The sequence below is a fragment of the Flavobacterium caeni genome, from assembly GCF_900101895.1.
In the GTDB taxonomy this organism is placed as follows: domain Bacteria; phylum Bacteroidota; class Bacteroidia; order Flavobacteriales; family Flavobacteriaceae; genus Flavobacterium; species Flavobacterium caeni.
Genome location: NZ_FMVF01000006.1, coordinates 26,759 through 84,429, shown reverse-complemented (window position 1 = coordinate 84,429; position 57,671 = coordinate 26,759). Strand labels below are relative to the sequence as shown.

At 49.4% G+C, this 57,671-nt stretch carries 54 protein-coding genes (1 of these 54 cut by a window edge); 25 read left to right on the top strand and 29 right to left on the bottom strand.

Translation table 11 applies throughout. The features are described from left to right. Positions 1 to 567: the 3' portion of a LytR/AlgR family response regulator transcription factor gene (locus tag BLP55_RS07295; RefSeq protein ID WP_091141685.1), read on the top strand. It extends 138 nt beyond the left edge of the window; the window shows 567 of its 705 coding nt (coding positions 139-705); the start codon falls outside the window, past its left edge; the stop codon is at positions 565 to 567. Then, positions 564 to 2,504: an ATP-binding protein gene (locus BLP55_RS07290; protein ID WP_091141684.1), complete on the top strand. Its 1,941-nt coding sequence runs from the start codon at positions 564 to 566 to the stop codon at positions 2,502 to 2,504. The genes BLP55_RS07295 and BLP55_RS07290 overlap by 4 nt, the downstream gene beginning before the upstream one ends. Before the next feature lie 50 nt (positions 2,505 to 2,554). Here the strand turns inward: BLP55_RS07290 and BLP55_RS07285 are convergent, their stop codons facing one another. The 4 genes from BLP55_RS07285 to BLP55_RS07270 all read right to left on the bottom strand — a co-directional run bounded on the left by BLP55_RS07285 (position 2,555) and on the right by BLP55_RS07270 (position 7,588). Continuing rightward, a complete protein-coding gene (locus tag BLP55_RS07285; RefSeq protein WP_170826816.1) occupies positions 2,555 to 5,770 on the bottom strand; it encodes a tail fiber domain-containing protein in 3,216 nt (1,071 codons plus the stop codon). Positions 5,771 to 5,924: 154 nt separating this feature from the next. Then, positions 5,925 to 6,500, bottom strand: a complete 576-nt coding sequence (locus BLP55_RS07280) for a DUF4082 domain-containing protein (protein WP_091141682.1) — start codon at positions 6,498 to 6,500, stop codon at positions 5,925 to 5,927. Positions 6,501 to 6,503: 3 nt separating this feature from the next. After that, positions 6,504 to 7,076 (bottom strand): hypothetical protein, encoded by a 573-nt coding sequence (locus BLP55_RS07275; RefSeq protein ID WP_091141681.1) that lies wholly within the window; start codon positions 7,074 to 7,076, stop codon positions 6,504 to 6,506. Continuing rightward, positions 7,073 to 7,588: a hypothetical protein gene (locus BLP55_RS07270; protein ID WP_139149622.1), complete on the bottom strand. Its 516-nt coding sequence runs from the start codon at positions 7,586 to 7,588 to the stop codon at positions 7,073 to 7,075. Before BLP55_RS07270 ends, BLP55_RS07275 begins: the two co-directional genes overlap by 4 nt. Positions 7,589 to 7,731: 143 nt before the next feature. On the opposite strand from BLP55_RS07270, the gene BLP55_RS07265 reads away from it, so the two are divergent. Beyond that, the gene (locus BLP55_RS07265; RefSeq protein WP_170826815.1) at positions 7,732 to 8,436 is read left to right on the top strand and encodes a LytR/AlgR family response regulator transcription factor; all 705 of its coding nucleotides are present in this window, start codon (positions 7,732 to 7,734) and stop codon (positions 8,434 to 8,436) included. 10 nt (positions 8,437 to 8,446) lie between these two features. Beyond that, complete coding sequence (locus BLP55_RS07260; RefSeq protein WP_091141678.1) at positions 8,447 to 10,498, top strand: tetratricopeptide repeat-containing sensor histidine kinase; 2,052 nt, start codon at positions 8,447 to 8,449, stop codon at positions 10,496 to 10,498. 42 nt (positions 10,499 to 10,540) lie between these two features. Here BLP55_RS07260 and trxA read toward each other — a convergent pair whose 3' ends face one another. Next, positions 10,541 to 10,858, bottom strand: a complete 318-nt coding sequence (gene trxA, locus BLP55_RS07255) for a thioredoxin (RefSeq protein ID WP_091141677.1) — start codon at positions 10,856 to 10,858, stop codon at positions 10,541 to 10,543. A 273-nt stretch (positions 10,859 to 11,131) separates the two neighbouring features. On the opposite strand from trxA, the gene BLP55_RS07250 reads away from it, so the two are divergent. Continuing rightward, entirely contained in the window at positions 11,132 to 12,541 is a 1,410-nt protein-coding gene (locus BLP55_RS07250) for an O-antigen ligase family protein (protein ID WP_091141676.1), read from the top strand. Here BLP55_RS07250 and dnaE read toward each other — a convergent pair. From dnaE to BLP55_RS07235, 3 genes are all read right to left on the bottom strand, one after another. After that, positions 12,528 to 17,045, bottom strand: coding sequence for a DNA polymerase III subunit alpha (gene dnaE, locus BLP55_RS07245; protein ID WP_091141675.1), 4,518 nt, complete (start codon positions 17,043 to 17,045; stop codon positions 12,528 to 12,530). The genes BLP55_RS07250 and dnaE overlap by 14 nt on opposite strands. 169 nt (positions 17,046 to 17,214) lie before the next feature. Then, a complete protein-coding gene (locus tag BLP55_RS07240; protein WP_091141674.1) occupies positions 17,215 to 17,550 on the bottom strand; it encodes an RNA recognition motif domain-containing protein in 336 nt (111 codons plus the stop codon). Positions 17,551 to 17,669: 119 nt separating this feature from the next. Continuing rightward, positions 17,670 to 18,173: a DUF6252 domain-containing protein gene (locus BLP55_RS07235; protein ID WP_091141673.1), complete on the bottom strand. Its 504-nt coding sequence runs from the start codon at positions 18,171 to 18,173 to the stop codon at positions 17,670 to 17,672. 216 nt (positions 18,174 to 18,389) lie between these two features. Between BLP55_RS07235 and BLP55_RS07230 the strand changes: the two genes are divergently transcribed. The 12 genes from BLP55_RS07230 (at position 18,390) to BLP55_RS07175 (ending at position 28,516) form a co-directional block, all read left to right on the top strand. Further along, complete coding sequence (locus BLP55_RS07230) at positions 18,390 to 19,052, top strand: 30S ribosomal protein S16 (protein WP_091141672.1); 663 nt, start codon at positions 18,390 to 18,392, stop codon at positions 19,050 to 19,052. 13 nt (positions 19,053 to 19,065) lie between these two features. Continuing rightward, the gene (gene rimM / locus BLP55_RS07225; protein ID WP_091141671.1) at positions 19,066 to 19,590 is read left to right on the top strand and encodes a ribosome maturation factor RimM; all 525 of its coding nucleotides are present in this window, start codon (positions 19,066 to 19,068) and stop codon (positions 19,588 to 19,590) included. A gap of 78 nt (positions 19,591 to 19,668) precedes the next feature. Next, positions 19,669 to 20,010, top strand: coding sequence for a four helix bundle protein (locus BLP55_RS07220; protein ID WP_317040290.1), 342 nt, complete (start codon positions 19,669 to 19,671; stop codon positions 20,008 to 20,010). A 60-nt stretch (positions 20,011 to 20,070) separates the two neighbouring features. Further along, a complete protein-coding gene (locus BLP55_RS07215; protein ID WP_091141800.1) occupies positions 20,071 to 20,781 on the top strand; it encodes a tRNA1(Val) (adenine(37)-N6)-methyltransferase in 711 nt (236 codons plus the stop codon). 185 nt (positions 20,782 to 20,966) lie between these two features. Further along, entirely contained in the window at positions 20,967 to 22,145 is a 1,179-nt protein-coding gene (locus BLP55_RS07210; protein ID WP_091141670.1) for an acyl-CoA dehydrogenase family protein, read from the top strand. A gap of 118 nt (positions 22,146 to 22,263) precedes the next feature. After that, positions 22,264 to 23,046, top strand: coding sequence for a DUF3050 domain-containing protein (locus BLP55_RS07205; protein ID WP_091141669.1), 783 nt, complete (start codon positions 22,264 to 22,266; stop codon positions 23,044 to 23,046). A 291-nt stretch (positions 23,047 to 23,337) separates the two neighbouring features. Further along, complete coding sequence (locus tag BLP55_RS07200; protein ID WP_091141668.1) at positions 23,338 to 24,390, top strand: sensor histidine kinase; 1,053 nt, start codon at positions 23,338 to 23,340, stop codon at positions 24,388 to 24,390. After that, positions 24,387 to 25,076 (top strand): LytR/AlgR family response regulator transcription factor, encoded by a 690-nt coding sequence (locus tag BLP55_RS07195; RefSeq protein WP_091141667.1) that lies wholly within the window; start codon positions 24,387 to 24,389, stop codon positions 25,074 to 25,076. Before BLP55_RS07200 ends, BLP55_RS07195 begins: the two co-directional genes overlap by 4 nt. 327 nt (positions 25,077 to 25,403) lie before the next feature. Then, the gene (locus tag BLP55_RS07190) at positions 25,404 to 26,114 is read left to right on the top strand and encodes a dioxygenase family protein (protein ID WP_091141666.1); all 711 of its coding nucleotides are present in this window, start codon (positions 25,404 to 25,406) and stop codon (positions 26,112 to 26,114) included. Further along, positions 26,114 to 26,812: a pirin family protein gene (locus BLP55_RS07185; RefSeq protein ID WP_091141665.1), complete on the top strand. Its 699-nt coding sequence runs from the start codon at positions 26,114 to 26,116 to the stop codon at positions 26,810 to 26,812. The genes BLP55_RS07190 and BLP55_RS07185 overlap by 1 nt, the downstream gene beginning before the upstream one ends. Before the next feature lie 93 nt (positions 26,813 to 26,905). Continuing rightward, on the top strand, positions 26,906 to 27,904 hold the full coding sequence (locus BLP55_RS07180) for a dioxygenase family protein (protein ID WP_091141664.1): 999 nt from the start codon (positions 26,906 to 26,908) through the stop codon (positions 27,902 to 27,904). A 105-nt stretch (positions 27,905 to 28,009) separates the two neighbouring features. Then, positions 28,010 to 28,516 (top strand): hypothetical protein, encoded by a 507-nt coding sequence (locus tag BLP55_RS07175; protein WP_091141663.1) that lies wholly within the window; start codon positions 28,010 to 28,012, stop codon positions 28,514 to 28,516. A 17-nt stretch (positions 28,517 to 28,533) separates the two neighbouring features. On the opposite strand, the gene BLP55_RS07170 is transcribed toward BLP55_RS07175, so the two are convergent. From BLP55_RS07170 to BLP55_RS07100, 16 genes are all read right to left on the bottom strand, one after another. After that, positions 28,534 to 29,559: a hypothetical protein gene (locus tag BLP55_RS07170; RefSeq protein ID WP_091141662.1), complete on the bottom strand. Its 1,026-nt coding sequence runs from the start codon at positions 29,557 to 29,559 to the stop codon at positions 28,534 to 28,536. Continuing rightward, positions 29,537 to 31,159 carry an FAD-dependent oxidoreductase gene (locus BLP55_RS07165; RefSeq protein ID WP_091141661.1) on the bottom strand — a complete coding sequence of 541 codons (1,623 nt, stop codon included), beginning with the start codon at positions 31,157 to 31,159 and terminating at the stop codon, positions 29,537 to 29,539. Before BLP55_RS07165 ends, BLP55_RS07170 begins: the two co-directional genes overlap by 23 nt. Then, positions 31,137 to 32,654 (bottom strand): polyamine aminopropyltransferase, encoded by a 1,518-nt coding sequence (locus tag BLP55_RS07160; RefSeq protein ID WP_091141660.1) that lies wholly within the window; start codon positions 32,652 to 32,654, stop codon positions 31,137 to 31,139. The genes BLP55_RS07165 and BLP55_RS07160 overlap by 23 nt, the downstream gene beginning before the upstream one ends. After that, a complete protein-coding gene (locus BLP55_RS07155; RefSeq protein WP_091141659.1) occupies positions 32,647 to 32,862 on the bottom strand; it encodes a DUF350 domain-containing protein in 216 nt (71 codons plus the stop codon). Before BLP55_RS07155 ends, BLP55_RS07160 begins: the two co-directional genes overlap by 8 nt. 15 nt (positions 32,863 to 32,877) lie before the next feature. After that, a complete protein-coding gene (locus BLP55_RS07150) occupies positions 32,878 to 33,060 on the bottom strand; it encodes a hypothetical protein (RefSeq protein WP_091141658.1) in 183 nt (60 codons plus the stop codon). A 1-nt stretch (position 33,061) separates the two neighbouring features. Further along, complete coding sequence (locus tag BLP55_RS07145) at positions 33,062 to 34,300, bottom strand: DUF4178 domain-containing protein (protein WP_170826814.1); 1,239 nt, start codon at positions 34,298 to 34,300, stop codon at positions 33,062 to 33,064. After that, on the bottom strand, positions 34,300 to 34,662 hold the full coding sequence (locus BLP55_RS07140) for an S-adenosylmethionine decarboxylase family protein (RefSeq protein WP_091141799.1): 363 nt from the start codon (positions 34,660 to 34,662) through the stop codon (positions 34,300 to 34,302). Before BLP55_RS07140 ends, BLP55_RS07145 begins: the two co-directional genes overlap by 1 nt. Positions 34,663 to 34,743: 81 nt before the next feature. Further along, positions 34,744 to 35,073 (bottom strand): 2Fe-2S iron-sulfur cluster-binding family protein, encoded by a 330-nt coding sequence (locus BLP55_RS07135; RefSeq protein ID WP_091141656.1) that lies wholly within the window; start codon positions 35,071 to 35,073, stop codon positions 34,744 to 34,746. 1 nt (position 35,074) lies between these two features. Then, positions 35,075 to 36,127 (bottom strand): NAD(P)/FAD-dependent oxidoreductase, encoded by a 1,053-nt coding sequence (locus tag BLP55_RS07130; protein ID WP_091141655.1) that lies wholly within the window; start codon positions 36,125 to 36,127, stop codon positions 35,075 to 35,077. A 193-nt stretch (positions 36,128 to 36,320) separates the two neighbouring features. Further along, a complete protein-coding gene (locus tag BLP55_RS07125) occupies positions 36,321 to 36,560 on the bottom strand; it encodes a NifU family protein (RefSeq protein WP_091141654.1) in 240 nt (79 codons plus the stop codon). An 83-nt stretch (positions 36,561 to 36,643) separates the two neighbouring features. Further along, positions 36,644 to 37,783 (bottom strand): Mrp/NBP35 family ATP-binding protein, encoded by a 1,140-nt coding sequence (locus BLP55_RS07120; RefSeq protein ID WP_170826813.1) that lies wholly within the window; start codon positions 37,781 to 37,783, stop codon positions 36,644 to 36,646. A 175-nt stretch (positions 37,784 to 37,958) separates the two neighbouring features. Beyond that, the gene (locus BLP55_RS07115) at positions 37,959 to 40,370 is read right to left on the bottom strand and encodes an ABC transporter permease (protein ID WP_091141652.1); all 2,412 of its coding nucleotides are present in this window, start codon (positions 40,368 to 40,370) and stop codon (positions 37,959 to 37,961) included. Beyond that, on the bottom strand, positions 40,351 to 40,521 hold the full coding sequence (locus BLP55_RS16975) for a hypothetical protein (RefSeq protein ID WP_170826812.1): 171 nt from the start codon (positions 40,519 to 40,521) through the stop codon (positions 40,351 to 40,353). The genes BLP55_RS07115 and BLP55_RS16975 overlap by 20 nt, the downstream gene beginning before the upstream one ends. Before the next feature lie 4 nt (positions 40,522 to 40,525). Then, positions 40,526 to 41,236, bottom strand: coding sequence for an ABC transporter ATP-binding protein (locus BLP55_RS07110; RefSeq protein WP_091141651.1), 711 nt, complete (start codon positions 41,234 to 41,236; stop codon positions 40,526 to 40,528). Between the two features lie 18 nt (positions 41,237 to 41,254). After that, the gene (locus tag BLP55_RS07105; protein ID WP_091141650.1) at positions 41,255 to 41,707 is read right to left on the bottom strand and encodes a hypothetical protein; all 453 of its coding nucleotides are present in this window, start codon (positions 41,705 to 41,707) and stop codon (positions 41,255 to 41,257) included. Between the two features lie 68 nt (positions 41,708 to 41,775). Next, positions 41,776 to 43,014, bottom strand: coding sequence for an efflux RND transporter periplasmic adaptor subunit (locus BLP55_RS07100; protein ID WP_139149621.1), 1,239 nt, complete (start codon positions 43,012 to 43,014; stop codon positions 41,776 to 41,778). Between the two features lie 154 nt (positions 43,015 to 43,168). Here BLP55_RS07100 and BLP55_RS07095 point away from each other — a divergent pair, with 154 nt between their 5' ends. Both BLP55_RS07095 and BLP55_RS07090 read left to right on the top strand, forming a co-directional pair. Next, a complete protein-coding gene (locus BLP55_RS07095; protein WP_091141648.1) occupies positions 43,169 to 44,512 on the top strand; it encodes a sigma-54-dependent transcriptional regulator in 1,344 nt (447 codons plus the stop codon). Then, positions 44,509 to 45,828 (top strand): sensor histidine kinase, encoded by a 1,320-nt coding sequence (locus BLP55_RS07090; protein ID WP_091141647.1) that lies wholly within the window; start codon positions 44,509 to 44,511, stop codon positions 45,826 to 45,828. Before BLP55_RS07095 ends, BLP55_RS07090 begins: the two co-directional genes overlap by 4 nt. Here BLP55_RS07090 and BLP55_RS07085 read toward each other — a convergent pair. Genes BLP55_RS07085 through trmB form a run of 3 tightly spaced genes read right to left on the bottom strand, consistent with a single transcriptional unit; the run spans position 45,825 to position 47,473 of the window. Then, complete coding sequence (locus tag BLP55_RS07085) at positions 45,825 to 46,175, bottom strand: MGMT family protein (RefSeq protein WP_091141798.1); 351 nt, start codon at positions 46,173 to 46,175, stop codon at positions 45,825 to 45,827. The genes BLP55_RS07090 and BLP55_RS07085 overlap by 4 nt on opposite strands. Next, the gene (locus BLP55_RS07080; RefSeq protein ID WP_091141646.1) at positions 46,162 to 46,797 is read right to left on the bottom strand and encodes a LysE family translocator; all 636 of its coding nucleotides are present in this window, start codon (positions 46,795 to 46,797) and stop codon (positions 46,162 to 46,164) included. The genes BLP55_RS07085 and BLP55_RS07080 overlap by 14 nt, the downstream gene beginning before the upstream one ends. 1 nt (position 46,798) lies before the next feature. Continuing rightward, positions 46,799 to 47,473: a tRNA (guanosine(46)-N7)-methyltransferase TrmB gene (gene trmB, locus BLP55_RS07075; RefSeq protein WP_091141645.1), complete on the bottom strand. Its 675-nt coding sequence runs from the start codon at positions 47,471 to 47,473 to the stop codon at positions 46,799 to 46,801. A gap of 79 nt (positions 47,474 to 47,552) precedes the next feature. Between trmB and BLP55_RS07070 the strand changes: the two genes are divergently transcribed. Continuing rightward, on the top strand, positions 47,553 to 48,632 hold the full coding sequence (locus BLP55_RS07070) for a glycosyltransferase (protein WP_091141644.1): 1,080 nt from the start codon (positions 47,553 to 47,555) through the stop codon (positions 48,630 to 48,632). 212 nt (positions 48,633 to 48,844) lie between these two features. On the opposite strand, the gene BLP55_RS07065 is transcribed toward BLP55_RS07070, so the two are convergent. Together BLP55_RS07065 and BLP55_RS07060 are read right to left on the bottom strand one after the other, a co-directional pair. Beyond that, the gene (locus BLP55_RS07065; protein ID WP_091141643.1) at positions 48,845 to 49,891 is read right to left on the bottom strand and encodes a sensor histidine kinase; all 1,047 of its coding nucleotides are present in this window, start codon (positions 49,889 to 49,891) and stop codon (positions 48,845 to 48,847) included. After that, the gene (locus BLP55_RS07060) at positions 49,891 to 50,577 is read right to left on the bottom strand and encodes a response regulator transcription factor (RefSeq protein WP_091141642.1); all 687 of its coding nucleotides are present in this window, start codon (positions 50,575 to 50,577) and stop codon (positions 49,891 to 49,893) included. The genes BLP55_RS07065 and BLP55_RS07060 overlap by 1 nt, the downstream gene beginning before the upstream one ends. 198 nt (positions 50,578 to 50,775) lie before the next feature. Between BLP55_RS07060 and BLP55_RS07055 the strand changes: the two genes are divergently transcribed. The 5 genes from BLP55_RS07055 to BLP55_RS07035 all read left to right on the top strand — a co-directional run bounded on the left by BLP55_RS07055 (position 50,776) and on the right by BLP55_RS07035 (position 57,559). Further along, positions 50,776 to 53,559 (top strand): TonB-dependent receptor, encoded by a 2,784-nt coding sequence (locus BLP55_RS07055; protein ID WP_091141641.1) that lies wholly within the window; start codon positions 50,776 to 50,778, stop codon positions 53,557 to 53,559. A 46-nt stretch (positions 53,560 to 53,605) separates the two neighbouring features. Continuing rightward, a complete protein-coding gene (locus tag BLP55_RS07050; RefSeq protein ID WP_091141640.1) occupies positions 53,606 to 54,793 on the top strand; it encodes a hypothetical protein in 1,188 nt (395 codons plus the stop codon). Between the two features lie 411 nt (positions 54,794 to 55,204). Next, positions 55,205 to 55,519: a T9SS type A sorting domain-containing protein gene (locus tag BLP55_RS07045; RefSeq protein ID WP_091141639.1), complete on the top strand. Its 315-nt coding sequence runs from the start codon at positions 55,205 to 55,207 to the stop codon at positions 55,517 to 55,519. Between the two features lie 103 nt (positions 55,520 to 55,622). Next, positions 55,623 to 56,504 carry a T9SS type A sorting domain-containing protein gene (locus BLP55_RS07040; protein WP_091141638.1) on the top strand — a complete coding sequence of 294 codons (882 nt, stop codon included), beginning with the start codon at positions 55,623 to 55,625 and terminating at the stop codon, positions 56,502 to 56,504. A 74-nt stretch (positions 56,505 to 56,578) separates the two neighbouring features. Next, positions 56,579 to 57,559: a LuxE/PaaK family acyltransferase gene (locus BLP55_RS07035; protein ID WP_091141797.1), complete on the top strand. Its 981-nt coding sequence runs from the start codon at positions 56,579 to 56,581 to the stop codon at positions 57,557 to 57,559. Positions 57,560 to 57,671 lie beyond the last annotated feature (112 nt).

Below are 57,671 nucleotides of genomic sequence, written 5' to 3'. Positions count from 1 at the left end.
AGGAATACGGTAGACGTATTGTTCCTCGATGTCGATATGCCCGGCGACAACGGCCTGGAACTCCGTCGAAAGGCGGCATTGGTCCCGGCCTGCGTTTTTATCACCGGCCATGCCGAACACGCAGTCGAAACCTACGAACTCGACACGTTGGATTTTATCGTAAAACCGCTTCGGTTCGAACGATTTCAGAAAGCGATGGAACGCGTGAACGAATACCTTTCGGTACATGAAAAGGCCGCCCTTTTTGACTTGAATTTCGGGCAGGATTCGATTACAATCAAAGAAGGCCATGACCAGGTTCGCGTGAACCTGTCGGACATCATTTGTCTTGAGGCCTTGAAAGATTATACGCTTTTGGTGACCGCACGAAAAAAATACTGTGTATGGTCGAACCTTGGTGCGCTTTTGAAACAACCGCTTTTTGAGAATTTCATCCGCATCCATAAAAGCTTTGCCATCAAGCCGCAGTTTGTAACGCGCGTAACAGCGACCGAAGTAGAACTAAACGGCGCTTACAAAGTTCCGGTTGGCCGAAGTTACAAAGACAACGCCAAAACACTGTTATGAAAATCCTTACTTTTCTTTTGCTTTTTTCGACGGCAATTTTCGCACAGACTGACCTTGAAGCAAGACGTCAGGGCATTGAACGCTTGACATCGTCGGATCCTGAAGCGGCGTTTAAAGAGATTTCGGCGATTGCGGTCGAGCATAAAAATGCCGATGAAAAGACCAAGGCAAAAATCGAATCGACCATGGCGTTGGTCATGATTTATATGGCCGATTTGGAAGGTGCCGAAAAAAAGAACGATTGGTCGTTTTCGGTTCATTCAAAATCGGGCGAAGCGCAAGAACTGGCGCGCAACTATTTCAGCAAGGCGCTCATTGCCGAACGTCGATCGGATTATGTGCATTCCATCGATTTTTTCCTGAAGACGATTACCTACGCCGAAAAAAGCAAGCAGTTTACACTTTTGCAAAAAAGCAACCGCGGGCTGGCGATGTCTTATTGCGATCAGCGCGACTACAATAAGGCGCTGGATTTCATCAACAAATCGCTCAGCTACCAAAAGCAAAAACCCGATCCGATGCAGCAGGCCTATTCGCTTGCGGCAAAAGGAGAAATCTACCGTTTGAAAGGCGATTTAAAAATCGCCAACCAGTACTTGAAAGAAGCACATGATACGTTTGAAAAAGCAGGCAACGAACATGGCCGTGCCTGGGTTTTGACCAATTGGGCGATATGCCATGAAAATAATCTTTTAGAATATGCGCGAATGGCGCTTGAAGCGCAGGAAATTTGGGACAAAGTTGCGCCCGAAAACACCATGTCGATCGTAAATCTGGGTAACATCGGTTACAATTTTATGGTGATGGCACGCGATAGTGCGATGGTCACAAAGGGGCAGCCCGATCTTCCGCAGGGAAAAGCCGCGCTTGTTGGTGCGTCCGAACGTTACTACAAACGGGCATTGGCCTTGGCAAGGAAAAAGAAAAACTGGAATGCCGTTATTTACCAAACCCATAACTTGGCAGCGCTGCACTACATGAACGCCGATTACAAATCGGCGTATGACAACCTCAACATTACGTTGCGATTGAATGATTCCATCTTTTCGCAACAGAACAAAAACAAGATCGCGGCGCTCGAAAGCGAGAAAAAAATCCTGTTGCGCGACGAGAAAATCAGGTTGGACCAAATTCGATTGGAAAACCACCAAAAGCAACGTTGGTATTTGTTTGGTGGATTGGCGCTTTTGGCGTGTATCGGGGTGCTTTTGTTCCGGCAGAATCAAAACCGGAAAAACCACAACCAGCGCTTGCTGTCGCTTAACAACGAACTCGATCAGGCCAACAAAGTAAAGACGCGGTTTTTTAGCATCCTGAACCACGATTTGAGACGTCCGGTGTACAATTTGATCCACTATTTGCAACTGCAAAAGGAAAGTCCGGAACTGTTGGACGCCGATTCGAAAGAAAGAATCGAAGGCCAGACTTTGCAATCGGCCGAAAATCTTTTGGCGTCGATGGAAGATTTGTTACTTTGGAGCAAGGGCCAGATGGAACATTTTGAACCGTCTGCAAAAGCGGTTGCGGTAGGGTCGGTTTTTTTGGATCTGCAGCACCATTTCGAATCGGAATCGGCCGTTTCGTTGCATTTCGAAAACCCCGAAAACATTACGATTACTACCGATGGCGACTATTTGAAAACCATTTTGCGGAACCTCATCGGCAACGCGATCAAGGCCATGGAGGGGCAACCCAACGCGACGATTTGGGTAAAATCTTTTTCAAACCACAAAAGGCCCGTCATTACGGTTTGTGACAACGGAAAAGGAATCCAGGCCGAACAATACAAAGCGTTGTACGACGAGAACGAAGTGGTGGGCATTGGGACCGGACTTGGCTTTCACCTGATTCGGGATTTGGCCAAGGCCATTGGAACAACGGTTTCGGTCGAATCAAATTCTGGCGAAGGAACAACTTTTACCTTGACTTTTAACTGAAAAAGCCCGGCGTAAACACCAGGCCCTTTCGACCCAAAAAAAACTATTTTTTATTTCGCCATCTTTTCTTCAAGTGCTTTGAGTCGCGCTTCTAAATCTGATATTTTCTCATTTTGACCTTCAATAATTTGTTGTTGCTCCTGGACGGCTTTGACCAGCGGCACTACAAACGAGGTGTAGTTTACGCTGTATAAATTTTCGGCATTTTTGGGCACATCGACACCATTGAAATCGTAGTTGATCTCTTGCGCTGCCTGGGCAACTTCCTGTGCGATGAAACCCGTTTGTTTGATTTTTTCGATGTCGTATTTGCCTTCCCAATCAAAATCTTCTTTATCCTTATCCCCGCGGTACAACATCTCATTTTGCTTGTGCAGGTCAAGGTTGTAAGTAACCGGCCTAAGTTTGCCGATGAACGACAATCCCGGGACATTTTCCTGGATGTTGTTTTTGATGCGACGGTCGCTGTAGGCGGTAATTCCCGTAACCTGAGCCCTGATTGCCGTAACGCTGGCGTTGCCCAATTCGACCATATTGCTCGCCGAGGTTGCGCCGCCAACATTGTACCCCAAACCGGTATAATTGGTAAGCGCCGTCGACGATGTAGGGTATACGTTGTTGCCAATACAGGTGTTGTAGTTTCCTGCGGTGTTGTTCACCAAAGCCCTGTTTCCTACGGCAACATTCCCGTACCCTAAACCGTTGCTATTCATGGCCGTCGATCCGATCGCGGTATTGTTGTAACCCGATGAATTTAGAAGCATCGCTTGGTATCCGTTGACCGTATTATAGCTTCCGGATGTGTTTCCCGTTAGTGCCTGATAACCCGTAGCCGTATTGGCGAGACCCGTATTGTTGGCGGGTGTCGCAGAGCCCTTGATCGCTTCGGTTCCGATTGCCGTATTTGTGTTTACAAAGGGCGTGGTTGTGTTGTTTGCATATAACATTGCCTGATAACCGATAGCCGTGCCATAACTTCCCGCCTGAGATTGGGACATAGCCATATCACCCATAACAGTATTACCATTTCCAGTAAGGTTACCTAACAAAGAAGCATAACCAATAGATATATTGTTACTACCAGTATCATTGATTGACATCGCCTGCATTCCTATTGCGGTATTTCGAAAACCAAAACCACTGCCGGTACTTTGCAACGCAGCAGCGCCGAAGGCCATATTATCTCCACCTGTATTGTTTTGCATTGTCCTCCAGCCAATGGCCAAATTATTGCCAAAGCCGGTGGCATTTTCGAGCGCCTGTGTTCCGATGGCTACGCTGTGAAAACCATTTGTATTGGCATAAAGCGCGCGATAGCCAATGCTGGTATTGTCGTTACCGGTAGTGTTGCTGCGCGACGCATAATTTCCTATCGCTACATTTCGATTGCCCTCGTCAAGCATTGTCTGGTTAGTGGTAAAAAGCGCTTCATATCCGATCGCTACGTTGTCAGTGTCAAATGCTACTCCGCCGTTTGAAAAAGCTTGCGTATACAGTGCGCGATTGCCGATGGCTACATTTTTACCGCCAGCCGTGTTGCGGTTTAAGGCTTCAGACCCGATGGTCGTATTGTCCAGCCCAACGGTGTTGCTCTCGGCCGCCAAGGAACCTATCGAAGTATTTCTTGCAACAATGTTATAGGTGCCGCCCGAACGGTATCCGAAAGCCGTACTCGCTGCCCCGATAACGCCCGATGGTTGATTGGTATGTCTAAAGAAAACTTCTTTGCTGTCGATGGATCCGATGAACGAAGTGGCTGCGTTGTACCCGCTGTTGCCCGTTAAGTTCCAGGCGTTCGAAGTAGTCGATCCGACGCCTTTCCATGACGTCGACGGATTGTCCCAATAATAAAATCCGGGTTGGTTGGTTCCTGAAGCGGTCGTGAGAAAGACCATCATCCCGTTTTGTGCCGCTGCCGGATTGACCACTGGAAATACGCCGATGCGTGGAATGATGATGCCGTCGGAATTATTTGGGTTCGAGGCGCTGGATGCATTGATTTGGAGCTTTGCGTTTGGCGCGGGTTCGTTGATACCGATGTGTGATGTAAGTCCCGAATTCATCCCGGTTCCGTAAATCATGTTCCCGATAGAAAGCTGGTTGCTTCCGGTGAGCGAAGGCACCCCTGCAAAGTTCCCGATCGCAATGTTGCTGCTGCCCGCGGTTTGAAACCTCATCGCGTTGGCTCCGATTGCCGTATTGGACGATCCGTTGGTAAGAATCGCCATCGAAACAACGCCAACAGCTACATTATTTGATCCGTCCGGATTATCTTGTAGCGCCTGAGCGCCTATGGCTGTATTGGAATTTCCGGATGTGTTCGACATCAGTGCGCTAAAGCCTTGCGCGAGGTTATAACTTCCCGTAGTATTGTTGCTCAAGGCCTGTGAACTGAAAGCACTGTTCATTTCGCCAATGGTATTGCTGATAAGCGCGCTTTTCCCGATGCCGATATTGTCTGAACCCGTGGTGTTGTTCATCAAGGCCCCAACGCCCAAAGCTACGTTCGCATCGCCTGTTTCATTGTTTCGCAAAGCAGCAAGTCCAATGCCCATATTGCCTGACCCAGTTGTGTTGTCATACATAGATTCGGCGCCTATAGCAACGTTTCGGCTCCCTGTTGTATTTGAAAAAAGCGAAGAAGTCCCGACCGCAACATTTTGTGCCCCGTTAGAGGTTGTCGTTGGATTGTTGTTGCGCAAAGCGCGGTTCCCGATCGCGACATTATCGGTTGTGTAAGGTGCTCCTCCGTTAGAGAAACTTTGTGCTGCCAAAGCATCGGCTCCTATCGCGATATTTTTGTCGGCGGTGGTGTTCAACGCCAGTGCATTGGTTCCAAAAGCGATGCTGCCGATTCCGATACGTCCGGCGGGAACACTATTGCGTTTAAAGACCAAATCGTTGTCATCAGTGGTTCCGATAAAATTCACCGCCGGGTTCGTACCTGAATTCCCGGCGAGCGCCCATCCTTTTTCGCCCGAAACGCCTTTCCAGGAAGTCGATGGATTGTCCCAGTAGTAAAATCCGGGTTGGTTTGCGCCGACCGTAGTGGTCAGGAAAACCATCATGCCGTTTTGTGCCGCCGATGGTGTGGTTGCCGGGAACGCACTTATGCGCGGAACAAGGATGCCATCGGTAGATGAAGGCGCGGCCGGATTCGAGGCCGGGATGTCGAGGCTTGAGTTGGGCATCGTCGTACCGATCCCGACTTGTGCGTTGGTGATCGTCGCTAAAAAAAGCAAAACAATCAAGGTAAGATTTTTCATGTGGTGTTGGTTTAGCATCTGCAGTTTCTTTCGACAAAGTTGCGTTGGCTGCGTGACTAAAAAAACCGCCAATAGACGAGCGTCGTTTTAAATAGACGAATGCAAAAAAGGCCTGGCTTGCGCCAGACCCAAAGAAACTAAACCTATCTTTAGTTTACTCGCTTCGTTTGAATTTGAACCCCACGTCGCCAAAGAGTACGCCGTAAGAATCAACGGGATAGGAAAATTCATCATCGGTATTGACCATACGCGTTACGGTGATGCTGCCCACTTCGATTGGCGGTATGGTGCCGGTTTTTAACGTGCGGGAAAACAATGCGTTGGTCTCGACCGAAACCGTGTACAGATGGTCTTTTTCGACGGCCAAGGGCGTGATATCGATTTCCATCAGCGTGCTCGCGGCCGAAACATTGACGGTTTGCGTGCGCAATATTTCCCTCGTTTCGTGGTCCCATAGCGTCACGGTGGTTGTAGGATCGGGCGCCGCGAGTTTGACGGTCAGTTTGCTGATCGTACCATTGTGTTTGGGCTTGAATTCGAAACCGGTTTCGATCACATTTTCGCCTGCGGAACTAATGGGCGCATTGAAAATGTCACCAGAATAGAGCAAATCGTGGGTGTTTTCTTCTTCGAAAACTTGCGGAACGTAGGTGGTGTTATCGTCGTCGCTGCTGCAACCGATTGTCATGGCCGCGAAAAGTAATGCGGCAAGTGTTGGAATATTTTTCATGGTTTAATTGTTTTGGTTTTTGTAAAAAGTCATTTCGCCCGATACCGTACCTACGGCATTGGATTCGCCCTTGTTGTACATGGCGCTCGGCTGTAACCGAATATTGCTGAAGCGGCATTGGATTTTGTCTCCCGTGACGTCAAATTGGATGGTGCCTGATTGGTCATCTGAACTCCAATCGACTTGGCTTTTTTGCGTGATTTCGGAGAATCCAACATACACTTCATCGGCAGGTTTTTTGCCTTCGCCCATAAAATCGCTTTTTTTGATTTTGTAGACTTTGCCGTCCTGCGGATAGTCTTTGCCGTTGAACGAAATCGTAAAGACTTTGGCCGGAACCAATTTGTCTTGCACGGCCACGATCAAGTCGCCCGAAGTGGTCCCGCCGCCCGATTTACCGTCAACCACAAGCGTTTGCGAACCGCACCGCAGGGTTACTTTTCCGTGGCCTTCCTTGGCCATTTCGGTAGGCGCCATCGCCGTTTCGGATGTCGCGGCAACGGTATCGGTGGTTTCTGATTTGCACGCCGCCACAATGAAGAACAGCGCAAAGGTTAACGCAAATTTGCCCATCATTTGTAGAATTTGAGCGTGCCGCTTAAGGTACCGTTGTTGTCGTACGGCACGTCGTTGGACGATTCGGCCTCCAACGTGATGCCGCTCAAGTCTACGGTCACTTCGTTGCCGTTAACCGCGAAGGTCACTTGCCCCGATGCCGTGGTCGAATCCCACGAAACAAAGGAGCTGCCTACAAATTCGGTCAGGTGGATGCGCGCCTTGGTCGGGTCTTCGTCGAGCGCGTCGTCGGTTAGCGTAAAGGTGGTGGTCACCGATGGCAATTCGGTCAAGTTGGTGTCGATTGAAAACGTCTTGAGTGAATTGTCGGTTTGGTTGGCGCCCACATAGCCCACGCCGCCCGCATAGGCCCAGCCGCACGGACCGTCCAGTTCATAGGTGCTTCCGCCCGTCATGGTAAGTGTGACATCGGCTGTTCCGGCGGGCGCAACATAGTAGGGCATTGCGTTTTGATCGTCTTTGTCGCAGGCGGTAAGCAATCCTATTGCCGCGAATAAAAAAATCCTCATCATGTTTTAATTTTTAAAGTTTCTTGAGGCAAATTTGCAGCAACCCCAAATCTTAAAAAAACACCAATAGACCAACAACATTTTAAATAGACGGATGACAAAGTGACCACATTTTTTATACATTTGATAAAGCCCTGAACCCAATTATGGCCACGTACAACTGCATCATCATCGACGACGACGAAATCGACCGGATTACGGTCGTGGCATTTGTCAAAAAATTTCCCGAACTCAACATCGTCGGTGTTTTCGACAACGCGGCATCGGCCTTGCCCGCTATTGAAACCCAAGACGTCCAAATCTTGTTCCTCGACATCGACATGCCGGGGCTCAGCGGGATCGACTTTCGCAAACATGCCGCCCATGTTCCGGTATGTATATTCATTACCGCGCATCCGGAACACGCTGTCGAGAGTTTCGAACTCGATACGCTCGATTTTGTGGTCAAGCCGCTCAAACTCGATCGGTTTGCGCAAACCGTGGCGCGTATCCAGGATTACCTCGAGCTCAAACACAAGGCGCAGTTGTTCGAGGCCAGCATAGGCGGCGATACGATTTACATCAAAGAGGGCCACGAGCAAACCAAGGTCAAGTTGCACGATATTTTGTACCTCGAGGCGCTCAAGGACTACACCAAAATCGTGACGCCACAAAAACGCCACTGCGTACTGTCGAGCATTGGCATGTTGCTCAAGGAAGACAATTTCAACTCGTTCATTCGCGTGCACCGCAGTTATGCCGTACAAAAACAATTCATCAAGAAAATACTGACCAACGAAGTCATGCTCAACAACGATGTGGTGATTCCGGTAGGCCGTAGCTACAAAGACAACCTCAAAACACTACAATAAATCTGGTTTTATGGGCCGCCGATTCCTCCTGTTTTTATGCTTACTTTCGATGACAGCCGCGGCGCAGGTCCCAAAAACCAAGGATTCGCTGTTGGTGTATCTCAAAACACATCCGCAGGACACGCTGTATGTGCAAGCGCTCAACGAATGGGCGTTTTTGATGGTCAAGGATGGCAACTATGAAGAGGCGCACCGCTATGTCAAAAAAGTCGACGCCTTGTCGCGAAAGTTGCACTATGGCTCGGGGTACTACAAGACGATAAACATGCTGGGCATCATCGAGTATTCGAAGCAAAACCAGAAAAAGGCGATGGACTATTTTCTCAAAGCCCATGACTTGATTACAAAATACCGGCTTCCGAAAAAAATCTACCAGAATTCGTTGAACAACATCGGCATCATCTACGCCGATTTGGGCGATCGTGAAAACGCCACGAAAAAGGCGATGGAACTCATCAATTACCAGGAAAAACACCAGATCAAGCCGCTCAAATCGTGGCCCTACGAACACCTCGGCAACAACCTCAAGCTCTACGAGAAATACGATGAGGCGTTGCGTTACTACAACAAGTCGATGGCGATCGAAAAAGACGAGAACGATTTTACGGGGATGGCCATCAACGAGAACAACATCGGAAACCTGTATGACGATCAGGGAAGGCTTGATATGGCCGCAAAGCACTATCTCAAGGGATTAGCCTATGCCCAAAAAGAAGATTACAAGCTCTTGCAAACCGACTTCTTGACCAACCTGGGGCGTGTTTGCAAAAAGCAACAACAATACGCCAAATCTGAACAATACTATCGCCAGGCCGAACGACTCCTCAAGGAACTCGAAGTGACCGTTCCGTTAAAAACGGTGTATCAAAATTTGGGTGACCTTTATGCGATCCAAAAAAAATACGACGCCGCCAAACAAGAATACCTCAAGGCGTTGGCCATTTCGAAGGAAATCCAAGACCCGCAAGTGTTGTTGACCATCAACGAAGCGTTGGCCGGATTGGGCGAGGCTACCGGAAATTTCAAGGACGCTTACCGTTACAAAGTAGCCGCAGGGGTTTACAGCGATTCGGTGTTCAAAATCGAAACAGCCAAGAACAGCGAAGATCTGTTGCGCAAGTACGAAACCGAGAAGAAAGAACAGGAAATCAAGGCGCTTTCGGCCAAAGACAAAATCAACCGGCTTGAAATAGAGAACGCGCGCAAGCAACGGATTTTTTTCCTCATCGGCTTGGGATTGCTGGCAATTGTCGTGGGATTGCTCATAGGGTTTTACCGCAACAAAAAGAAAAGTGCCGAAAAACTGGCGCAAAAAAACCGTGAAATGACCCGGCTCAACGAAAAACTCGAAACAGCCAACACCACCAAAACCAAACTATTCAGCATCATTGGGCACGATTTGCGCAGCCCGATCAGCCAGATTTACCAATTTCTCGATTTGCAAAAATCGGAACCCGAACTCTTTAGCGAAGCCGACAAGACGCGTCACAACCAACGCATCACCGATGCCGCGAGCACCGTACTCGAAACGATGGAAGATTTGCTGATTTGGTCGAAATCGCAAATGCAACAATTCACGGTGACGCCCGAAAATTTCGAAATTTTGCCGCTGGTTCAAACCATCATCGGGCTTATGCAGTCGCAAATAGACAGTAAAAAAATAACCGTGGTACTCGATATCGACGCATCGGAAACCCTTTACTCCGACCGCAATATTGTAATCATCATCATTCGGAACTTGCTGCAGAACGCCGTGAAATATTCGCCCGAAAACAGTACGATTACCATTGGTTCCCTAAAATCTGACGGCAAAACCCTGATCCGGATTGTTGATCAAGGCGATGGGATTCCCAAAAACATCAAGGCCACTTTCGAATCCGACACAAACCTGGTAGACAGCGGCCAGTCGGGGTTAGGGCTTACGCTGATCAAGGAAATGGGCGAACTGATCGGCGCCTCGTTTATCATGGCCGACCATGCCCCGAAGGGTTCGGTGGTCACGGTGACTTTCCCGAATCTATTTGATTCGAAGACGACCAACCATCGAACAAAAAGGGCATAAAAAAAGCCCGACAAGCGGGCCTCTTTTTTCTTTTTAATTCGGTTACAACAACGCGTTGAGCGAATCGGCATAGGTTTGTTTGGGCGCTACGCCTACCTGACGTCCGACGACTTCGCCGTCCTTGAACACCAATACCGTCGGGATGTTGCGCACGCCGTATTTGGCCGCGAATTCCTGGTTAGCGTCTACGTCTACTTTACCGATGACGGCCTTGCCTGCGTATTCTTCCGAAAGTTGGTCGATGATCGGGCCAACCATACGGCACGGTCCGCACCAGGCTGCCCAAAAGTCTACCATAACCGGTTTATCTGATTTCAATACCACTTCTTCGAAAGTAGCATCTGTTATTGCTTGTGCCATAATTGCTATTGCTTTAAGTTTTGAACGACAAAATTAGGCATTTAAATTTAAAATTCTTGTTAATTGAAAATCAGTTTTGGCTATTCGATCATAAACAAAAACCTATCCGAATAACAAGGTTACACAAACTTGCCATTTTTAGAAATCCGTAAAACTGCTTCATCCGTTTGACCAGACGGCCGCTCTTTTATTAGCTGAAGATTGTACTGTTTCAAAAGTTGGAAGTCGTGCCGAAATTCTCTAATATTGCCGAACCATCGATCCCATTTCTCTTTGAAAAGCACCTTCAAATATTTGCCGAAATACGGCTATCCACTTTTGGTTTTGCTCCACGTTGCCTTGGGTGCTCTTTTGTTTTGGCTTCCCGAAATCGGTGTGTACTATGGTCCTTTGGCAGCGGCTTTCGGATTGCTACTGATCGTGAAAAACAAAGACCAAAACCATGAAGTCCTTTTTGCGGCCGCGTACCTTACCGGCGCCGAAGTACTGATACGCATCATGGGCGGATCTTCGTATGAGCTTGCCAAATACTCGGTTGCTGTATACGTGCTGTTCGGGTTGTTTTTTTCGGGTTTTTCTAAAAAGTCATGGCTGTACGTGGCTTACCTGTTGTTGCTCGTCCCAAGCATTTTGATTTCCGAAGGATTGACGGGTATCTCAAAATCGACGTTGGTTTTGTTAAGGATCAACCTTAACGGCCCTATTTGTCTTGGCCTGTTGGCCATTTACGCATTTGACAAAAAAATCAGCTTCGGTATGCTGTCGCGAATCCTGCTGTTGGTTTCGCTACCTGCCTTGAGCATCGCTGTGCTTGTGTTTTTGCATAGTCCAGCCATCGATTCGATCCAGATAGTCGACTCAAACAAATATTTTTCGGCCATGTTTGGCCCGAATCAGGTAGCCACGACGCTGGGTTTGGGAATGTTTCTCTTTTTTGCGCGCGCCATCCTTTTCTCGGAATCGTATCGGTTGCTTGCTTTCAATCTGGTCGGGGCTTCTTTCATGGCCTATGTTGGATTGCTTACGTTTTCGCGTGGCGGAATGATCGTGGGTGTTTGTACGACACTCGCGATGATTTTGTTTGTCTACTTGCGGTCAGGAAGCTACGGAAAATGGCGGGCCAAAATGGGCCTGTTGGCTTTTGCAGGCAGCTTTATGACGGTGGTCACCGTGGTCGCGATACAAACCGATGGGCTTATCATAAAACGCTACACCAACCAAGACCATCTCGGACGCACCAAACGTATCAAAGAAGGCGACCGGTTGGTCCTGGCAACAAAGGAGATGAACTTGTTTTTCGACAATAGTTTTGCGGGCGTTGGCGTGACCAAAGCCGAAGACGCGCGCAAAAGCAAGTCTGGCCGAAACTACCACACGCACAACGAAATCACACGCTTGCTCGGCGAACACGGATTGATGGGTCTGGGTTGCGTCGTCATTTTGATTGGTGTCCCCATTTGGCTTTTTCTGAAACGGCGACGACACGTATTGCTGGGCGTATTCTTTGTCTTTTGGTTTTTGTCGGTCAACCACATCAGCACGCGGATGCTGGCTTCGGCATTTTTTTATGCCTTGATGTTGCTGCAAATCGACCTCGCCCCGAACAACATTTTCGACCGAATCATAGTACGGGATTCGTTCCGTAAAAAATTAGTTCCCGTAACTGAATCTAGTTCAATTTAAAATTAAGCTGTAGTTTTTCGAGCTCGACGAGCAACTCGTTCGAGATCCTGATCTTGAGTTTCCGGCTCGGCATCGACAGTCGCGTGACGACCTTGGTTTCCTCTACTTCGGTTTCAACGGTAATCGGTTCTGCATCCGATTCGCCTTCGACAGCGCCTTGGTCGTCTTCGGGTTCGACCGATGCGGCGACTTCGACCATGCGTTTTATCTTTTCGAGCTCAAGTATCTCGAACAATACCTGGTGATCGCCTTTGTTGAGTTGAAACAATTCGGACAAACGCGTGATTGTATCGGTGTGCAAATCCTTGATGTTGAAATGGATCACGAGCTTTTTGGCCATGGCCGCAAGCACATCCTGCAACTGTTTGACTTCGAGAAACTGCAAACGCGGCTCCGATTTCTTGCCCGTCTCGCGGTTGACCCAACCCTCCTTGACATTGACCTTGATAAATACAAAGCCGTTCGGTGTCAGGAAATGACGGAACTTGAGGTATTCTTCGTCAAAAATCCGGAACTCGTAACTTTCGTCATACCCTTCGAGCACAAAAGACGCCCAGCCTTTGTTGGTTTTGGTCGTACGGTGTTGGATGTTGGTCACGATGCCGCCCAACGTCAACGTCTTGCCCACGTGTTGCTCCAAACTTTTGAGCGCCTCGAGCTTGGCGTTGCAAAAATATTTCATCTCGAACCTGAAATCGTCTAGCGGATGCCCCGAAATGTAAATCCCGACGACTTCCTTCTCGCGTCCCAGCTTCTCCATCGTACTCCAATCTTCACACGGCGGCACGACGGGTTCGGCGATCTGGACTTCGCTGGCTTCGCCGAACAACGACACCTGCGATGAATTTTCGTTTTCCTGGTATTTCGAACCGTAGCGCATGGCTTTTTCGAGAAACGTGATCCCGTCGCCTTCTTCATGGAAATACTGCGCGCGGTGCGTGTTGTCGAATGTGTCGAAGCCGCCCGCCAACGCGAGGTTCTCGAACGCTTTTTTGTTCGCGGCGCGCAAATCGACGCGTTTGGCCAAGTCGAAAATCGAACGGTATTTGCCATCCTTTCTCGATTCGACGATGGTTTGCACGGCACCGCCGCCCACGCCCTTGATCGCACCCATCCCGAACCGCACCGCGTAGTTCTCGTTGACCGTGAATTTGTAGAACGATTCGTTCACGCACGGGCCCAACACCTCGAGCCCCATACGTTTACATTCTTCCATAAAAAACGAAACCTGCTTGATATCGCTCATGTTGTTCGAGAGCACGGCGGCCATGTATTCGGCCGGGTAGTTGGCTTTCAAATAGGCGGTCTGGTAGGCCACCCATGCGTAACACGTCGAGTGCGATTTGTTGAACGCATATTCGGCAAACGCTTCCCAGTCTTTCCATATCTTCTCTAGTACTACGGGGTCGTGCCCATTTTGTTCCGATGCCTGCCCGATGAATTTGGGCTTCATCTTATCGAGTACATCTTTTTGCTTTTTACCCATCGCCTTACGCAGCACGTCGGCATCGCCCTTGGAAAAATTCGCGAGCTTTTGCGACAACAGCATGACCTGCTCCTGGTATACGGTAATGCCGTAGGTTTCCTTGAGCAATTCTTCGCACGCCTGTAAATCGTAGGTGATTTCCTCCTCGCCGTTCTTGCGTTTGATAAAACCGGGGATGTAGGCGATAGGCCCCGGACGGTACAACGCGTTCATCGCGATCAAATCGGCAAACACCGTCGGGCGCAATTCCTTCATGTATTTTTGCATGCCGGGCGATTCATACTGGAAGATGCCGACCGTTTCGCCGCGTTGAAAAAGTTCGTAGGTTTTCACGTCGTCGAGAGGGAAATTGTCGGGGTCGAGTGTCACGCCTGTGCGGTATTTGACGAGCTTGACGGTATCTTTGATGAGTGTCAGCGTCTTGAGCCCAAGGAAGTCCATCTTCAACAATCCCGCCGATTCGGCCACGGCATTGTCGAACTGCGTCACATACAAATCCGAATCCTTGGCCGTGGTGACCGGAACGAAATTGGTGATGTCGTCGGGGGTGATGATCACGCCGCACGCGTGGATGCCCGTGTTCCTGAGCGACCCCTCGAGCACCTTGGCCTGCTGGATCGTCTCGGCCGCCAGCGATTCTTCGCGCGCCATTTCGATGAGTTCCTTGACGCGGTCGAATTCCTCCGAACGCAATACCTTCTTGACCTCGTCTTCTTTTTCAGATAAAAATCGTGCGAGGTTCCATTTGCCGGGCATCATCCCGGGGATCAATTTGGCGATGCGATCGGCTTCGAACAACGGCAAATCGAGTACACGCGCCGTATCGCGGATGGCCGATTTGGTCGCCATCTTGCCATAGGTGATGATTTGCGCCACCTGGCTCGAACCGTATTTCTGGATCACATAATCCATGACCGACCCGCGTCCTTCGTCGTCAAAGTCGATGTCGATATCGGGCATCGATACACGGTCGGGGTTGAGGAATCTTTCGAAAAGCAGGTCGTATTTGATTGGGTCGATGTTGGTGATCCCAAGACAATACGCCACCGCAGACCCTGCCGCCGAACCACGACCCGGCCCTACCGAAACGCCCATGTCGCGCGCCGCGGCGATGAAATCCTGCACGATCAAAAAATAACCCGGGTAGCCCGTTTTTTCGATCGTCGCGAGTTCAAAATCGAGTCGTTCGCGTACGTCAGGGGTCAAGCCGTCAAGACCGTAGCGTTTTTCGGCACCTACATAGGTCAGGTATTTGAGGTATTTGTTCTCGCCGCGTTTGCCGCCGTCTTGGGCGTCTTCGGCAAATTGGAATTCCTCGGGAATGTCAAATTTGGGAAGCAATACGTCGCGGTACAGCGAATAGATTTCGATCTTGTCGATGATTTCGCCTATGCTCAAAATTGCTTCGGGCGTGTTGGCGAACAATTTTTTCATGTCGGCCGACGACTTGAAATAATATTCCTGGTTGGGCAATCCGTAACGGTAGCCGCGTCCGCGTCCGATGGGCGTCGACTGCTTTTCGCCATCCTTGACGCAAAGCAAAATGTCGTGCGCGTTGGCATCGGGTTGGGCTACATAATAGGTGTTGTTGGTAGCGACAACCTTGACCCCATGCTTCTTGCCGAACTCAATCAGCGTTTGGTTCACGCGGTTCTCGTCTTCCTGGTTGTGGCGCATGAGCTCGAGGTAGAAATCGGCACCGAACTGGTTTTTCCACCAAATCAACGCGTCTTCGGCCTGGTTCTCACCGATGTTGAGGATCTTGCTCGGAATCTCGCCATACAGGTTGCCCGAGAGCACAATCAGATCTTCCTTGTATTTTTCGACCACGGCCTTGTCGATGCGCGGCACGTAATAAAATCCGTCGGTGTAGGCGATGGACGACAACTTCGCGAGGTTGTGGTAGCCTTTTTTGTTCTTGGCCAAAAACACGACCTGGTAGCCGTTGTCTTTGCGTGTGCGGTCTTTGTGGTCTTCGCAAATGTAAAATTCCGCGCCTACGATGGGTTTCATCTCGACACCATCGGGAATTTCGCCTTTTTCTTCGGCCTCCTTGTTTTTGGCGGCCACCGCTTTGTTGTGGTTCATCACGGCGCTCACAAACTGGAACGCACCCATCATGTTGCCCACGTCGGTCATCGCCACGGCCGGCATTCTCTCTTTGGCCGCCACCGACACGAGCGCCGGTACCGAAATCGTCGATTGCAACACCGAAAACTGCGTATGGTTGTGCAGGTGCGCAAACACCGCCGATTCGAGATCGACCGATAGCGCAGGCGATGTCGTTTCGGTTGTTGGTTGGGTTGGGGTGAGGCTTTCGCGGATTTTTTCCGAAGCCGCTTTGAGGTTGATGTGCTTGAGCCCGATGAGTTGTATTTCGCCGGGATTGTGCTGTTTGAAATTTTCGTGATAACCGACCGGAACATCGAGTTCTTCCTTGGTGAACACTTCGCGGCGGATGAGTTCGAGGAAACAGCGCGTGGTGGCCTCGACGTCGGCTGTGGCGTTGTGCGCTTCGGCAAACGGAGCGTCGAACAAATATTGATGGAGCTCGGTGAGCGTCGGGAGTTTGAATTTACCGCCGCGTCCGCCCGGGATTTGTAAAAGGTTGGCCGTAACTTCGGTACAAGTGTCCAACACGGGCATGGCCGCCATGTTCGATTCGACACCCATCCTAAAAAACTCGCAACCCATGATGTTGACGTCGAACCCTACGTTTTGCCCCACGACAAACTTGGCCTTGTCTAGCGCAGCATTGAATTTCTCGAGTACCGCTTCGAGCGGAATCCCTTCGGTCATGGCCAGCTCGGTAGAAATCCCGTGGATGCGCTCGGCGTCGTACGGGATGTTGAACCCGTCGGGCTGGATCAGGTAATCCTGGTGCTCGACCAAACGCCCCATGTCGTCGTGCAGCTGCCACGCGATTTGTATCGCACGCGGCCAGTTCGAGGTATCGGTAATCGGGGCGTCCCACCGCTTGGGCAAGCCCGTGGTTTCGGTATCGAAAATTAAATACATAGCTGATTGTGAAGCCTTTGAAGCGGGCGATAAAACCCCATCGGCGTCATTCAAAAATAAACGTTTTTGGGCAAGAAAACCGTATAAGTTATCAACAAAAAACCATTCGGGAACCGAAAGAACTCCGATCCCGAATGGCTGGTCGAAACGTTATGTTTCAGAAAGTTTCTTAGTAGTTACCGCGTCCGCCGCCGTATCCGCCACGGTTAAAGCCGCCACCGCCACGGTTGTTGTCGCGGTTAAAGCCACGGCGCTCGCCCTCTGGTTTTGGCTCCGATTTGTTGACGACAATCGCACGGTTCGAAATCATCGAACCGTTGAGTTCTTTGATGGCCTGCTCGGCTTCTTCATCTACCGGCATCTCTACAAAACCGAATCCCTTGCTTCTTCCCGAGAGTTTATCGATAATGATTTTTACGGAATCCACGGTTCCATACACTTCAAAGGCTGCTCTGAGGTCTGCTTCCCCCAAACTGAATGGAAGGCTTCCGACAAAAATATTCATAAGTACAAATTTATAGTTTGCGTAAAGATAAGGTTATTCGCGACGGTGAACATGTTTAAAATGTTAATTCTTGGACGTCCCGAAATAAAAAAACCATCCGGTGCGGATGGCTTGGTTTTTTATGGCTCGTTGATGACCGGTATCCTGTAAAAAGTGCCGTGTTGTACATTGACAATTTCGGGCGCTTCAGACTCCGGATCGGTGTTGTGCGCGTTGAACCTAAAAGTTCCTGAGACATACACGCCGTCGTATTCAGAAATCACCACCTCGCCATCGCCGACGCCGATTGCGGTTTCGTAGAAAAACTCATCGCCCAAATCGTTGATGAAGTCATAGCTGGCCGTACGGGTCAGGCTGGTTCCCAGTGGATATTTAACGTGTGTATCGCTGTTTTTAGGATCGATTCCGACAGCAGGGACCGGAACCTTGAGCGACATGTGCTCGATGATCGTACTGGCCGAAATGGTCAATACATTGCCGCTCTTGACGGCATTGGCATCTTGGCCTCTCCAAAAAAGATTATCCTTAACCCCTTGAAATACAGCTTCATTATTGAACTTTACATCCTCGCTACACGACCCCAGGGCAATGGCCAGCATAACGAAAGAGAGGATCTTTTTCATGTTAAATTAAATTTGGAGCAACAAAAATAGTTTTTTTGATGAGATATGCTAAATAATTATTCATAAAATGATAGGGTTTTTTTAAGAACACGAATCGCGGCACCCAAACATTAATCTGCAAATAATCAGTAACAAATTAGCATTTATTAAATTAAATCGTATCTTTGCGCCCTTAATTAACAGGGGTCGTGTACCCCAAAATTTAATCAATAGATTATGTCTGTAAAAATTAGATTACAAAGACACGGTAAAAAAGGAAAGCCTTTTTACTGGGTAGTAGCTGCCGACGCGCGCTCAAAAAGAGATGGTAAATACCTTGAAAAAATTGGTACTTACAATCCGAACACCAACCCTGCTACGATCGACTTGAACCTCGATTCAGCCGTTCAATGGTTGCACAACGGTGCACAGCCAACCGACACGGCCAGAGCAATCTTGTCTTACAAAGGCGCGTTGTTGAAGCACCACCTCGATGGCGGCGTTCGCAAAGGAGCCTTAACGCAAGAGCAAGCCGACGAGAAATTGGCCAAATGGCTCGACGAAAAAGCAGGAAAAGTAACCGCCAAGACCGATGGTTTGTCTAAAGCGAAAGCCGATGCCAAAGCCAAAGCGTTGAAAGCCGAGCAAGAAGTAAACGCCAAGCGTGTTGCTGCTGCCGCACAAGCCGAAGCCGATGCAATTGCTGCCGAAGCCGCTACAGAAGAAGTAGCCGCAGAAGTAGAAGCTGCAGACGAGGCTGTTGCCGAAGTAGAAACTGCTGCCGAAGGCACGAGCGAAAGCGAACTGGCGGAGCAAACTACCGAAGAAGTAGTTGCCGAAGCACCAGCTGCTGAAGAAGCGCCTGCTGCCGAAGAAAATAACGAAGAAAAAGAAGCTTAATTGCCCCGCGATAATGCGCAAAGAAGATTGTTTCTACTTAGGCAAAGTCGCAAAAAAATTCAGCTTTAAAGGCGAAGTCCTGTTGTATCTCGACACCGACGAGCCCGAGTTATACCAAAACATGGAATCAGTGTTTGTTGAATTGCACAACAACCTGATTCCATTTTTTTTCGAGTATGCCCATCCGCACAAAAACGACTTTTTGCGCGTCAAGTTTGAGGATGTCGATACAGAAGACGACGCCGATGAACTCATAGGCAGCGCGCTTTACCTGCCGCTCAAGATGCTGCCCAAACTCGAGGGCAATAAATTTTACTTTCACGAAGTTGTCGGGTTTGCGATTGAGGACAAAAAGCACGGCGTCATCGGGCAGATCGAATCGGTCAACGACTCCACGGCGCAACCTTTGTTTGAAGTGCGCAACGGAAACAAGGAACTTTTGATCCCGATGATCGATCACTTTATCGTCGCAGTCGACCGCAAGAACAAGGTCATTCGGATGGATTTGCCGGAGGGATTGGTGGAGATGTATCTTTGAAAAATTCCAAATTCCAAATTCCAAATTCCAAATTCCAATCGGAAAAATTGTAATTTTGGCTATCACCTATAAGCCATAATGATGTCTACGCCTTACAATTTAGAAGAACGGACTTTTCTTTTTGCGAAGAACTGTCGCCAATACATCCGAACATTACCCAAAACAGTTTCCAATATTGAGGACGCTAAACAATTGACGCGATCATCGGGATCGATTGGTGCCAACTACATCGAAGCCAACGAAAACCTAGGAATCAAAGATTTCAAGATGCATTTGAGGATTGCCCGAAAAGAAGCCAAGGAAACCAGATTTTGGCTCAGATTGCTTCACGACCTAAACGGCCAATCGCAAACTTCAAATGAACTAATTTTGGAATGCGAACAACTACAAAAAATCCTTTCCTCCATAATTAATAAATAACGAGAATTCCACCCGGTCCGTTTTGGAATTTGGAATTTGGAATTTGGAATTTTCTACAATATGTTTCAATTCAAACAATTTGCGATAACCCAGGAACTATCTGCCATGAAAGTCGGTACCGACGGCGTACTGCTTGGCGCGTGGGCTCCCATCGACCACAATCCTTTTTCTGTTCTGGATATTGGCGCGGGAACGGGTTTGATTGCATTGATGTTGGCCCAAAGAACCGATGCCGAAGTGATTGAAGCGCTCGAAATAGACGCCGATGCACATGCCGAATGTGTCGAAAACTTTGAAAATTCGCCTTGGAACGACCGCTTGTTTTGCTTTCATTCGTCGCTGGACGATTTTATGGACGAATTGGAGGACGAAGAATACGATTTGATTGTCTCGAATCCGCCGTACCATGTAGAGGACTATTTTTCGGGCGATGACAAACGCGATACGGCGCGGTTTACGGCGTCATTGCCGTTTGGGGATTTGTGTGAGGCGGCGGCAGTGTTACTTTCGGAAGACGGGATTTTTTGTGTCGTTATTCCTTTTTCTGCCGAGGAGCATTTCATCGCTTTGGCCGCTGAAAACGATTTGTTTCCGATGAAAATCACGCGCGTCAAAGGTACGCCGACGACAGAAATCAAAAGAAGTTTGCTCGCTTTTTCAAGAAACCAAACCGACGATTTCCCCGTTGACGAATTGGTCATCGAAACCGCGCGCCACCAATATACGGACGCGTATGTTCAACTCACGAAAGACTTTTATTTGAAGATGTGATATCAGTCATAAAAAAGGAAAGTCATAAAGTCATAAAAGCAGCACAGCGAAACGCCCGCCTTTAAGACTTTACGACTTTATGACTTTACGACCGTCCGATTAAATTATTCAAACGTTTTCGTTGGGTAATCTAACCTGTTTACTTACTTTTGCGACACGTTTTTAAGAAGTTAATACAACAAGATATGAAACCAGATTTATTCCAGGCTCCCGACTATTTCCTGCTCGACGAGTTGCTGACAGACGAACATAAATTGGTGCGCGACGCGGCGCGTGCATGGGTCAAACGCGAAGTGTCGCCCATCATCGAAGACTATGCGCAAAAGGCCGAATTCCCGAAACAGATCATCAAAGGACTAGGCGAAATTGGCGGATTCGGGCCGTACATTCCGGTGGAATACGGCGGTGCGGGCCTGGACCAGATTTCTTATGGATTGATCATGCAGGAAATTGAACGAGGTGATTCGGGCGTGCGTTCGACGTCGTCGGTACAATCGTCGCTCGTGATGTACCCGATCTGGAAATACGGCAACGAAGAACAGCGCATGAAATATTTGCCGAAACTCGCTACGGGCGAATGGATCGGCTGTTTTGGGCTCACGGAACCGGATCACGGATCGAATCCGGGCGGCATGACGACCAACTTTAAGGACAAAGGCGACCACTACTTGCTCAACGGGGCAAAAATGTGGATTTCGAACGCGCCGTTTGCCGACATTGCCGTCGTATGGGCGAAAAACGAAGAAGGCCGCATCCACGGGCTCATCGTCGAGCGCGGCATGGAAGGCTTCACGACGCCGGAAACACACAACAAATGGTCGTTGCGTGCCTCGGCTACGGGCGAATTGATTTTCGACAATGTAAAGGTTCCAAAAGAGAACTTGTTGCCGAACAAATCAGGATTGGGTGCGCCGCTGGGCTGCCTCGATTCTGCGCGTTACGGCATCGCCTGGGGCGCGATCGGCGCGGCCATGGATTGCTACGACACGGCGTTGCGTTATGCGAAAGAGCGCGTACAATTCGACAAACCGATCGCGGCCACACAATTGCAACAAAAGAAATTGGCCGAAATGATTACCGAAATCACCAAGGCGCAACTCTTGACTTGGAGACTCGGCGTTCTCAGAAACGAAGGCAAGGCAACGTCTGCACAAATCTCGATGGCCAAAAGAAACAACGTGAACATGGCAATTGAAATCGCGCGCGAGGCACGTCAAATTTTGGGCGGCATGGGCATCACGGGCGAGTATTCGATCATGCGCCACATGATGAACCTCGAATCGGTGATCACTTACGAAGGCACGCACGACATCCACTTGCTCATTACGGGCATGGACATCACGGGCCACGCCGCGTTCAAATAGTACACAATAGAACGGGTTACCGTTAAAGTTTAAAAAAGAAGCTTCCTTTTGGGGAAGCTTTTTTATTTTTACAACCAAGGCCTTCAGGCCGAACTGTACGAAGTAAAAAATGCCAAACATGAACACCGCCTCGATCCAGGAAACCATCCTACCCCATAAAAAACAACTCCTCGAACATACGCTTTACGGCAAGATCAAAACCCCCGAAGACCTGCATATCTTTCTCGAAAACCACGTGTTTGCGGTATGGGATTTTATGTCGCTTTTAAAGGCGTTGCAGCAAAAACTCACGTGTACGACCACGCCTTGGTTTGCCACACCCGATCGCGACACGCGCTACCTGATCAACGAAATCGTGTTGGCCGAAGAAAGCGATCTGGCCATCGACGGCTCGCGCCAAAGCCATTTTGAGATGTACCTCGAGGCGATGAAGGACGCGGGCGCGAACACCGCCGAGATCGAAACGTTTCTCGAATCGGTGTTTTCGCTCAAGAACATTGTGGTGGCCATCAAGCAAAGCGATTTGCATCCGAAAGTCAAGGAATTTCTCGATTTTACATTTCGCGTCATCGACGAGGGCGGGCCGCACCGCATTGCCGCCGCGTTTACGTTTGGCCGCGAAGATTTGATTCCGGCGATGTTTACCGAAATCCTGCACAATTTTCAAGACAATTTTCCCGAAACCGATTTGTCGAAACTGATTTACTATTTCGAGCGTCACATTGAACTCGACGCCGACGAGCACGGCCCGATGGCGATGCAAATGATCGACGCCTTGTGCGGATCTGACGAGAAAAAATGGCGCGAGGCCGAAGCCGTTTCGGTCGAAGCACTCGAAAAACGCATCGGGTTGTGGGACGCCATCGCGGAGCAAATCCTGCTCAAGGCCGAAATGGTATAACCCATCAATAGAAAAGGGCCCGCAAAAGCAGACCCTTTTCACCCAAAAATAATCAATAAAGAAATTATTGAAATATTATCGTTCAATCCTTTTGGTTTATCGAGACGGTAAAGCTATCCATTGGGTGGCCGACGCGAAAATAAAATAGGTGAAACGCGTTATTTTGTAGGTGAATTTTTGCCGATTGAACCGCCGACACATGGCGCTTTCACCGCAAAATTTTATGTATTGGCCGCAATTTTTTCTCTGGTTGGCGTCTTATGATTAGTTTTGACGCGGCTAAAGATTACCATGTCGAACTTTTTACGCAATTACACGCTTCACATTCTTTGGGTCTTGGTGTTCCTGAGCATCCCCATCGTGACCTCGCCCGACCTGGGCGACGACATGCTTGCCGTGGGCGGATTCAAACGCAATTTCTTGAGCTACGTGTTGCTCGTGGTGTTTTTCTATCTCAATTACTATGTGTTCATTCCGCGGTACTATTTCGCGAAGCGGTACTTCTTATTCGGGGCCATCGTATTTTTTAGTTATGCGATGATCGTGGCCATCCCAGAATTTGTGTTCGAGATGAAATTCAACGCGCCGCCGATAGGCAGTCCAAATGGGCCGCCGCCAGGATTTGAGGGAAAATTCCGAATGGGCCCGCGACCAAATGGCATGTTTTTCATATTGTACGGCGGATCTGTTTTTCAATTCCTGCTTGTGTTGATCTTGTCGATCATGCTGCGTACGCGTCATCAATTGCGCCTGCTGAGCAGCGAAAAACTCAAGGCCGAAGTGTCGTACCTGAAGGCGCAAATCAACCCACACTTTTTGTTCAACACGCTCAACAGTTTGTACGCGCTGACCATCGCAAAATCTGACGACGCGCCCGATGCCGTGATCAAACTCTCGAACATGATGCGCTATGTGGTGACCGAAAGTTCGAACGATTTGGTTCCGCTTGAAAAAGAAATCAATTACATAAAGGATTACATCGATTTGCAAAAGTTGCGCATCGCCGACGCATCGAACCTCGAGTTCACCATCATCGGCAACACCCAAGGCAAGCGCATCGCCCCGTTGGTGGTCATCCCTTTCATCGAAAACGCTTTTAAGTATGGCGTCAATGCCGAAGAAGATTGGCACATCAGCATTGCTATTGAAATTACCGAAAATGATTTTATCTTAGGGGTTAGCAACAACAAGGTGAATGTGCAATTTTCCGATGACGAGGCATCCGAACAAGGCATCGACAATACCAAAAAAAGACTCGAGATCATTTACCCGGGCAAGCACGAGCTCGTGATCAAGGACGAGCCACATCATTTTAACGTTCACCTCAAAATCAATTGGTCATGATTCGCGCCATTGCCTTAGACGACGAACCGCTTGCGCTTAAAGTCATTGAGAACTTTTGCGCGCGCGTGGGCTACATCCAACTGGAGAAAACGTTCACCAAGACCGATGAAGCGCACAAGTATTTGCGCAAACAACCCGTCGATTTGATTTTCCTCGACATCCAGATGCCCAAGCAAAACGGGATGGAATTCTACGCCGCCATCGAACAAAATGTCGCGGTGATTTTTACGACGGCCTTCAGCGAATATGCGGTCGAAGGTTTTAACGTGAGCGCCACCGATTACCTGCTCAAGCCGTTTTCGTACGACCGTTTTGTACAGGCGACCGAAAAAGCGAAAAAAACACTCGAGACCAAAAACCAAACGCAGGGCAACGATTTGTACTTGTTCATCCGCGCCGACTATAGTCTCAACAAAATCCTGATTGCCGACATCGCCTTTATCGAAGGTCTCGACGACTATCTCAAGATCCACATCACAGGGCAAAAGACGATTGTGGCGCGCATGACCATGAAAGCAATCCTTGAAAAGCTGCCCGCGTCGGAGTTTGTGCGGGTGCACCGCTCGTTCATCGTTCCTATTTCTAAGATCGAAAAGGTACGCAGCAAGATCGTGTACATCGCCGATGAGGAAATCCCGATCAGTGCGAGTTATGAGGCCGCTTTTTTGGCGATGATCGGGAAGTAGGCGATACGCCAATCAGTCTATTTTCGAATCCGAGAAAACTTTAACAAAATGTACAGATTCTCTGTATCCAAGTGAGAAGATTTCTTTTTAGGGGTAAACCCTATTCCCCCTGCCCTATCGATTGAAAAATACGAAATTTTTCGATACCGTCGCTATAGAAAAACTGTACAATCGAATCTAAACCCGCAACGTACCTCGCCCTGTTCTTTTTTTAAGATTTACTTTAGAAAATCACATCTTTCACCGCATAAAAATCGGTGTTAACCTCTTTAATTTTCTACGAAAAACAACCCTCCCTACTTTTACCTCAAACTTAAAACAAAAGCCATGGAACGGAAAGATTTTTTAAAAGGCTTAGGCTTGATCGGGCTCGGCACCGCTGCGTTACCGATCATCGGATCGTGCAGTAGCGACGACGATTCAACGACCACAACTGGAGGAGCCGGCGATATGGGTGGCGAAACATGCGACAGCGCCACCACGCCGTCGGAAACCGAAGGACCTTACCCAACGCACACGCCCAACTCCCTCGTTGTTTCGGACATCCGTAGCGACCGGCAAGGCATCGACCTCGAAGTGAACATAGATGTCGTGGGCACCTCGGGCGCGGCTGTTGCGGGCGCGCTCGTCGACTTGTGGCATTGCGATAAAGACGGCAATTATTCCGAATATGGGAGCTTTACCTCTGTACACTTTTTGCGCGGACGGCAAGCCACCAACAACGACGGGCGCGTGACGTTCCTGACCAAATTCCCGGGTTGGTACCAAGGCCGTGCGACGCATCTTCACGTACACATTTACACCAGCACGGGCCAATCGCTTCTGGTGACGCAAATTGCCTATCCCGAAGGATCGGACAGTGCTGTGGTATTGGTCAATGCATCGACCGAAAACGGCTACACCAAAGGCATGAACGGCTATACCTACAATGCCAACGACGGTATTTTCAGCAATTCTTATGCGTGCGAAACCTGTACCATCAGCGGCAGCGTGGCGGGTGGGTATACGCAAGAAAGTACGATCATCGTCAACGCGTAATGGAACACCGGGTTCAAATATACAAGGCCGATTTTCGCGGACGCGTCGAATCGGAAGTGTTTCGCCGCTATGCGACTTTCAATTTCGACGAGTACCAGGAGCCCTCACGCGGGCCGCTGGGCGGGTTGCTTGCGCTCAACGACGAGACGTTGGGTGCAGGCAACACGATTTTCAGACACCTCGATGCACACACGTCGGTTCTGGTTCTACCGCTTGTGGGCGGTTTGATTTTCCGCGACAGCTTTGGCCACGAAGACACGATTGGCACCGAGCAAATCGGCATTTTCTCGGGTGGCCAAGGCAACGCCTACCAACTCACGAATCCGTACAAGAACGACCTGGTCAATTACCTACAGATTTGGTTTAAGACCGACAAGACGAAGACTGGCTTTAGCCAGCGTTCCTTTGAACTGGATGTCCGCAATAACTTGGTCCCGATTTTTGGTGACAAACCGATGCTCCAGCCCAATTCGCTGGGTTTTATCGGATTGTACGACGGCCGACAAGAAGGCACCTACACGCTAAAAAATCGCAAAAACGGACTGTTTGTGTTTGTCATCAACGGGGCATTTGAGTTCGACAACCGGCTCATCGAAACACGCGACGGATTGTCGATTGTGGGCGCGCAAACGGTCGAATTCGAAGCGCTGTCGGCCAACGCCATGCTGCTGTTGATCGAGGTGCCGCTTTGCGCGTGACGGGTTTACCGCACAAAGATTGGGGTTCACCTCATTTATTTTTTCAAAAACCACCAATCGGCTAGTTTTGATCCGATTGATAAATGGACGATCATGGAAAGAAAAGTATTCCTACGAAACGGCCTCGGTATTTTAGGGATGGCTGTGGCGGCCCCTTCGTTGTTGCGGGCCAAACAAACAGACGACACCTTGGTTTGCACCGTCACCAATTCAGAAACCGCGGGGCCGTTCCCCACCCATACGCCGTCGTCGCTGGTGATGACCGACATCCGTGGCGACCGTACCGGCGTGACGATGAACGTGACGATCACAATTGTCAACACCAATGCCAACTGCGCACCACTGGCGGACGCCATCGTAGACATCTGGCATTGCGACAAAGACGGCAATTATTCGGAATACGGCGGTACAGGAATGCAACAGGCCAACTATACCAATTACCATTTCCTTCGCGGGCGCCAAACCACCGATGCCAACGGACAAGTCAGCTTTGTGTCTATTTTTCCGGGATGGTATACGGGCCGCGCGACACACATCCACGTGCACGTTTACAACCCGTCGGGCAATTCGTTACTGGTGACCCAAATCGCTTATCCCGAGGGTGCGAACAGCGCCGTGCAACTGGTCAACACGACGGCGGCAGGCTACACCAAGGGCATGAACGGCTATACCTACAACGCCAATGACAATGTGTTTTCGGACGGGGTGACGAGCGAAATGTCGGTCATTCCCGGAAGTGTGGCAGCAGGATACGATTTGACGCATACGATCAACGTCAACGGGCCCACACTGGGTGTCGAAGATAGGACCGCGTCGCAGTACATGGTCGGACAAAATTATCCGAATCCGTTTACCCACGAAACCGCGATTCCCGTCAAACTTATGCTTGAATCGACCGTGACCATTCGGCTATTCGACCTCAACGGACGTGCCGTCGGGCACCCGATTGCCAACCATTTGCCCGCGGGCAGCTTCGACATCGTCCTTAGCAAAGCCGACCTCGCACTGAGCAGCGGCTACTACCTGTACAAAGTAAGCATCGAAAATGCCGATGGCGTCTTCGAACACAATAAAAAAATGATTGTTGCTTAGATTGATTTTGAGATTGCGGCCGTGAGAAAGCCGCGCGTTTTTAATTATTTTAGTTGGTTGTGAAAAAGAGGGAACGCGTTTCTCTCTTTTTTTAAATTTTCGCGTATGCAGTACAAAAAAATAAGGTTGGCTTACCGCGCCGTCATCGACCAACAATCGACGTGGGTTTGGGACCGGTATGTGTTCGAGGACACTTACAAGGAATACCTGATGCAGCACCAACTGTTCAACGACAAAGACAACCCCAAAAATACGTTTCGCGAACTGCTGGCCGAAAACGAAAAGGCCGAACAGCTGCACTACCTGGTGGGAATCGCCGCCAACGGCTACATCGAGCAACTCAAGGGGAAACTACACCGCGTGCCCGATGTGCTCGGGAACCAATTCTTGCCGTTTTCAAGCTATCGGCTCGACATTGTGAATACCGACATCGTCGATGCGACCAAACACAAGATCGGGATTACCTTTTATTCGCCGCCGTTGCTGCTGGTGGACATCATCAACAATTGCTATTTGGTTTCGGCCGAACCCGATACCACGACCAATCTGGAAACGATGATGTTTCCGATGCAGCCGCATTTGGCGATTTGTGCGGTAGAACATACAATCTGAGTCGCACGACAAATTGACTACGTTAGCGGGCGTGTCTTCCAGATAAAACCGTCGAGCAAGTAGTGGGTGAATTGGGGTACCGTAAGCAAAGGAACGATGAGAAACTGCCATTGGTATTGCCCAAAATCACCGCCTTGGAATTGTTCCTTCCAGACCAATATCTCCCAAAGATATTCTTCAAGAAATGCAATGCACAACAAAACGGCCACGTAAAAAATCACCCCCCGAAACTCCCTCAGGTGACGCAACATTCCCAGTTCCTGTTTGGGTTTGGCGTCAATTTCTTTGAGGTAGACCAAGGCCATATACGGAATGCCGTGCGAAACGACATTGAGCAACGTGAAAACCAAATCGTTGTTAAAATACACAATCCCAAAATACCAGGAAAGCGCGGTTCCTACAATGATTGCATTTTTTGGGACGTTAAAATAGCGCCCGACAAAACCGATGTAGGCCGTGCGGACACCGTAAAAAACAACAACCCCCAGGTATATCCAACCCAACACAGAAAGCAACAAAGGGCTATCGACACGCCAAAATTCATCGGGGACAAACCAATTGAATGCACGTGGTTTAGACAAAAACCAATACAACATGGGGTATCCCGTGGACGAATAAATCACAAGATTATCGGTCCATACGTTGGTGCGCGTTTTGGGCTCTTTGCGCGCATACAATCGCATGAACCCGTACTGTTGCCGAATGAAATGGAATACCGCCACATAGGCCAAAACCGACCAAAACACTTGGCTCCCGAACCAAAACAACACCATCCCGACAACAAAGCAAACCAACGGCAGTGCAATGAGCAGCTTGCGCCGTCTTCTAAATTCCGACGGCACCAAGTAAGTCTTGAACAAGGTTGCGTAGACATGGGCCACGTCTACAAACACAATCAAAAACAACCATGTGTAAAACGAATAGGCATCCTCTATTTCGCGAAGCCAATCCTGAAATAGAAAAACGATCGCCACGACCAAAAACGAAGGTGATAGGATAAATAACCCATCGGTCCTGGCCTTATGAATCCACGGTTGTGTCATGCAGTATTCGGTTTACGACGTCTATGCCTTGGTGAAAAGCTTCTTCAAAAATAGAAATCCCCGACAAATCGGAATGGGCAAAATACACGCAGTCGTCCAAGGGATGCGCTGCCTTTGTTCGCGCCTCGCCAAACAAGAATCCGGGAACCGGGCTGATCATGCCATGGCCCAGTCGGTACAATTCGATCGACTCGGTTTGTTGCTCAATTTCGGGGTGTGCGCGTTTTAGCTCACCGAACACGAATCGCTTCCAGTAATCCGGTCGCTTAAGGTACAACGCACGCCTGCTGGCGGGAATGTCGCGCGACGAAAAACTGGTGTAGTAGGTGATGACTTTCTTGGGTTGTAGTTGCGCTACCGATTGGTGTTGGTTGTAAATGTAGCCCAATCCTTTTGCGCCGTGGATGACGTTGTCCCAGCACAACGGATAGCTGTAGTTGTCGTGCAAATCCGAGACCGTTAACGTCGCGAGCAACCACGGCGCATAGTGGAACTGACTGGCTATTTCCTTTCTGCCGTCGACCATATACTGGTTGACAAACTGCGGCGTGGCCACAATGACTTTGTCGGCCGAAATTTCGATCGATTCTTTTTTGAGGTCGTCAAAAACGTCGACAACCGCTTTCCCGTCGCGGGTACCAATTCGATAAACCAAATGGTGGGTCAGGGTTTTTCCTTTCGCGTACTTTTTGAGGTGCATCGCCAAACGGGCATTGCCTTCGGGCCAAGTCAGGACATTTTCGTTACCCTCTGGCGCCGAATCGTGCTTTCTCGCGGCAAAATAGTGAATTCCTGCCCAAGCCGAAACAAATGCGATACCCAACCCAAAATCGTCGCGGCAACAATAATCGACGTATTCGAGCAGCGGCTTGGCGGCAAATCCGTTCTGTGTCAGCCATTGTTGCATCGTCATTTGGTCAAAGGAGCGGATCGCGGCGTCCTGCGAAGACTTCCGAAGCGGAATGTCGAACCAGTATTTGCCATCCTCGCCCCTGCCTTTTTTATAGTCCGTCATCGTGGCGAAAAATCGCTGGAATTCTATTTCCTCGTCTTTCGAAATCCCGAATTTAGGGACAAGGCCTTCCTGCCAACTGTTTTTGTAGAACAACCGTTCGTGTGGCGAAAAAGTGCATTGCGTTTCGTCGAACACCGGGAATCCGTCTTGGTAGCCGGTGATGATTTGCGCTTCGGTTAAAAACGCAATCAATTCGGCATCATCGCGATTGGGCAACGGCAGATAGTGGGCCCCGAGCGGATACTTCGAATACAGGTTTTCCCCATGCGACGAATTGCCGCCGGATTTGTCTTCGAGCTCGAGCAACAAAAAATCTGAAATGCCTCGTTTGGACAACTGGCGTGCCGCACTAAGCCCCGTGATACCTCCGCCTACGATAAGATAGGGCACGGTTAGTTTTGCATTCGGCGTCGGAAAATTAGACGACCGCAGCCGGTGTCCCAGCAAGTGGTTGGTGCCCGACCATTTGATGAGCAACGAAATGGTCTTTTCCTTGCATGCCTGCACGAAAGGAGCGAGCAAAAATGCCGCAGCTACACCTTTGAAGAAGGTGCGGCGAGAATTAAAGCTTTCCCCATTCTTCATCAAAATAACGCACTAAAATTTGGTTGTCAAGCCTGTTGACCTCTGTTTCTTTTGCAACCATATCCTTCGAAAAATGGTTCAGTCGCGCAAAATCGTAGTTGTAAAACCGAAGGCCTTTGACCTTTCTGTGTACCTGGTTGAAGTTGGTTGATGCATTGTTCGACGCAATCGAAAATCCCCATTCGCCAAATGACGGCACATAGGCATGGTAGGCGTCTACGTTCGAAAAAACCTCGCGCATCGTCTTGTTGATACACCAAAACGACTTGGGTGCAAAATAAGGCGACGTGGTTTGCACCGCCACTATTGCGTCGGGCTTGAGCAACGCCTTGAGCGTACGGTAGAAATTCACCGAATACAGCTTTCCGAGACTGTAGTTGGACGGATCTGGAAAATCGACAATCACCACATCATACTGCTTTGTCTCTTCGCGCGCCCAGATGTAGGCGTCCCGATTAAGCACGGTTACTTTGGGATTGGTCAGCGCATTTTGGTTAAAACCTTGCAGAATGGTATTGGTTTGAAACAATCGCGTCATGTCTTTGTCGAGATCGACGAGCGTGACGTTCTTGACTGTCGGGTATTTGAGGATTTCACGTACGGCCAATCCGTCGCCCCCGCCCAGCACGAGCACATTTTGAACTGTTTTGGCCATAGACATGGCGGGATGCACCAACGCTTCGTGGTACCGGTATTCGTCGGTAGAACTGAACTGCAGGTTGTTGTTCAAATACAACCTGTAATCACTGTTTTTGTGTGTGAGTACAATGCGTTGGTAGGGCGTTGTATGGGTGTAGATGATGTTTTCTCCATAGAGCTTTCCTTCTGAATATTCCAGGATTGCGGGCGAGAAAACAAACACCGCGAGTAAAATGAAAAAAGAAACTATGGCCTTGGTCTTGAGCAACCATACCCGGCGAAGTTCCTTTTTGAGAAGAAAACACAACAAGATGGCGATGCCGATGTTGATCATTCCAAAGAAAAGCGACGTGCGCATCACCCCCAAATGCGGTACCAAAACCAGTGGAAATAAAATCGACGCGAGCAATGCGCCGATATAATCAAATGTAAAAACGTTCGAAACCAAATCGCGAAAAACCACCCTGTCCTTAAGGATATTCATCAAAAGCGGAATTTCGAGCCCTACGAGACAACCCGTGACAAACACCAAAAAATACAGGATGAATTGAAAATAACTGACGCTTTCGAAAAGTAGGAAAAGCACCACCGAACTTAGTCCGCCCACCAATCCCACCAGGATTTCGATCTCGACAAAGGTATTGAGCATGTTGCGGCACAAGAACTTGGCAAAATACGACCCCACACCCATTGAAAAAAGGTACACACCTATGATCAACGAAAATTGTTTGACCGAATCGCCCAAAAGGTAGCTCGCCAAGGTGCCCGCGACAAGCTCATAGACGAGCCCGCAGGTGGCTATCGTAAAGACGGCCAACAACAACAGGAATTCGAATTTTGCTGTTTTTTTACCCATGAATGGCGGCACTGATGATCATCGAAAGGCCAATGATGAAAGCCCCCAGCACCACCGCCAGCGCAACATTATTCTTCTGGACAATTTCCTTCCAGGTATTTTCGGGCGTAATTTTTTCAATAATCAGATAGCCGATGAGCAGCAACATAATGCCCAAAAAAGCAAACAATACTGAATTGACAAGTGGTTTTAACGAAAGCATGTCCATAATCAATGTTTTTAGTTATTTGTGATAAAATCGATTGACCGAAGTGCGGCTGTGCTGGCCAGGGTTGTAACGTTCTGTCGATTCACAGTCGCACAGGCGGTTGCCCGAAAAAGTAAAAAAGAGGAACGTCACATAAAAGACCAGCCCGGCGAGCACCGCCCAAACGTTTTGCTTGATGAACCGTATTGCATTTTCCATTTTACTCCGAATAAGGTGAATAATCGCTGTCTGCCCAGCGCTTTTTTTCAAAATTGAAATTGAGAAAGTAAAGTACCGCCAACAGAATGCCCATTGCAATGATCTGAAACCAGGCGTTCCATGTAGACGGTTGGTTCCAGACGGCCCGCACGCGCATGTAATTATTTGATTGGTTCTCCGGAGCCCACATGGGCGTGACCAGCAAATGATAACGGCCTTTGGCAACACCGCAAAGCTGTAACGTTTCTCGACGGTCGCCTTCGGACCAACTTTCGCCACCTTCATAACCGTGGTAATACTCGACATCTTTGTCGGCGTAGACCTCTTCGTTGGTTTGCTCGTTGACCAAGGCCACCGAGACGTTAAGCCATGAATTGTCGATATCCGAATCGAGAAAAACGGTGAGCGGGGCCGAACCGCCTTCGAGTGTAAACGGCTTACTCACAAACGATTTGTTGTTCTGTTCGCTGATCGTGAAGGTCTGTTCGAGCACGTCTTGTGACTTTTGTCCGTTGTAAACGGCGATATGGGTGAGGAAAATCAAAATGGCCGCCACGCAAAACACAATGGCCACACCGCGCACATTCACAAAAAACGGTTGAACGATTCCTGTTCCTACGCGGGCATTGGTTCGCTCCATCGCAAAAGCCTTGACTACTTCTTTGCGGTTGATGTGCGTGCCAAAAAAAGTCACTTCGTCGGGACCCATCCGCTCTACCGAAACAATGTACGGCGGGTTCACATACTCAATCATGAACACATTGCCCTTTAACGGCAACGACAAGTCGAAAAAACCCTTGGCGCCAACAATTTCAACCTTGGTATGGTGATACAACCGCAAATCAATGTCGCCGTGTTTCAAGAACCGGGGCCGGTTGGTCAAATTATATTTTTCGGTCACTTCCTCGAGAAAAATCCAATGGCCTTCGCTGTCGGCCAAATATCGAAATTTACCCGATGCATCCTGCAACGTATACTCTGTCCAATAAAAGGTTCCGTAAGCTTTCTTAACGATAATACCCACTACTGTGTAGGCCACGCCTTTCAACACCCCTTTTTGACCTACCGTGAGCCCATTCTCGAACGTTTGCTCGTGTTGGAGTTTTTGTCCCGTAAACGCCAGCAAGCCATTGTTGTTGGGCGCAAATACCGATTGGCAATTCGGGCATACAAAATTCCTGACCTCAAAAGCAACCTCAACCCGGGTTACTGTCTGGCAATTGGAGCAAGGCACTTCCATCATCGGTCGATTTCAAAATCCTTAAGGACGGTAGCGCCAAAAAAATCAATGTAAGCGGCCATCACGGCCTTTACTTTCTTTGAGTTGTCCTGAAGATAGTTGCACAAATAAACGTCGAGCGTCAACTGGCCAAATTCAGGCCAAGTATGCACACAAATATGCGATTCCTTCAAACAAACCGCAATCGTAAAACTCCTGTTGTCAAAATCGTGCACCACGATTCCCACCTGCTCCAAACCAAACTGGTCGAGCAAATTTCGGGTAAAGTCTACAAATGCCTTGCTATCGGTCAACTTACAGGTATCATCTACCTGAAGCGTGACCAATTTGTGCAAGCCCGGAGAATAGGCAATTGAAGTCATGGGGTTGACGGTTCGAACATTGCCGACCAATGTAGGGATAATTGCGCGATAAAAAAAGCACCGCGATACGGTTTCGTCAATTTAATACTCCGGCGCCAATTCAACGGCAAGCCCGTCGATCGATTCGGTAATTTGTACCTGGCAGCCCAGTCGGCTGTTGGGTTTGACGTTAAATGCTTCCGACAGCATCGCTTCTTCGTCGTCGCCTTTTTCGGGCAGTTCGACCTCGTTCAAAACATAGCACTGGCACGACGCACACATGGCCATGCCGCCGCATACGCCAATGGTGCCTTCGGGCGCGAGTTCGTACATGCGCACCACTTCCATGAGGTTCAGGCCCATGTCGGTCGGGGCATCTACGGTGTGTGTGACGCCGTCGCGGTCGGTGATGTGAAGTACGATGTCGCTCATGTTATTCTATCGATTTGACCACTGCCTTTTCGGCTTCTTTGCGCGAACCGTCAAAGCCGTCCACGCCCGAAACGGTGGTGTATTTGAGCACATATTTCTTGCCCGGATTCATGCGCTGGTACACGCTCTGACACATGAGTGTGGCCTCATGGAAACCGCACAGGATGAGTTTGAGTTTGCCCGGATAGGTGTTGATGTCGCCAATGGCGTAGATTCCGGGGATGTTCGTCTGGTAATCGAGCGCGTTGTTGACCTTGATCGCGTTCTTTTCGATTTCGAGCCCCCAGTTGGCGATGGGCCCGAGTTTTGGCGTAAGACCGAACAGCGGAATCAGGTAATCGGTTGCTATTTTTTGGTGCGCGCCGTCCTGGTCGATGTCGATCCATTCGAGTTTTTCGACACCGCCCAACCCGACAACTTCGGCCGGCGTGATGAGTTTGATTTTACCCGCGCGCTTGAGTTCCTGTACTTTCTCGACCGAATCGAGCGCACCGCGGAATTCGTTTCTCCGGTGGATAAGCGTCACTTCGGAGGCCACATTTGCCAGGAAAATGCTCCAGTCCAAAGCCGAGTCGCCGCCGCCCGCGATGACGATGCGCTTGTCCCTGAACTGCTCGGGATTTCTGACGAAGTATTCGACACCTTTGTCTTCATAGAATTCGATATCGTCGATAATGGGTTTGCGCGGCTCAAAACTGCCCAATCCTCCGGCGATGGCCACCGAGTTGCAATGGATTTGCGTGCCCTTGTCGGAAGTGACGATGAATGTGCCGTCTTCCTGCTTGTCGATGGTTTCGGCGCGTTCGCCCAACGTGAATCCGGGTTGGAACTGCTTGATTTGCTCCATGAGGTTATCGACCAGGTCGCCCGCCAAAACCTCGGGAAAACCGGGAATGTCGAAAATGGGTTTCTTGGGATACAGCTCGGCCAACTGCCCGCCGGGTTGCGGCAAGGCGTCGAGCAAGTGGCATTTGAGTTTTAAAAGTCCGGCTTCGAAAACCGTAAAAAGTCCGGTGGGGCCGGCGCCTATGATGAGGATGTCTGTTGTAATCATTGTAAGTCGTAAAGTCGTAAAGTCGTAAAGTCATAAAGTCTTAAAAGCGAACGTCGGTAGAGCAAGCCTTTATGACTTTACGACTTTATGACTTTATGACGGGCTGCGTTAGGGATTGAAGCGGTTATCCTTTTGTCGCGCAGCGCAAAAGATAAAAGCGGAAAGCCCGGGCCGCAGGCAACGCCCAAAAAAATTAAGCAATATTGACGACGGTCTCGATTTGCGGGGCAAATTTCTTGATGGTCGTTTCGACGCCCGCCTTGAGCGTCATTTTGTTGATGCTGCAAGCCGTACAGGCGCCTTCGAGCCGCACGGTGACGTGTTTGTCGTCCTGGATCGAAATGAGCGTGATGTCGCCGCCGTCCGACTTGAGGAACGGGCGGATTTCTTCGAGCGCCTTTTCGATGTTGAGCGTTAATTCTTGTGTATTCATCATTTCAATTTGAAAATTTGGAAATTTGGAAATTTGGAAATGAACTTGCTGTGTAAATTCATCTTCAAATTTTCAAAAGCTCATTATTTCTTTTTAACGGCCGAACAGCCCGCCATGGTGGTGATCTTGATGGCTTCGGTGGGCGGCAGATTTTGGTTGCGGTCGACGACTTCCTGGACGACATTTCGGGTCACTTCTTCGAACACCGATTCGATGACCGACGCGGTTTGCATGGCCGCTGGACGCCCATAATCGCCGGCTTCGCGGATGGACTGCACAATGGGCACTTCGCCCAAAAATGGCACGTTCAAATCCTCGGCGAGGTTTTTGGCGCCTTCTTTCCCAAAGATATAGTATTTGTTGTTCGGCAATTCCTGCGGCGTAAAATAGGCCATGTTTTCGATGATGCCCAACACCGGGACGTTGATCGCGTCCGACAGGAACATCGCCACGCCTTTCTTGGCATCGGCCAGCGCCACGGCTTGCGGTGTACTGACCACGACGGCACCTGTAATGGGCAGCGCCTGCATGATCGACAGGTGGATGTCGCCTGTGCCCGGCGGCAAATCGATGAGCAAAAAGTCGAGCTCGCCCCAATCGGCATCAAAAATCATCTGGTTGAGCGCCTTGGCGGCCATAGGACCACGCCAAATGACGGCCTGGCTGGGCGCGGTAAAGAATCCGATGGAAAGGATCTTGACTTCGTAGCTTTCGATGGGTTTCATTTTGGAACGGCCGTCGACGGTAATCGAAACGGGTTTTTCACTTTCGACATCGAACATGATCGGCATCGAAGGCCCGTAAATATCGGCGTCCAAAACCCCTACCGAAAAGCCCATTCGGGCGAGTGTCACGGCAAGGTTGGCCGTCACGGTCGATTTGCCGACGCCGCCTTTGCCCGAGGCCACGGCCACGATGTTCTTGATTCCAGGAATGGGTTTACCTTTGATTTGGTTCGGGTTTTCTTTCTCGGGCACTTCGACCTTGATGTTGACCTTGACCTTTATTTCTGGCGAAAATGTTTCGTGGATGAGTTTGCGGATGTCGTCTTCTGCGCGTTTCTTGATGTGCATGGCCGGCGTGGCAATCGTCAAATCGACGACCACCTCGTCGCCAAAGGTAAGCACGTTGGTGACTGCGCCGCTTTCGACCATGTTTTTTCCTTCGCCGGCAACCGTGATGGTCTCGAGTGCCGCAAGGATTTGCTTTCTGTCTGGTTTCATAATGTTGTTGCCCTATTTCGACCAAATGGAGTCTGGACATTCCGCAGCAAAGATACGGTGAAAAGTTCACAAACAAATGCCAAAAAATCGAAATTATCGATAGCAGAATTGTCGTTTTGCATAAAAAAAGCAGGCCCTCGCGAACCTGCCTTTTCCCAATTTATGATGGATCAAACTACTCGTATTTAAGGTATTTGAGCACATCGATACGTGTGGCCTGGTAGGCCTTGGCGAGCACGATGGCGATCGTGAGCGCGCACAACACGACAAACCCGATGACAAAAGGCGCGACCGAAATCGAAATGCGGTAGGCAAAATTCTCGAGCCACAGCTGCAGCACGTAAAGCGTCGGCACAAAGGCCACCACAAACCCGATCACACAAAACACCAGGTACTGCCGCGAGAGTTCCTTGAGCAACGACGACGTTTCGGCGCCCAGCGTCTTGCGGATGGCAATTTCCTTCATACGGCGTTCGATCGAATACGAAGCCAGCGCAAACAACCCGAACAACGCGATCAGGATTACGACGATGTTCAACAGCGAAAACAGGTTTTTTTGCTTGACGAACTGCTCGTACGTACGCGCGAATTTCTGGTCTACGAACTGGTACCCGAACGGATACTCGGTATCGACCTTTTGTGTCCAGAATTTTTCGATGGCGGCAAGCGTACCCTCGGTGTTTTGCGGGTCGATCTTGATGAAAATCTTGCTCATGTTTTCCTGCATCCACTTGATGGTTTTGTAGTGAAAAAAGGCCATGGGCGGAATTTGTTCGTGTGGCCCCGTCACGTGAAAATCCTGCACCACGCCAATGATTTTGAGCTTGTTGTTGTTCCAGTCGATTTCGGTGCCTAAGGTATTTTTCGCGCCAATCATGGCCGCCGCGGTTTGGTTGACCATCATCACGTTGACCGTGTCCGAAGCAATTTTGGGATCAAAACTACGCCCGTCGACGAGTTTGATGTTCATCATATCGAGCATGTTGTAATCCATCGGCATGTTCTTGGCCTGGATGTTCTGGCCGCCTTTGTAACTGAACCCCGACGACGATCCCGAGCCGCTGCCGAAATCGAATCCGCCCGCCGACACATCGACCACGCCTTTGATCTTGAGCAATTCCTGCTTGATCATCTTGTAGCGGTCGAAATTGGTTTCGCCTTGCTTGAACCTGAACAACACCGACATTACCTGATTGCCCTTGAACCCGAGATCCTTGTTGCTGATGTAGTTGACCTGGCTGTATACGATGTACGATCCGATGATAAAAAACGACGCGATCGAAAACTGCAAGATCAGCATGCCGTTGCGCAACCAAACGCCGCTTTTGCTGCGCCCGAAATTGCCCTTGAGTACTTTGAGTGATTCGAAATTCGCGACATACATGGCCGGAAAAATCCCCGCGACCACCACCACGGCCACAAAGACACAGGCGATTTGCCAATAGAATTGCGCGCCCACCATGACGAGCTCCTTGTTCAGGAATTCGTTGTAATACGGCAACGACAATTCGACGATGGCCAGCGACAGCAACACCGCAAACAGCGACAGCAGCGTGGTCTCGAACAAAAATTGCCATACGATGTTGCCCTTGCTCGCGCCTATGATTTTGCGCACGCCGACTTCCTTGGCGCGTTTGATTGCGTTGGCCGTGGCCAGGTTCACATAGTTGACGATCGACAGGATCAGGATCAGCACCGAAAGCCCCGCCATGATGAGCAGGAACTGGTAGTTGCCCGAACCCTCCGGATACCCGTCGGCTGTGGCGTGCAACCTTACCGTGCTGAGCGGCTCGAGGCTCGATTTGAGGTTGCCGTACTTCTCGGCGAACGCCTCGGGCGTCATGCCGGCTTCCTTGGCCCACGACAAGGTGCGGTGTTCATAAAAGATGTCGTCGATTTTCTTCTCGACCGCCGCGCGATCGGCCGGATCCTTGAGCTTGACCGACATCCCGAAATTAAAATTTCCCCATTCGGTCATGTTGCCGTCGAGTTTGGCCTTCATGAAATTGATCACCGCATCGGGCATGACAGACGATTTGCCCGGGATGCGGTAGACATCTTTCACCACCAGGTCGCGACCGGCATATTGGATGATTTTTCCCATCGGGTCGACGCTTCCAAAAATACGTTCGGCGGTTTTTTCGGAAAGTGCGACGCTGTTGTTGTCGGGCACGGGGTTCTGGGCGCTTCCCTTGACAAATTCAAACGGAAACATCGAGAAAAAAGGTGCCTGCGCATCGAAAATCCTTTCGACAAGTTCTTTCTTGCCGTTGTATTTGAAGATTTCGTTGAAGTAATTGTTGTTGTAGTACAGGATGCTCTCGACTTCGGGTGCTTTTTCTTTCAAGATCGGCCCCAGTGGCGCTACGTTGTAAGCCCAGCGCATGTCTTTCCCCATGTCTACCACCACCTGAAAAACCTTGTCTTTCTCGGGGTTCCAGGCGTTGTACGAATGTTCTTCGTTCCAGTACAAAATCGCAAACACAATGCCCGCAATACCAATGGCGAGCCCCAGCGTATTGAGCCCCGAGAACAACAGGCTCTGGCGCAACTGGTAAATAAATATCTTAAGCCAATTTCGAATCATGACGACAGGTTTTGGCGGCCGGTTTATCGGTCGGCACGGGATTCAACAGTTCTTTTTTGATCGGTTCGGGTTTGGGCTTGACCTCGGCTTCGACGATTTGCCCGAACACCGTGCTGGCGGCAGCGGCCAACGATACGATGACTTTGACCATGGCCCTAGTTTTTAGCGTCCATGAACACATCGACATTGCGCTGGTTTTTCTTTTCAGAAAACACCACACCGTCCTTCATGTGGATCGTGCGCTGCGAAAACGACGCGTCGTAATCGGAATGGGTCACCATCAGGATGGTCGCGCCCTTGGCGTGCAGATCGGTCAGCAGTTCCATGACTTCGTTGCCGTTTTTGGAATCGAGGTTGCCCGTGGGTTCGTCGGCCAAAATGATCTTCGGGTCGTTGACCAGTGCGCGCGCGACGGCCACCCTTTGCTGCTGGCCGCCCGAAAGTTGTTGTGGGAAATGCTTCAACCGGTGCGTGATACCCAGCTTCTCGGCAATGGTCTCGACTTTTTGCTTGCGCTCGGCAGATTTGACGCCGTTGTAAATGAGCGGCAATTCGATGTTGTCGAATACCGAAAGTTCGTCGATCAGGTTAAAATTCTGGAAGATGAAACCAATGTGTTCCTTGCGCACGGCGGCGCGGTTTTGCTCCTTGAGCCCAATCATTTCGCGACCGAGCAATTGGTAGCTGCCGCCCGAAGCGCTGTCGAGCAATCCGACGATGTTCAGCAGTGTCGATTTGCCGCAACCCGACGGCCCCATGATCGACAAAAAGTCGCCTTGGTTGATTTGCAGGTCGATACCCGCCAGTGCTGCGGTTTCGACTTCTTCGGTACGAAAAATCTTGGAGAGGTTGGAAATGGTGATCATAATTCGTTTTTTGATGGATTAGTTGAGCGCGGTCCACTGGCATTGGTACGAACCCTTGGTCGCCTCGCCGATGAAACGGATTTTGTAATGTTCGTACACGTCAAAGGTAAGCTGCGCGTAAATCGTCTCGTCTTTTTGGAACGTCTTTTCCAGCAGGACTTCGCCCTGGCTGTTCTCGACAATCATACACAACTGGCCTTTGGCGACCTTGATGCGCGATTCGAGCAGCACATCGGTTTGTTTGTCGTAGGCCACAAGCGACACAAAGGTCTCGCCGTCAAAGTTGGCGTAATGGGCCCTGGTCGTCGTTTGCGAATTGGCGTTGCTCCAGCGCGCGCTCGAAGTGCCCTTGACAAAATGCGTCCCCGAGGCGGTGATGTTGCCCTTAAAAGTGGTGTTCCCACCGTTGGCCAGCGCCTGTGTCGCGATCAGTGCGAAAAATACGATTGCTAAAATTTTGATTGCTCTCATGATTGTTGATGATTTTGATTGATGATTGAAACTGGTATAATTTATTGTCTATTATTTATTGCTATTGTTTATTGGGTTATCTTGAGCACTTCGATGTCTTTGTAGTCGGCGTAGGACGAGGTCACCACGCGGTCGCCCGGCTTTAGACCGCCCAAAACTTCGTAATAATCGGGGTTTTCGCGGCCGATTTTGATGGGCTTACGGACGGCTTGGTTCCCGTTGACGGCAAAAATCCATTGCCCCGCGGTTTCGCTGTAGAACTGGCCTTTGGGAACCACGAGCACCTTTTGCTTTTCGGACAGCGTTAGCTTGACGCCAAAACTGAGCCCGCGTTGCAGCACCAGATCGGTCTTGGAAAAAGACAACTCGAGCTGGAAACGGCCGCCCTTGACCTCGGGCAGGACTTTGATGACGGTCACTTCGAGCATTTCGCCTTTGTAATCGATTTGCCCTTTTTGCCCCACGGCAACTTTCTCGAGGTAAAATTCATCGACATCGGCCACGAGCTTGTAACCCTGCATCACATCGATCTTGCCGATGCTTTCGCCCGATGGATATGACTTGCCCAGGATCGGCTCGAACGAAGTCAACACGCCCGATGCCGGCGCGGTAATCAGGAAATTCTTTTTGTTGCTGCGCAGGATCTCGAGGCTTTTCTCCATGGTCGCGATCGAACGGTTGATTTGTGCGATTTGCACTTGGTTCGACTGTTTCTCCTTTTGAATCGCAAGCTGGATGTTGTTGCGGCGTTCGCGCTGGAACCGCAGGTTTTCGTCGATGGCGTGCCATTCGTTGCGCGAAATCACGTCTTTCTCGAACAGTTTTTTGTTCAGATCGTGCAGCCGTTTGGCATCGTTGTAATCGTGTTCGATCGAGAGCAAATCCTGCGTGAGCTGCAATTCCTGGTTGCGGATGTTGAGCTTGCCCACGTTCAAATTGTTCATCTGTTCGATGATGGCCGTTTCCTGCGTCATGTAGTTGAGTTCAGAATTGGGGTTGTAGAGTTTGGCGAGCGCCTGGCCTTTTTCTACACGCGACCCGTTCTCGGCAAAAATCTCCTGCACCGACCCGCCTTCGACAATGTTCACGAGCATCGCGTTGAGCGGTTCGACACGTGCCTGGAACACCATAAAATCCTCGAAATACTCCTCGCTGGCGGTCTTGACCAATATTTCATTCGTCTTGACGTTGAGGCTCTTTTTTTTCGAGAACGACAAGTACGCCATGGTCGCAAAGGCCAAAATTCCGATCGCCGCTAGCGTGGCGAACTTAAATTTTTTACTTTTACTTTTGATTGCGGTATCCATGGGTCTTATCTGTTTTCGGCATGGTCATAAACAATAGCGTGCCAGAAAATAAAAAAGTTTCAAATTGTTGATTTTCAATTTTTTAAATGTTAATAAAAAATAGACCGGTGTCCGATAATGAACAGTTGTTGTCCGCAAACGGACAGTATAATCCATGAGAAAAAAACAAGCGTGTATTGCGGTGGTCGACGACCAGGAAGAAATCCTGTTTGCGGCCAAACTCGTCCTCAAAAAACATTTCGAAACCGTCCTGACCACGAGCGCACCGCGGCAGCTTTACCAATTTTTGGCCGAGCAAACGGTAGATGTGGTGCTGCTCGACATGAACTACCGCATTGGTTTCGAGGACGGACGCGAAGGCATCCACTGGCTCAAGGAAATTACAGCCCATTCGCCGCATACATGCGTGATTTTGATGACGGCATTCGGCAAGATCGAAACCGCCGTCGAAGGCATCAAGGTGGGCGCATTCGATTATGTGCTCAAACCCTGGGAGAACGACAAACTGCTGCAAACCGTAGAAAACGCGCTCGCCGAAAGCCGCAAACGCCAAAAAAAGCCCATCGATTTTGCATCGCAAAAAACCTATTTCATCGGGCAATCGCCCAAGATCAAGCAAGCCTATTTGATGGCCGAAAAGGTGGCCAAGACCGATGCCAACGTGCTTTTGCTGGGCGAAAACGGCACGGGCAAATTCGTGTTCGCGTCGCACATCCACCAACATTCCAACAGAAAAGACCAACCATTTGTTCATGTCGATTTGGGCAGCCTGAGCGAAAATTTGTTCGAGAGCGAACTGTTCGGCTATGCGCGCGGCGCCTTTACCGACGCCAAGGTCGATACCCCGGGGCGCTTCGAAGCGGCTTCGGGCGGGACCATTTTCTTGGACGAAATAGGCAACATCCCATTACACCTGCAATCCAAATTACTGTCGGTTCTGCAAACCAAAACCGTGACGCGTTTGGGCGAGAGCAAGCCGCGGCCGCTCGACGTGCGCATCATTACGGCCACCAACATCGACATTGCGGCCCAGGTCAAGAAAAAGCATTTTCGGGAAGATTTGTTTTACCGCATCAACACCATGGAAATTACGATTCCGCCGCTGCGGGAACGGCAGGGCGACATCAGGGCGATGGCCGAATTCCTGCTCGCGCAAACCGGCGAAAAATACAACAACGCCAAGCTGTCGTTCGATGCGCACAACCTCGAATGGCTCGAGAAATACCCGTGGCCCGGCAACATCCGCGAGATGGAGAACAAAATCGAACGCGCCGTGATCCTGTCGGACGACAACGTGATTTTGGTGTCGCAACTCGATATTTTTGATTTTACGCCAACGGCCACAACCGACGAAAGTATGTTGTCCGACCTCGAGAAAAACGCGATCGAAAAGGCTTTGGCCAAACACGCGGGCAACATCTCCAATACCGCCGAAGAACTCGGCCTGTCACGTGCGGCGCTGTACCGTCGCATGGAAAAATACGATTTAAGGCCATGAAGTTCCACAACGCGTTGTTCCTTCGGATTTTCTGGCTGCTGGCGCTCATCGCTTTGGGCATTGCACTGGTGCTGCGCGCGTATCCGTACAGCGCGGTGTTTACGTTGGTCATTGTGGCCGTCTTCGGTGCAGAACTGTACTTTTACATCCGCAACCGCATGCTGTTTTACGACAAAACGATACTGTCGATCCTGCACAACGATTTTTCGTCGAACTTTCCCGAAAACCTGCGCAAGGGCAATTACGAAAAACTGTTTGAATTGTATGAAACGCTCAAGCGGCGGCAGTTCGAACAGGTATCGCGCGAGCACGTGTACACTTCTATTTTGAACAATGTCGACACAGCCGTGGTAATCCTTCGAAAAAGCGGCAACACGTGGGACATTTTTTTGATGAACGATTATTTTTCGACACTTTTTGGCGTACCCAAATTCAGCCATTGGGATCACTTGCGCGCCAAGCTGCCTACGTTTTGCCAAGAAATCGAAAACAGCGGTTTTGCCGAAATGAAGACCTCGGTAGACATCCGCATCGACGAAAGGGAATTGCAGACCTATTCGATACAGACCTCGAAAACGCAATCCTATGGGCAGGATTATTACGTGATTTTGCTCGATTCGATCCAGAAAGTCATCGAGAAAAAAGAGAAGATGGCGTGGATCAACCTGATGAAAATCATCTCGCACGAACTCATGAACACGCTCACGCCGATTCGGTCGCTGTCGCAAAGCATACAGGACATTGTACGACAAGATTCGCTTGACAAAGACGATCTCGAAGATGTGCGGCAAGGGCTTTCGACCATCGTCAACCGATCGAACCATTTACAGTTTTTTGTCGAGAATTACCGCAAACTTACCATGCTGCCGTCGCCCGAAAAACAACCAACCGACCTCAACCAACTCATCGCCGAATGTTTGCTCGTGATGCAACCGATGCTCAAACAAGACGGCATTTCGGTCCTTAACGAAGTCGATGTACCGCGCGCGGTCCCGGTCGACAAAAAACAAATCGAACAGGTGGTCATCAACCTGCTCACCAACAGCCTGCACGCGCTCAAGGAAAAAGACGAACGCAAGATTTTCCTGACCTCGTCTATGCAAAACGGCCGTGTGTTTTTGACGATATCGGACACCGGAAAAGGCATCGAAAAACAAATCCAGGACAAGATTTTCCTACCATTCTTTACGACAAGAAAAGACGGCGCGGGCATCGGACTCACGTTGTCGAAAAACATCATCGAGGCGCACGGCGGGTACCTGAGTTATACTTCGGACGAGGGCCGGACGGAATTTATCGTGTGTCTGTTGATTTAGTCGGCTTGGGCAGGGTCCCAAAAAAGTTGGTCAAACGCGACAACCTGGTTGTTTTTTACCGCCACCCCTTCGCTCTCCAACAACTGTTGCATCAAATTCGTACCGTCGAAATGGTGCTTGCCTGTAAGCATGCCGATGCGGTTCACGACGCGGTGCGCCGGAACATCTTCCCTTTCGCCGGTGGCATTCATCGCCCAGCCCACCATACGTGCCGAGCGCGCGCTGCCCAACACCTTGGCGATCGCACCGTAAGATGTGACACGGCCGTAGGGGATTTGCCGCGCAATGTCGTACACGCGTTCGAAAAAGTTGTCGTTGTTTGGGTTCTTTGTCTTAACCAAAATAATAGTCGAGTATTTCAAAAAGCGTCAGCACCGAGACGAGCCCCGTGACCGAGCCGATGATGTAATTCATGTTCTTGAGCAAAAACTGCGTGCGCAATTCCATCTTCTTGAAAAAGGCGATGTAGCAATAAAACGCAAAATAAGCGCCGAGCCCCGCCCCCAACACAAAAAGATAAATCTGGATTTTCTCGAAAACGAACAGCTTGTACGACGACAGCATCAGGCTGATGAACACATAAAACGGGATCGGGAAAAAGTTGAGCGACGAGAGCAACATGCCCATAAAAAACCTGCTGCGCTTGCTGTGGAGTTTGATTTCTTTCTTCTCGGGTTTGGCCTTGCGTCCGGCGACAAAAAAATAAATCGTGAGCGCCCCGAAAATGGCCAGTCCTACTTCGCGCAGCAGCACGATCACTTCGGGGTGTTTGTCGAGAAACTTGGCGAACAAAACGGCGATGAGTGCCTGGCAAACCACCACCAGCGACGCCCCGGCCGAAAAGACGAGCGCGGGTGTGCGCCCCTCCTTCAAACCCACTTTGGCGGCCGTCATGTTGATGAGTCCCGGTGGCGTAATCCCGACGGACGACGCCAGGAATCCCAAGAACAGCGGCAGCGCAATATTCATGTCATTTTATTTTAAACCGAATATACGTAATTGCTTTGTTAATTTCCAAATACATTTGCTCGTAGTGCGTCTGGATTCCAGTCACTTCGGGCGGCGCGCCTTCGTTGCGGTAAATGTTGTGGTTGGCGTACAACACCTCGTGCCCCTGCCCGTGCAAAAGCCCCAGCGTGTAGCCGTGCATGAATTCGCTGTCGGTCTTGAGGTGCATGAGCCCGTCTGGTTTGAGGACTTTTTTGTACCGGTGCAGGAAATCTGAATTGGTCATGCGGTGCTTGGTGCGTTTGTATTTGATTTGCGGATCGGGAAACGTGATCCAGATCTCATCGACTTCGCCTTCGGCAAACAAATGGTCGATGAGTTCGATTTGCGACCGCAAAAATGCGGCATTGTTGATCGCGCCATGCTCGGCGGTCTTTGCCCCGCGCCAGAACCGCGCACCCTTGATGTCGACACCTATGAAGTTCTTGTCGGGAAATTGTTGCGCGAGCGCCACGGTATATTCGCCTTTGCCGCAACCGAGTTCGAGCACCAGCGGATGATCGTTCTTGAAAAAATCGGTGCGCCACTTGCCTTTGAGCGCGAATTGCCCCGAAGTCACTTCGTCGCGCGTTGGTTGGATGACATTCGAAAAGGTTTCGTTTTCCCTAAATCTTTTTAGCTTATTTTTACTGCCCACGATAATTTAATGTTTTCGCAAAATTAACGAAATATCCAAGACGACTAATGTTTTTACCTTGCGATCATTTAGACCGAAGATGAGACCTCAGCCTGACCTCAACATCCTCGTGGCCCCGCTCAACTGGGGGCTCGGGCACGCCACGCGTTGCATCCCCATCATCAACGCGCTCCAGCAACAGGGTTTTAATCCGATTTTGGCCTCGGACGGCGTCGCGCTCGACATGCTGCGCAAGGAATTTCCGCATTTGCAAACACTCGAGCTGCCGTCGTATGAAATCGAATATGCCAAGAACGGCGCGAATTTCAAATGGAAGATGTTGTCCAACGTGCCCAAGATGGTCGACGCGATCATGGCCGAAAAAAAAATCGTCAAGCAGTGGGTCAAGCAACACAACCTGAGCGGGATCATTTCGGACAACCGGCTGGGCGTGTTCAGCAAAAAAGTTCCATCGGTGTTCATCACGCACCAACTCAATGTGCTCACGGGCAATACGACCTGGCTTTCGAGCAAGATGCACCGCTACATCATCAAGAAATATGTCGAATGTTGGGTGCCCGATTTCGAGGAAAAACCCAACCTGACGGGAAAACTCGGCCACCTCAAAAAAACCGACGACAAGATCCGTTACATCGGGCCACTGAGTCGGTTCAGGAAACTGGACGTGCCCAAAAAGTACGACCTCATGGCCATAATTTCGGGGCCAGAACCGCAACGCGGCATGCTCGAAAGCCAGCTCCGCGAAGAACTACAGCAATTTGACGGGAACGTTATTTTTATCAGCGGAAAGGTCGAATCCAAGCAAAAAAAGGAACAAATCGGACGTATCACGCACTACAACTTCATGACCACCGAACAGCTGGAACTGGCGTTCAATGAATCGGAGAAAGTATTGTGCCGCTCGGGTTACACGACCGTGATGGATTTGGCGCAGCTCGGTAAAAAATCGTTCTTTATTCCCACGCCAGGGCAATACGAACAAGAATATTTGGCCAAAAAACTCAAACGCGACGGGCTTGTCCCCTATGCCAAGCAGGAAGATTTTCATTTGGGGAATTTGCTCGAAATCGACATTTTCAAAGGGTTGCCCAAAACCAAAACCGACATCCACTGGAAGCAATTGTTCGGTATTTTCGAGAAAGATGTTTTGGTGAAATGACATTTTTTGCCTTTCGGGTAAAATGTATAGATTTTCTGTAGGAAGGGTATTGAAATTTTTCGTAGTTTTTCACTAGTAAGGGCAGGGGGAGTAAGGTTTACCCCTAACAAAGTACGCGCAAACTTGGATACAGGAAATCTGTACTTTTTGTTAAAGTTTTCATCGTCCGCGACAAACAAAACCCGCCTTGGGAAAAATCAAAAAATCGGCCTTCACGCGAACGCCTTTTCCAACGTAAACGAAAACTCCGAACCTTTGCCGTACTGGCTTTCTACATAGATTTTCTCGCCGTGCGCCTCGATGATGTGTTTGACGATCGAGAGCCCGAGCCCCGATCCGCCCGCGTCGCGCGAACCGCTTTGGTCTACGCGGTAAAAACGTTCGAACAGCCGCGGCACGTGCTGTTTTTCGATGCCCACGCCATTGTCGTTGATACGTACGATGATTTTTTTGTCGGTCAAACTCTCGACGCTGACCTCGGTAGACCCCTTGTCCTTGCCGTATTTGATCGAGTTCATGACCAGATTGATTACCACTTGTTCGATCTTCTCGGCATCGGCCCTGACCATGATGGGCTTGTTGTAGCGCATGTCGAACAGCAGCAAGATGTCTTTTTTGGACGCCTCGATCTCGAGCAAATCGAATACTTCCTGGATGAGTTTGACGATGTCGAAATCGGTCAAATCGAGGTTCAAATCGCCTACTTCCAATTTCGAAATCATGTCGAGATCCTGCACGATATGGATGAGCCGCTCTACACCTTTCTCGGCGCGTTCGAGGTATTTCTTGCGTACGGTTTTGTCGGACATGGCCCCATCGAGCAACGTAGAAAGATAGCCCTGAACGGTAAACAACGGCGTCTTGAGCTCGTGCGACACATTGCCCAGAAATTCGCGGCGGTATTCCTCGCGCACCTTGAGCATCTCGATCTCGACTTTTTTGTCGGATGCGAACTTCTTGACTTCGTGCATAAGCGTGGCCATGTCGGTGGTCACGGGCTGCGTCCTAAACGTAGAGGATTCGAGCAGCGAAACGTCGTCGTAGATTTTTTTGACGCGTCGGTAAATGAAGTGCTCGACGCGGTACTGGATCACAAAAAAGGAAAATGCGGCGACCGACACCGCAAAATAAATCAGGAATTCCCATGAAAAAGTCAAGAAAAAATAAAGCAAGATCGCTGCGAGGCCCGTCGAGAAAAGCGTGATGTACAGCGACGACTTGATCGCAAAGCGGTATGTTTTCTTGAACTTTGTTTGCATTAAACTTCAAACTTATAGCCCACGCCTTTGATGGTCTTGAAATAATCGTCGCCGATCTTTTCACGCAGCTTGCGGATGTGTACGTCTATGGTGCGTCCGCCTACGATGACTTCGTTGCCCCAAACCTTGTCGAGGATCTCGTCGCGTTTGAACACTTTGCCCGGCTTTGACGCGAGCAGGTAGAACAATTCAAACTCCTTGCGCGGCAACACGATCTCGGCCTCGTCCTTGATGATTTTGTACTCTTCGCGGTTGATTTCGATACCACCTACATTGAGCGTCTCGGAGTTCTTTCCGTCGTCGTCTTTGAGGCGACGCAACAACGCCTTGACCTTGCTCACGAGCAACTTGGGTTTGATGGGCTTGGTAATGTAATCGTCTGCACCGGCGTCGAAACCGGCCACTTGCGAATAGTCCTCGCTGCGCGCGGTGAGGAACGTGATGATGACGTCTTTGAGTTCGGGGGTTTTGCGGATGGCTTCGGTGGCTTCCATTCCATCCATTTCTGGCATCATGACATCCATTATGATCAATTGCGGATGTTCTTTCTTGGCCTTGGCGATCGCTTCTTTGCCGTTCTCGGCGGTGACAATCTGGTACCCTTCTTGCGAGAGGTTGTAGCCTACGATTTCGAGGATATCCGGCTCGTCGTCGACCAATAAAATCTTGATGTCTTTTTTCTTCATGATAGCGGCATTTGGGTGTAAAAATCTTCAATTGCGCCGTAAATGTAAATATAAAACAATATACGGATTTATCGGTTAACCGTAATTTAATATGTTAACCATTTGGTAATATTTTACCAACCAAATCGTAACGGCGCACTAACACGAACTTTACAGCGCGACCCTTACTTTGCCCCATTCAAAACCTAAACTTTTAAGATGAAAATTCAATTTTTATTTGCCGCCTTGTTTTTGATTTCGGTCTCCTTCGCACAAGAAAAAGGAACCGTAACGGGAACACTGACCGACAAAGAAGCGAACAATGCGACACTGCCCTTTGCCAATGCGGTCATCAAAGGCACGACACTGGGCGTGACAACAGATGCCGACGGCAACTATACCATTGCAGTTCCTGCGGGAACACACACCATCGTATTTAGCTTCCTGGGATATGAGAACGTAGAGGAAACCTTTACGATTGCCGGCGGCGAAACGCGTACGATCAACAAGGCGTTGGGCTCTGGGGCTTATACTTTGCAGGATGTCCAAATCCAGGCCGCCGTCACACGCGAGAAAGAGACGGCCCTACTGTTGGAACAAAAAAAAGCAGTAGAAATCAAGCAAAGCATCGGCGCGCAGGAAATGTCCAGGAAAGGCGTCAGCGATGTCGAAGAAGGCTTGACGAAAATTACCGGAATTGCCAAAGTAGAATCGCGCGGCCTGTTCGTGCGCGGGCTCGAGGACCGATACAACAATCTGTTGATTAATGATTTGCAAGCGCCTTCGAACAGTCCGTTCAAAAAGATCATCCCGCTTGACTTGTTCCCAACCGATATTGTGGGTGTATTGAGTGTGTACAAAACATTCAATCCCAATATCCCGGGTGATTTTGCGGGGGCGACAATCAATGTCGAAACGGCTCAGCCACGCACCAGCATTACCAAACTGGGTGTCGGGTTTGGTTTTACGACGGCCAACAACGGCGAAGATTTCCTTATTTCCGAAGACGCCAACAACACGCAAGGATTTCTTGGTTTGGTGGGCAAGGACCGCGAATTGCCATACTACTATGGCGGGAGGCCGTCCGGAAAGGTCGCCACACCCGATCAATATGCCGAGTCTTCCAAACAAAATTCCTGGAATGTAGACCGCACTTCGAGCCCCATCAACAGCAGCATCACGATGCTCCATGCCGAGAAGTTCAACATTGGCGATACGGGCAAGATCAATTACATCGTTTCGATAAATGGCGACAACAACTACCAGATCAGAAAAGGGGTAGACCGTACGTTCAACCAGGGTCAAGGCAATTATGACAACAATTTGTCTACCTCAAAATACAGCTACAACACTTCCTTTTCCGGACTTGCCGGGATCCGTTACAAATCGAACAGGTTGGGGCTGGCTGTGAATTCGTTCTTCCTGCGTTCTACGTCGAGCATTATCCAGGACCAGTTGGGTTACACCAACAGTTTGTCGAACAATCCCAACATTCTTATACGGGCCAACCAGTTCGAAGAGTCTGAATATTGGAACAACCAATTGCTCGCCGATTATGCAATCACCGAGAATGGCAAGCACAGCGTCAAAGGCGGCATCGCTTATGTCAAAACCTCATTTGGCCAACCCGACCGAAAGTTCATCACCGGCGAAAAAATCAACGACACCGAAATCAATACCACTTATGGCGGCAACAATTTGATCCGCCAATTCCTTGACGTTTCGGGCGACCGCTACTTTTCGTCGATGTTGGAATACAGCCTGAAATTCAACGAAAAGGCCAACGGGAAGTCCAACAAAATTGCGATCGGTTATAATGGTTTCAACAACGAAGAAGTGTCGTCCTATCGTTTCGTTTTCGGAAAACCTCTTGTGTCTACGTCGTATGTGGCAAGCCTCAACGACATCGACGACAGGATCAATCAAGACGTGGCTTCTGGATTGTTGCGCTTTACCGAAGAATCTACGGGCGACTACAAATCGAAGTTGCTGCAAACGGTTAATGCCGGATACCTGAACGCGTTTTTCAACTTTGGCGAAAAATGGGAAATCAATGCCGGATTGCGTGCCGAAAACTCGCTGCGCGAAATCAAATACCGCCAAATCAGCGACGACTTCTCGGCAAAGTACCGAAAGATCGAAAAGGAAAAACTGGACATCTTGCCGTCGGTCAACGTAAAATATGCGTTGAATGACATCAGCAATATTCGCCTGGCGGGATCAAAAACCATTACCAAGCCGGTGTCTATCGAAGTCATGCCCATCCAATACGTCAATCCGGATGGGACCGTCGAACTGGGTAATCCGAACCTTGACAACAGCGACAACCTGAACCTCGATGTGAAATACGAGATTTTCCCGACCAACAAAGAATTGATCGCCGTGGGCGTTTTCGGCAAACAAATCGACAATCCTATCGAACGCGTATTCATCCCTACGGCCAGCAGTGGCGGTCAGATTACCACCTACCAAAATTCGCAAAAGGCAACTTTGTATGGCGCTGAATTTGAATTGTTGCTGCAGCTGAGCCGCATTGCTCCGGCATTTGACGCCTTCTCTTTTGGCTTCAACACCTCCTTGATGCAAACCGAAGTAGAAGTCGACCTGGTCACAAATCCGCTAGAGAACAACGCCAAAAGGGATTTGCAGGGCGCCGCGAACTGGGTGGTCAATGCCGATATCAAATACGATTTCCAATTCAACGAAGAAATGAAAAACACAATTTCGTTTGTTTACGGAGTTTCGGGCGACCGCATCTATGCCGTAGGAACCGCCGGATTGGACAACATTTACGAAAAGCCGTTCCACAAACTAGATTTTGTATGGTCGAGCAAGCTAAGCCAAAACATCGACCTGAAATTGGCGGTAGACAACATCCTCAACCCCACTTTTAAGCGCGAACTGGGCAAAGACAGCAAAGTCAACATCACCGAATCTGACCTGACCGTACGGACGTTCAAGCGGGGGACCGGCTTTTCGCTCAACATCAATTACACGTTCTAAATTACCATAACTATTAAATATTTTAAACACAATTAAAACAGAAATTATGAAAACAAAATTTTTATTGTTGGCCTTTGCCGCGACGCTTTTCCTGAACTCGTGTTCATCGGATGATGATGAGGATGGAATCTACACGCCGCCTGTGGGAAGTGGAGAAATCAGTGGAAACGCCACTTCTAACCAAAATTTTATCAAAGGAAACTACACCTTGAGAGGCGTTTATAAAATCAAGGCCGGCGTAACGGTAACCTTCGACGCGGGTTCTACCATCACTGCAGACGTGACCAACGGCACCGATGCCATCGTAGTGGAAAACGGCGGAAAGTTGATCATGAACGGATCGGCTGCCGAACCAATCGTTTGTACAGAGGTTTCGAAAGTGCCGGGTTCTTGGGGTGGCATCATCATGTACGGCGACGCGCCAATCGTGGGCGCTGCCGGCGTGGGCACCGCAACTGCCGAAGACGGCTTGACCAACGATGCCAATACTGCCTATACTTACGGCGGATCGAACGCCGCACACAACGGTGGTTCATTGCGTTACGTAAGGGTAGAGTATGCCGGTAAAAAAATCACCGATGGAACCAGTGAAATGAACGGGTTTTCGTTCTACTCTGTAGGAACAGGAACCGTTTTGGAAAACCTTGTTTCTTACAAAGGTGCCGATGACGGATTCGAATTCTACGGCGGTACGGTCAGTGCCACCAACCTGATCTCTTACGGAAACTACGACGATTCATTCGACTGGCAAGATGGTTGGAGAGGCCAAAGCAACAGCAACTGGTATGCTTACCAGGTAGGTACCGGAAACTTTGGTATGGAAATCGAGGCCAAAAGCTACAACAACGCCTTTTGGCCGGTAATCAACAACATTACCTTGAAGAGAGCGGCCGGCACCATCACTGAAGGGGGTTCTTCTGCCGCTGAATACGATGCCATCCAGTTCAAGAAACAAGGTAACGGTGCTTTCAGCAACATCTTGATTTCTGGTTACACTACATCGGGTTCGACTGCGGTCCGTATTCAAGACGCCGCCACCAATACCGATCAGGTAAACACGGGTAAAATTAAATTGTTGAACGTACAAATCACCGACGGCACCTCGCAATTTGGCGGTGCTACTGGTTTTACGGTTGACTTTTTGGGAACAAACTACACACTGGGCACTACCACAGGCGCTTCGATTACACCTGGAGCTTGGGCTGTTGTCGACGGTGTGAACTTGTTGCAATAACCTATTTTGAATTAGTTGGAAAAACACCCTTCGGGGTGTTTTTTTTTTACACAAGCCAAACCGAGAGCTTAGTCCAGAAATCGTCGGCATCTACCCGATTTACAGTTTATCTGTAATGAACCTTCTATTAAAAACCGTATTTTGGCGCTAGGGTAGGGGGCAAAGTAGGTATATCCCTAAAAAATTAAATGATAACTCGGATACAGATATTCTGTACATTTTGTTAATTTTTGAACTTTGAAAATCGATGCGATTCGGCACGGCCAACACGCCATTTTGACACTCGTTTTCCCCCAACGCCAATCCCGTGACACCGACATTCATCAATACATCGACTTAATTTGCTGTGCATCGTACTTTTGGCGCAATAATTGAAATTAATTTCATACTTTTACCCAATCAAATAATGCCATGACAAAAAAATACTTATTTCTCACAGCGCTGCTGTTTTGTTGCTTTGCGGTCTCGGTCTCGGCGCAGGAAGGCAAACAAACCATCGACGGTTTGGAATTCTACCCAAACCCGGTTAGCAGTGGAAAGATTTACATTACTTCCAAGTCGCTCGCCGACAAAGAAGTGGCTATTTTTGACGTACTCGGCAAAAAAGTTTTACAGGCCGTGATGAACTCCAAGGAACTCAACATCTCGACGCTGTCGCCGGGTGTCTACATCATCAAGATCCGCGAAGGCGAAGCCACGGCAACCAGAAAACTGATTGTCAAGTAATTTTCGCGTTTTATCCCTTTTAATTTAATATAATTTTTACACGGCTATTTTTCTATCATGGGGAAATAGTCTTATCTTTGTCGCATAAACTAAAACAGAAAAAATGAAAAAACTTTACACTTTATCTTTATTGTTGGTTGGTGCAGCCGCTTCATTCGCACAGCCGATTATTACGGGCATCATGGACGGCGACTGTGCGGGTGGTAATCCAAAAGTATTGGAAATCTACGCGAACGGAACTGTTGACTTTGGTGCTTATTCTGTAGAGAATCAAACCAATGCCACTGCCGGTACTTGGGGACAAACCATGTCTTTGGCGCCACTGGGGTCAAAAACAAATGCTTTTGTGTATGTCGTGCACGGCGATCCTGCTGTTGTTGGGCCGGTATTCGCAGCTGAATTTGCAGGCATCCCTTCGGGCAATGTGATTTACTCAGGTGTTGGCACAGGTGTTCCGCAACCAATGAACGTTAACGGAGACGACCGTTTGAGATTGATCGAAACCGCCAGCACAACGGTAGTAGACCAATTCGGTACTTCTGACACAGACGGAACTGGTCTTGACTGGGAGTATTTGGATTCATGGGCAAAAAGAAACAATGGCACTACTGCAAGTGGCTCAAACTTCAACTCTGCACAGTGGACTTATGGCGGTGTAGCTGCTTTGGATACTTTTGGTACTTGCCAAACTTCAACTGCTTTTTCTGAATTGGTTCCTTTCGGCACTTTTGCTTTGGCTACCAAGCAATTCAACATCGCTGGTTTGAAAGTTTACCCTAACCCGGCAAAAGGCGGTAACTTGTTCATCACTTCAGACAGTAATGAAACCAAGTCTGTAGCCATCTACAACGTATTGGGCAAGCAAGTGTTGACCGCTACGGTAAACAATGCGCCAATCAACGTTTCAAACTTGAGCGCTGGTGTTTACATCGTAAAAGTTACTGAAGCCGGTAAAACCGCTACTAAGAAATTGGTGATCGAGTAATCGAATCCTGATATAATTCAAGAAGCCTCGATTCGTCGGGGCTTTTTTATTTCCTATTTTTGCAAACAAAAACCTTGATTTCCGCAGCCGACATTTTCCCGATCGCATCGCACAAACAGTTCGAAAAGACGGCACTCAAGGTGTTCCGTTTTCAGCACGAACACAATGCGGTGTACCGCGAATTTTGCGATCATTTGAACATCAATGCAGGCGAAGTAAAATCGTTGCGACACATTCCGTTCTTGCCGATACAATTCTTCAAAACACGTGACGTTATTTCCAGCACCAATCCGATCCAGGAAACCTTCACGAGCAGCGGCACGACAGGATCTATCAACAGCCGCCATTTGGTGACCGACGTTTCGCTGTACGAGCAAAGTTATCGCAGCGCTTTTACGCAATTCTACGGCAACATCGAAAATTACGTCGTTCTCGCCTTGCTCCCGTCGTATCTGGAACGCGGCGGCTCGTCGCTGATATACATGGTCGACGATTTGATCAAACGCACCAACAATCCCGACAGCGGATTTTACCTGGGCGACCACGACGGACTCATCGAAAAACTCGTCGCATTAGACAAATCGGGACAAAACATGATCCTGATTGGCGTCACCTATGCCCTACTCGATTTGATCGAAAAACACCAATTCCAACTCCAAAACACCATCGTCATGGAAACCGGCGGCATGAAAGGACGCCGCCGCGAAATGATCCGCGAGGAGTTGCACGCCCAGTTGTGCCAAGGCTTTGGCGTACCGGCCATCCATTCAGAATACGGCATGACCGAACTGTTGTCGCAGGCCTACTCGCTCGGCCACGGCGTGTTCGAATGTCCGAATTGGATGCACATCCTGGTGCGCGATACCGAAGACGCCCTCGCCTATTTACCCGACGGCAAAACGGGCGGGATCAACGTGATCGACTTGGCCAACCTCAATTCTTGCGCATTCATCGCGACGCAGGACTTGGGCAAAAAAAATCCCAACGGCTCGTTTGAAGTGTTGGGACGTTTTGACCATTCGGATATCCGCGGGTGCAATTTGATGGTTCTTTAACCGCAGGAGTCATTTTTACCGTATTCTTTTTACCGCAAGGGACGCCAAGTTTTCCGCAAAGTAAAGAAGGGGCTTTTCTGTGGCTTTGAGGACTTCGCGTAAACTTTGTAAA

Excerpts from the sequence above, each read along its gene's own strand:
- BLP55_RS07290 (WP_091141684.1), top strand. The coding sequence starts at position 564 with ATGAAAATCCTTACTTTTCTTTTGCTTTTTTCGACGGCAATTTTCGCA.
- BLP55_RS07285 (WP_170826816.1), bottom strand. The coding sequence starts at position 5,770 with ATGAAAAATCTTACCTTGATTGTTTTGCTTTTTTTAGCGACGATCACC.
- BLP55_RS07280 (WP_091141682.1), bottom strand. The coding sequence starts at position 6,500 with ATGAAAAATATTCCAACACTTGCCGCATTACTTTTCGCGGCCATGACA.
- BLP55_RS07275 (WP_091141681.1), bottom strand. The coding sequence starts at position 7,076 with ATGATGGGCAAATTTGCGTTAACCTTTGCGCTGTTCTTCATTGTGGCG.
- BLP55_RS07270 (WP_139149622.1), bottom strand. The coding sequence starts at position 7,588 with ATGATGAGGATTTTTTTATTCGCGGCAATAGGATTGCTTACCGCCTGC.
- BLP55_RS07265 (WP_170826815.1), top strand. The coding sequence starts at position 7,732 with ATGGCCACGTACAACTGCATCATCATCGACGACGACGAAATCGACCGG.
- BLP55_RS07260 (WP_091141678.1), top strand. The coding sequence starts at position 8,447 with ATGGGCCGCCGATTCCTCCTGTTTTTATGCTTACTTTCGATGACAGCC.
- trxA (WP_091141677.1), bottom strand. The coding sequence starts at position 10,858 with ATGGCACAAGCAATAACAGATGCTACTTTCGAAGAAGTGGTATTGAAA.
- dnaE (WP_091141675.1), bottom strand. The coding sequence starts at position 17,045 with ATGTATTTAATTTTCGATACCGAAACCACGGGCTTGCCCAAGCGGTGG.
- BLP55_RS07240 (WP_091141674.1), bottom strand. The coding sequence starts at position 17,550 with ATGAATATTTTTGTCGGAAGCCTTCCATTCAGTTTGGGGGAAGCAGAC.
- BLP55_RS07235 (WP_091141673.1), bottom strand. The coding sequence starts at position 18,173 with ATGAAAAAGATCCTCTCTTTCGTTATGCTGGCCATTGCCCTGGGGTCG.
- BLP55_RS07230 (WP_091141672.1), top strand. The coding sequence starts at position 18,390 with ATGTCTGTAAAAATTAGATTACAAAGACACGGTAAAAAAGGAAAGCCT.
- rimM (WP_091141671.1), top strand. The coding sequence starts at position 19,066 with ATGCGCAAAGAAGATTGTTTCTACTTAGGCAAAGTCGCAAAAAAATTC.
- BLP55_RS07220 (WP_317040290.1), top strand. The coding sequence starts at position 19,669 with ATGATGTCTACGCCTTACAATTTAGAAGAACGGACTTTTCTTTTTGCG.
- BLP55_RS07215 (WP_091141800.1), top strand. The coding sequence starts at position 20,071 with ATGTTTCAATTCAAACAATTTGCGATAACCCAGGAACTATCTGCCATG.
- BLP55_RS07210 (WP_091141670.1), top strand. The coding sequence starts at position 20,967 with ATGAAACCAGATTTATTCCAGGCTCCCGACTATTTCCTGCTCGACGAG.
- BLP55_RS07205 (WP_091141669.1), top strand. The coding sequence starts at position 22,264 with ATGAACACCGCCTCGATCCAGGAAACCATCCTACCCCATAAAAAACAA.
- BLP55_RS07200 (WP_091141668.1), top strand. The coding sequence starts at position 23,338 with ATGTCGAACTTTTTACGCAATTACACGCTTCACATTCTTTGGGTCTTG.
- BLP55_RS07195 (WP_091141667.1), top strand. The coding sequence starts at position 24,387 with ATGATTCGCGCCATTGCCTTAGACGACGAACCGCTTGCGCTTAAAGTC.
- BLP55_RS07190 (WP_091141666.1), top strand. The coding sequence starts at position 25,404 with ATGGAACGGAAAGATTTTTTAAAAGGCTTAGGCTTGATCGGGCTCGGC.
- BLP55_RS07185 (WP_091141665.1), top strand. The coding sequence starts at position 26,114 with ATGGAACACCGGGTTCAAATATACAAGGCCGATTTTCGCGGACGCGTC.
- BLP55_RS07180 (WP_091141664.1), top strand. The coding sequence starts at position 26,906 with ATGGAAAGAAAAGTATTCCTACGAAACGGCCTCGGTATTTTAGGGATG.
- BLP55_RS07175 (WP_091141663.1), top strand. The coding sequence starts at position 28,010 with ATGCAGTACAAAAAAATAAGGTTGGCTTACCGCGCCGTCATCGACCAA.
- BLP55_RS07170 (WP_091141662.1), bottom strand. The coding sequence starts at position 29,559 with ATGACACAACCGTGGATTCATAAGGCCAGGACCGATGGGTTATTTATC.
- BLP55_RS07165 (WP_091141661.1), bottom strand. The coding sequence starts at position 31,159 with ATGAAGAATGGGGAAAGCTTTAATTCTCGCCGCACCTTCTTCAAAGGT.
- BLP55_RS07160 (WP_091141660.1), bottom strand. The coding sequence starts at position 32,654 with ATGGGTAAAAAAACAGCAAAATTCGAATTCCTGTTGTTGTTGGCCGTC.
- BLP55_RS07155 (WP_091141659.1), bottom strand. The coding sequence starts at position 32,862 with ATGGACATGCTTTCGTTAAAACCACTTGTCAATTCAGTATTGTTTGCT.
- BLP55_RS07150 (WP_091141658.1), bottom strand. The coding sequence starts at position 33,060 with ATGGAAAATGCAATACGGTTCATCAAGCAAAACGTTTGGGCGGTGCTC.
- BLP55_RS07145 (WP_170826814.1), bottom strand. The coding sequence starts at position 34,300 with ATGGAAGTGCCTTGCTCCAATTGCCAGACAGTAACCCGGGTTGAGGTT.
- BLP55_RS07140 (WP_091141799.1), bottom strand. The coding sequence starts at position 34,662 with ATGACTTCAATTGCCTATTCTCCGGGCTTGCACAAATTGGTCACGCTT.
- BLP55_RS07135 (WP_091141656.1), bottom strand. The coding sequence starts at position 35,073 with ATGAGCGACATCGTACTTCACATCACCGACCGCGACGGCGTCACACAC.
- BLP55_RS07130 (WP_091141655.1), bottom strand. The coding sequence starts at position 36,127 with ATGATTACAACAGACATCCTCATCATAGGCGCCGGCCCCACCGGACTT.
- BLP55_RS07125 (WP_091141654.1), bottom strand. The coding sequence starts at position 36,560 with ATGAATACACAAGAATTAACGCTCAACATCGAAAAGGCGCTCGAAGAA.
- BLP55_RS07120 (WP_170826813.1), bottom strand. The coding sequence starts at position 37,783 with ATGAAACCAGACAGAAAGCAAATCCTTGCGGCACTCGAGACCATCACG.
- BLP55_RS07115 (WP_091141652.1), bottom strand. The coding sequence starts at position 40,370 with ATGATTCGAAATTGGCTTAAGATATTTATTTACCAGTTGCGCCAGAGC.
- BLP55_RS16975 (WP_170826812.1), bottom strand. The coding sequence starts at position 40,521 with ATGGTCAAAGTCATCGTATCGTTGGCCGCTGCCGCCAGCACGGTGTTC.
- BLP55_RS07110 (WP_091141651.1), bottom strand. The coding sequence starts at position 41,236 with ATGATCACCATTTCCAACCTCTCCAAGATTTTTCGTACCGAAGAAGTC.
- BLP55_RS07105 (WP_091141650.1), bottom strand. The coding sequence starts at position 41,707 with ATGAGAGCAATCAAAATTTTAGCAATCGTATTTTTCGCACTGATCGCG.
- BLP55_RS07100 (WP_139149621.1), bottom strand. The coding sequence starts at position 43,014 with ATGGATACCGCAATCAAAAGTAAAAGTAAAAAATTTAAGTTCGCCACG.
- BLP55_RS07095 (WP_091141648.1), top strand. The coding sequence starts at position 43,169 with ATGAGAAAAAAACAAGCGTGTATTGCGGTGGTCGACGACCAGGAAGAA.
- BLP55_RS07090 (WP_091141647.1), top strand. The coding sequence starts at position 44,509 with ATGAAGTTCCACAACGCGTTGTTCCTTCGGATTTTCTGGCTGCTGGCG.
- BLP55_RS07080 (WP_091141646.1), bottom strand. The coding sequence starts at position 46,797 with ATGAATATTGCGCTGCCGCTGTTCTTGGGATTCCTGGCGTCGTCCGTC.
- BLP55_RS07070 (WP_091141644.1), top strand. The coding sequence starts at position 47,553 with ATGAGACCTCAGCCTGACCTCAACATCCTCGTGGCCCCGCTCAACTGG.
- BLP55_RS07065 (WP_091141643.1), bottom strand. The coding sequence starts at position 49,891 with ATGCAAACAAAGTTCAAGAAAACATACCGCTTTGCGATCAAGTCGTCG.
- BLP55_RS07060 (WP_091141642.1), bottom strand. The coding sequence starts at position 50,577 with ATGAAGAAAAAAGACATCAAGATTTTATTGGTCGACGACGAGCCGGAT.
- BLP55_RS07055 (WP_091141641.1), top strand. The coding sequence starts at position 50,776 with ATGAAAATTCAATTTTTATTTGCCGCCTTGTTTTTGATTTCGGTCTCC.
- BLP55_RS07050 (WP_091141640.1), top strand. The coding sequence starts at position 53,606 with ATGAAAACAAAATTTTTATTGTTGGCCTTTGCCGCGACGCTTTTCCTG.
- BLP55_RS07045 (WP_091141639.1), top strand. The coding sequence starts at position 55,205 with ATGACAAAAAAATACTTATTTCTCACAGCGCTGCTGTTTTGTTGCTTT.
- BLP55_RS07040 (WP_091141638.1), top strand. The coding sequence starts at position 55,623 with ATGAAAAAACTTTACACTTTATCTTTATTGTTGGTTGGTGCAGCCGCT.